General features: G+C 47.1%; 47 protein-coding genes (1 of these 47 running past the window's edge). 16 read left to right on the plus strand and 31 right to left on the minus strand.

Features of this window, described 5'->3' with window-relative positions; translation table 11 throughout:
• Positions 1 to 393: 393 nt before the first annotated feature.
• The 11 genes from NLX74_RS21420 to NLX74_RS21470 form a co-directional block, all read right to left on the minus strand.
• Entirely contained in the window at positions 394 to 2,004 is a 1,611-nt protein-coding gene (locus tag NLX74_RS21420; RefSeq protein ID WP_254329999.1) for an FAD-dependent oxidoreductase, read from the minus strand.
• A 25-nt stretch (positions 2,005 to 2,029) separates the two neighbouring features.
• Positions 2,030 to 2,992 carry an ROK family protein gene (locus tag NLX74_RS21425; RefSeq protein ID WP_235307006.1) on the minus strand — a complete coding sequence of 321 codons (963 nt, stop codon included), beginning with the start codon at positions 2,990 to 2,992 and terminating at the stop codon, positions 2,030 to 2,032.
• A 128-nt stretch (positions 2,993 to 3,120) separates the two neighbouring features.
• Positions 3,121 to 3,960, minus strand: coding sequence for a MurR/RpiR family transcriptional regulator (locus NLX74_RS21430; RefSeq protein ID WP_061832131.1), 840 nt, complete (start codon positions 3,958 to 3,960; stop codon positions 3,121 to 3,123).
• Positions 3,938 to 4,657 carry an N-acetylmannosamine-6-phosphate 2-epimerase gene (locus NLX74_RS21435; protein ID WP_235307004.1) on the minus strand — a complete coding sequence of 240 codons (720 nt, stop codon included), beginning with the start codon at positions 4,655 to 4,657 and terminating at the stop codon, positions 3,938 to 3,940. Before NLX74_RS21435 ends, NLX74_RS21430 begins: the two co-directional genes overlap by 23 nt.
• Positions 4,658 to 4,662: 5 nt before the next feature.
• Positions 4,663 to 6,201, minus strand: coding sequence for a DUF4127 family protein (locus tag NLX74_RS21440; RefSeq protein ID WP_254330001.1), 1,539 nt, complete (start codon positions 6,199 to 6,201; stop codon positions 4,663 to 4,665).
• A gap of 100 nt (positions 6,202 to 6,301) precedes the next feature.
• Positions 6,302 to 8,128: a protein O-GlcNAcase gene (locus NLX74_RS21445; RefSeq protein WP_254330019.1), complete on the minus strand. Its 1,827-nt coding sequence runs from the start codon at positions 8,126 to 8,128 to the stop codon at positions 6,302 to 6,304.
• Positions 8,129 to 8,178: 50 nt separating this feature from the next.
• A complete protein-coding gene (locus NLX74_RS21450) occupies positions 8,179 to 9,069 on the minus strand; it encodes a carbohydrate ABC transporter permease (protein ID WP_023986649.1) in 891 nt (296 codons plus the stop codon).
• A complete protein-coding gene (locus tag NLX74_RS21455) occupies positions 9,069 to 9,950 on the minus strand; it encodes a carbohydrate ABC transporter permease (protein ID WP_250267241.1) in 882 nt (293 codons plus the stop codon). Before NLX74_RS21455 ends, NLX74_RS21450 begins: the two co-directional genes overlap by 1 nt.
• A 63-nt stretch (positions 9,951 to 10,013) precedes the next feature.
• The gene (locus NLX74_RS21460; protein WP_254330021.1) at positions 10,014 to 11,288 is read right to left on the minus strand and encodes an ABC transporter substrate-binding protein; all 1,275 of its coding nucleotides are present in this window, start codon (positions 11,286 to 11,288) and stop codon (positions 10,014 to 10,016) included.
• 181 nt (positions 11,289 to 11,469) lie between these two features.
• On the minus strand, positions 11,470 to 12,033 hold the full coding sequence (locus tag NLX74_RS21465) for a DUF420 domain-containing protein (RefSeq protein WP_023986646.1): 564 nt from the start codon (positions 12,031 to 12,033) through the stop codon (positions 11,470 to 11,472).
• Between the two features lie 292 nt (positions 12,034 to 12,325).
• Positions 12,326 to 12,601 (minus strand): GNAT family N-acetyltransferase, encoded by a 276-nt coding sequence (locus tag NLX74_RS21470; RefSeq protein ID WP_134903211.1) that lies wholly within the window; start codon positions 12,599 to 12,601, stop codon positions 12,326 to 12,328.
• Positions 12,602 to 12,794: 193 nt separating this feature from the next.
• Between NLX74_RS21470 and NLX74_RS21475 the strand changes: the two genes are divergently transcribed.
• The 3 genes from NLX74_RS21475 (at position 12,795) to NLX74_RS21485 (ending at position 15,322) form a co-directional block, all read left to right on the plus strand.
• Positions 12,795 to 13,760, plus strand: a complete 966-nt coding sequence (locus tag NLX74_RS21475; protein WP_254330023.1) for an ATP-dependent DNA ligase — start codon at positions 12,795 to 12,797, stop codon at positions 13,758 to 13,760.
• 111 nt (positions 13,761 to 13,871) lie between these two features.
• A complete protein-coding gene (locus NLX74_RS21480) occupies positions 13,872 to 14,414 on the plus strand; it encodes a MarR family winged helix-turn-helix transcriptional regulator (RefSeq protein ID WP_061830683.1) in 543 nt (180 codons plus the stop codon).
• Positions 14,399 to 15,322: an alpha/beta hydrolase gene (locus tag NLX74_RS21485; RefSeq protein ID WP_254330025.1), complete on the plus strand. Its 924-nt coding sequence runs from the start codon at positions 14,399 to 14,401 to the stop codon at positions 15,320 to 15,322. Before NLX74_RS21480 ends, NLX74_RS21485 begins: the two co-directional genes overlap by 16 nt.
• A 62-nt stretch (positions 15,323 to 15,384) precedes the next feature.
• Here the strand turns inward: NLX74_RS21485 and NLX74_RS21490 are convergent, their stop codons facing one another.
• Positions 15,385 to 16,320, minus strand: a complete 936-nt coding sequence (locus tag NLX74_RS21490) for a manganese-dependent inorganic pyrophosphatase (protein ID WP_302058683.1) — start codon at positions 16,318 to 16,320, stop codon at positions 15,385 to 15,387.
• Positions 16,321 to 16,682: 362 nt separating this feature from the next.
• On the opposite strand from NLX74_RS21490, the gene NLX74_RS21495 reads away from it, so the two are divergent.
• The gene (locus tag NLX74_RS21495) at positions 16,683 to 20,975 is read left to right on the plus strand and encodes a S8 family serine peptidase (RefSeq protein WP_254330027.1); all 4,293 of its coding nucleotides are present in this window, start codon (positions 16,683 to 16,685) and stop codon (positions 20,973 to 20,975) included.
• An 83-nt stretch (positions 20,976 to 21,058) separates the two neighbouring features.
• Here the strand turns inward: NLX74_RS21495 and NLX74_RS21500 are convergent, their stop codons facing one another.
• Together NLX74_RS21500 and NLX74_RS21505 are read right to left on the minus strand one after the other, a co-directional pair.
• On the minus strand, positions 21,059 to 22,549 hold the full coding sequence (locus NLX74_RS21500; protein ID WP_254330029.1) for a sensor histidine kinase: 1,491 nt from the start codon (positions 22,547 to 22,549) through the stop codon (positions 21,059 to 21,061).
• On the minus strand, positions 22,546 to 23,232 hold the full coding sequence (locus NLX74_RS21505; protein ID WP_254330031.1) for a response regulator transcription factor: 687 nt from the start codon (positions 23,230 to 23,232) through the stop codon (positions 22,546 to 22,548). Before NLX74_RS21505 ends, NLX74_RS21500 begins: the two co-directional genes overlap by 4 nt.
• Positions 23,233 to 23,519: 287 nt before the next feature.
• Here NLX74_RS21505 and NLX74_RS21510 point away from each other — a divergent pair, with 287 nt between their 5' ends.
• The 5 genes from NLX74_RS21510 (at position 23,520) to NLX74_RS21530 (ending at position 29,224) form a co-directional block, all read left to right on the plus strand.
• The gene (locus tag NLX74_RS21510) at positions 23,520 to 25,838 is read left to right on the plus strand and encodes an ArnT family glycosyltransferase (RefSeq protein ID WP_254330033.1); all 2,319 of its coding nucleotides are present in this window, start codon (positions 23,520 to 23,522) and stop codon (positions 25,836 to 25,838) included.
• Between the two features lie 17 nt (positions 25,839 to 25,855).
• Positions 25,856 to 26,947 (plus strand): glycosyltransferase family 2 protein, encoded by a 1,092-nt coding sequence (locus tag NLX74_RS21515; protein WP_254330034.1) that lies wholly within the window; start codon positions 25,856 to 25,858, stop codon positions 26,945 to 26,947.
• Positions 26,948 to 26,950: 3 nt separating this feature from the next.
• Positions 26,951 to 27,373 (plus strand): GtrA family protein, encoded by a 423-nt coding sequence (locus NLX74_RS21520; protein WP_235306991.1) that lies wholly within the window; start codon positions 26,951 to 26,953, stop codon positions 27,371 to 27,373.
• Positions 27,370 to 28,251, plus strand: coding sequence for a UTP--glucose-1-phosphate uridylyltransferase GalU (gene galU, locus NLX74_RS21525; RefSeq protein WP_254330036.1), 882 nt, complete (start codon positions 27,370 to 27,372; stop codon positions 28,249 to 28,251). Before NLX74_RS21520 ends, galU begins: the two co-directional genes overlap by 4 nt.
• Positions 28,252 to 28,396: 145 nt before the next feature.
• Positions 28,397 to 29,224, plus strand: a complete 828-nt coding sequence (locus NLX74_RS21530; RefSeq protein ID WP_254330037.1) for a class I SAM-dependent methyltransferase — start codon at positions 28,397 to 28,399, stop codon at positions 29,222 to 29,224.
• A gap of 166 nt (positions 29,225 to 29,390) precedes the next feature.
• On the opposite strand, the gene NLX74_RS21535 is transcribed toward NLX74_RS21530, so the two are convergent.
• The 7 genes from NLX74_RS21535 to NLX74_RS21565 all read right to left on the minus strand — a co-directional run bounded on the left by NLX74_RS21535 (position 29,391) and on the right by NLX74_RS21565 (position 38,536).
• A complete protein-coding gene (locus tag NLX74_RS21535; protein ID WP_165179626.1) occupies positions 29,391 to 30,137 on the minus strand; it encodes a glycerophosphodiester phosphodiesterase in 747 nt (248 codons plus the stop codon).
• An 88-nt stretch (positions 30,138 to 30,225) separates the two neighbouring features.
• Positions 30,226 to 31,287, minus strand: a complete 1,062-nt coding sequence (locus NLX74_RS21540; protein ID WP_254330039.1) for a hypothetical protein — start codon at positions 31,285 to 31,287, stop codon at positions 30,226 to 30,228.
• A gap of 24 nt (positions 31,288 to 31,311) precedes the next feature.
• The gene (locus tag NLX74_RS21545; protein WP_254330040.1) at positions 31,312 to 33,207 is read right to left on the minus strand and encodes an HSP90 family protein; all 1,896 of its coding nucleotides are present in this window, start codon (positions 33,205 to 33,207) and stop codon (positions 31,312 to 31,314) included.
• Positions 33,208 to 33,627: 420 nt separating this feature from the next.
• Positions 33,628 to 35,142 carry an arabinosylfuranosidase ArfA gene (arfA, locus tag NLX74_RS21550; protein WP_023986630.1) on the minus strand — a complete coding sequence of 505 codons (1,515 nt, stop codon included), beginning with the start codon at positions 35,140 to 35,142 and terminating at the stop codon, positions 33,628 to 33,630.
• 346 nt (positions 35,143 to 35,488) lie between these two features.
• Positions 35,489 to 36,343, minus strand: a complete 855-nt coding sequence (locus NLX74_RS21555) for a carbohydrate ABC transporter permease (protein ID WP_103048490.1) — start codon at positions 36,341 to 36,343, stop codon at positions 35,489 to 35,491.
• Positions 36,344 to 36,361: 18 nt separating this feature from the next.
• Positions 36,362 to 37,246 carry a carbohydrate ABC transporter permease gene (locus tag NLX74_RS21560; protein ID WP_069290875.1) on the minus strand — a complete coding sequence of 295 codons (885 nt, stop codon included), beginning with the start codon at positions 37,244 to 37,246 and terminating at the stop codon, positions 36,362 to 36,364.
• Between the two features lie 36 nt (positions 37,247 to 37,282).
• On the minus strand, positions 37,283 to 38,536 hold the full coding sequence (locus NLX74_RS21565; protein ID WP_069290874.1) for a sugar ABC transporter substrate-binding protein: 1,254 nt from the start codon (positions 38,534 to 38,536) through the stop codon (positions 37,283 to 37,285).
• A gap of 537 nt (positions 38,537 to 39,073) precedes the next feature.
• Between NLX74_RS21565 and bglX the strand changes: the two genes are divergently transcribed.
• The 3 genes from bglX to NLX74_RS21580 all read left to right on the plus strand — a co-directional run bounded on the left by bglX (position 39,074) and on the right by NLX74_RS21580 (position 45,869).
• A complete protein-coding gene (gene bglX / locus NLX74_RS21570; RefSeq protein ID WP_254330042.1) occupies positions 39,074 to 41,248 on the plus strand; it encodes a beta-glucosidase BglX in 2,175 nt (724 codons plus the stop codon).
• A gap of 13 nt (positions 41,249 to 41,261) precedes the next feature.
• A complete protein-coding gene (locus NLX74_RS21575) occupies positions 41,262 to 44,702 on the plus strand; it encodes a GH36-type glycosyl hydrolase domain-containing protein (protein WP_254330149.1) in 3,441 nt (1,146 codons plus the stop codon).
• A 162-nt stretch (positions 44,703 to 44,864) separates the two neighbouring features.
• The gene (locus tag NLX74_RS21580) at positions 44,865 to 45,869 is read left to right on the plus strand and encodes a LacI family DNA-binding transcriptional regulator (RefSeq protein WP_254330043.1); all 1,005 of its coding nucleotides are present in this window, start codon (positions 44,865 to 44,867) and stop codon (positions 45,867 to 45,869) included.
• A gap of 98 nt (positions 45,870 to 45,967) precedes the next feature.
• Here NLX74_RS21580 and NLX74_RS21585 read toward each other — a convergent pair whose 3' ends face one another.
• From NLX74_RS21585 to NLX74_RS21610, 6 genes are all read right to left on the minus strand, one after another.
• Positions 45,968 to 46,645: a hypothetical protein gene (locus NLX74_RS21585; RefSeq protein ID WP_254330046.1), complete on the minus strand. Its 678-nt coding sequence runs from the start codon at positions 46,643 to 46,645 to the stop codon at positions 45,968 to 45,970.
• 93 nt (positions 46,646 to 46,738) lie between these two features.
• A complete protein-coding gene (locus tag NLX74_RS21590; RefSeq protein WP_165179612.1) occupies positions 46,739 to 47,959 on the minus strand; it encodes a stalk domain-containing protein in 1,221 nt (406 codons plus the stop codon).
• A gap of 337 nt (positions 47,960 to 48,296) precedes the next feature.
• A complete protein-coding gene (locus NLX74_RS21595) occupies positions 48,297 to 48,782 on the minus strand; it encodes a cytochrome c biogenesis protein CcdC (protein WP_254330052.1) in 486 nt (161 codons plus the stop codon).
• 43 nt (positions 48,783 to 48,825) lie between these two features.
• Positions 48,826 to 49,593: an ABC transporter permease subunit gene (locus NLX74_RS21600; RefSeq protein WP_254330054.1), complete on the minus strand. Its 768-nt coding sequence runs from the start codon at positions 49,591 to 49,593 to the stop codon at positions 48,826 to 48,828.
• On the minus strand, positions 49,590 to 50,303 hold the full coding sequence (locus NLX74_RS21605) for an ABC transporter ATP-binding protein (RefSeq protein ID WP_254330056.1): 714 nt from the start codon (positions 50,301 to 50,303) through the stop codon (positions 49,590 to 49,592). The genes NLX74_RS21600 and NLX74_RS21605 overlap by 4 nt, the downstream gene beginning before the upstream one ends.
• Positions 50,300 to 50,713 (minus strand): GntR family transcriptional regulator, encoded by a 414-nt coding sequence (locus NLX74_RS21610; protein WP_254330058.1) that lies wholly within the window; start codon positions 50,711 to 50,713, stop codon positions 50,300 to 50,302. Before NLX74_RS21610 ends, NLX74_RS21605 begins: the two co-directional genes overlap by 4 nt.
• Positions 50,714 to 50,926: 213 nt before the next feature.
• Between NLX74_RS21610 and NLX74_RS21615 the strand changes: the two genes are divergently transcribed.
• Together NLX74_RS21615 and NLX74_RS21620 are read left to right on the plus strand one after the other, a co-directional pair.
• Positions 50,927 to 51,499, plus strand: coding sequence for a hypothetical protein (locus NLX74_RS21615; RefSeq protein ID WP_254330059.1), 573 nt, complete (start codon positions 50,927 to 50,929; stop codon positions 51,497 to 51,499).
• Between the two features lie 258 nt (positions 51,500 to 51,757).
• On the plus strand, positions 51,758 to 52,303 hold the full coding sequence (locus NLX74_RS21620; protein ID WP_254330066.1) for a GNAT family N-acetyltransferase: 546 nt from the start codon (positions 51,758 to 51,760) through the stop codon (positions 52,301 to 52,303).
• A gap of 51 nt (positions 52,304 to 52,354) precedes the next feature.
• Here the strand turns inward: NLX74_RS21620 and NLX74_RS21625 are convergent, their stop codons facing one another.
• Positions 52,355 to 52,687 carry a hypothetical protein gene (locus tag NLX74_RS21625; RefSeq protein ID WP_061830729.1) on the minus strand — a complete coding sequence of 111 codons (333 nt, stop codon included), beginning with the start codon at positions 52,685 to 52,687 and terminating at the stop codon, positions 52,355 to 52,357.
• Positions 52,688 to 52,874: 187 nt separating this feature from the next.
• Between NLX74_RS21625 and NLX74_RS21630 the strand changes: the two genes are divergently transcribed.
• Positions 52,875 to 53,693, plus strand: coding sequence for an alpha/beta fold hydrolase (locus NLX74_RS21630; protein ID WP_254330068.1), 819 nt, complete (start codon positions 52,875 to 52,877; stop codon positions 53,691 to 53,693).
• Between the two features lie 109 nt (positions 53,694 to 53,802).
• Here the strand turns inward: NLX74_RS21630 and NLX74_RS21635 are convergent, their stop codons facing one another.
• The 3 genes from NLX74_RS21635 to abnB all read right to left on the minus strand — a co-directional run bounded on the left by NLX74_RS21635 (position 53,803) and on the right by abnB (position 57,179).
• Positions 53,803 to 54,018, minus strand: coding sequence for a cold-shock protein (locus NLX74_RS21635; protein ID WP_013308357.1), 216 nt, complete (start codon positions 54,016 to 54,018; stop codon positions 53,803 to 53,805).
• A gap of 131 nt (positions 54,019 to 54,149) precedes the next feature.
• A complete protein-coding gene (locus NLX74_RS21640) occupies positions 54,150 to 54,350 on the minus strand; it encodes a cold-shock protein (protein WP_007428290.1) in 201 nt (66 codons plus the stop codon).
• 399 nt (positions 54,351 to 54,749) lie between these two features.
• A complete protein-coding gene (gene abnB / locus NLX74_RS21645; protein WP_254330070.1) occupies positions 54,750 to 57,179 on the minus strand; it encodes an arabinan endo-1,5-alpha-L-arabinosidase AbnB in 2,430 nt (809 codons plus the stop codon).
• Positions 57,180 to 57,604: 425 nt separating this feature from the next.
• Here abnB and NLX74_RS21650 point away from each other — a divergent pair, with 425 nt between their 5' ends.
• Positions 57,605 to 57,671: the 5' end (the start) of a DUF805 domain-containing protein gene (locus NLX74_RS21650; protein ID WP_061830735.1), read on the plus strand. It continues 278 nt past the right edge of the window; the window shows 67 of its 345 coding nt (coding positions 1–67); its start codon is at positions 57,605 to 57,607; its stop codon lies off the right edge, out of view.

The raw sequence follows: 57,671 nt of genomic DNA on the forward strand, positions 1-57,671 counted from the left end.
AAAGACCAACCGAAGTTGGTTTATAGAAAGAGCGATAAGCTCATGTTGAAACTGACGAGATAAAAATATCTCTTGTTTGATTTTGCAAGCAAAATCATTTTACTCACTCGTTGTTCAGTTTTCAAAGATCAAACATTTCTCTTTCGCCGCGTTTTTCAGCAGCTATAAGATCATATCATGTTCGTTTCAAAAATGCAAGGGTTATTTTTTATTTTTTTGAAGATCATTTCACCCAAGCTTTTCGCTTTTGAAACTGCTGTTTTGTTGTCAGCTCAAATAATATATCATAAACCCCAGCAACTTAGCAAGCACTTTTTTTGTTTTTTATTTTAGAATAAATCCACTCATCTTTCAGCTCATTTAAAATCAGTCGAGGGGCTAGTTGCCCCTTCATTAGCTGATGACTTCCTCTGGCTCAAATACCTCTGCAGGCCAGTGTAGTTCCACACCTTGGCGAAGAAGAACATTTTGAAAACATCCAAGATGCTCTGCTGATCGGCTCACTTCAATGGGATATACTTCGTTGGAGACACAGTAAGCCGCTAGGCTTCCCGCTGATTCTCCTATATTCCATTCTGTAGGATGCAATCGATAGCAGCCATTGGCTATTTGGGTCATCCCTATATTTTTGCAGGCAGGAAGTAAATTGCGCACCCTCACCGGAATAAATGAGCCCAATGGAATTTCATAGGGATAGTTAGGGATGTAGAATGTTCGCTGAGATACCGTAGTTGGATGAAGATCCAAATGATAGCTACCTACACCTACACTGTCTGTATATCGCTTAGGACCCTCTTCTCCCCGAAGCTCACGACTTACATCAAACTCAGATATCATATAATTGGCCTGAATTCGGCGTGACTCGCGAATATAAGCCGTTTTAGCCAGACCGTCAGAAGTGCCGAGAATATCACCCCGTGGTCGAATTCCCGGATAGCCGAACCCTCCATCTAACCGGGGCGCTTCGGTTTGAAGCCAATATATTAATGAACGAGTCAACTCACGCGCTCCTTCTCGATGTTTTGCCTGCTCTTGAGCGGTAACACCGATCAATGGCCCTAGGTAATAATCATTTTGCGCCCAGTTTAAAAGAGTTACTTCACCATCATTTAGCGGTTTGCTCCATATCGAGGGATCTACAATACGACGATAATCCCATAAGGATACAATGCCCTGATCGTTAGGAAACAATGTGAACTGTTTTAGTTTACTGGTATCATCCGCGTCAGTAGCAAACCAGCTCAAAATCGGAAAACGGGAAAAGGACGGAATATAATTTCTCCAGAAATCATATTGTTGCGGCCGCTCTAAAATGAAGCTTTCCTGGGGAATATAGTCTACGGCAGCCACATGTGTGATAGATTGCATATCAAAAGGGTTAGCACACTCCAGTGCGTGAGGTTCACCCGTAGCAGCCCGCGACTCCGCTCCACTCGTATGCTCCACGCCCGCCATCGGAAGAAGATCACCACACTCTGTCGCATCCAGATAAAACGTTCCGTGCAGCACTCTAAATCCACACTTATGATCAGCGCTATTCGAGGTACGGACAGTTACAGAAGTAATACAGTCCCCATCCGTCTGAACGGCAATAGGCACGGTGTGATAGTATACATGAACGCGCCCCGTATTCAAATAAGGAGCGAGCATATCTTCAAGCACCCGCAGAGCTACCCGTGGTTCATGGGCCAGACGGCTTACCCAACCGTTCCCAGGATTGAGAATGGGATTATTTCGAGCTTCTTCGGTTAACGGATAGTTCTGACGGTAATAGTCACGTACACGATTACGGAACTCACGGTATGTTGCTGTGCAACCAAATTGTTCGATCCATCGATGCTCATCTGGAGGAACCGCCTGTGAAGTTAACTGCCCCCCTAACCAGTCCGTCTCCTCTGTCACGATGACTCTCATGCCAGCCTTCGCCGCCGCAAGAGCTGCCGATGTCCCCCCTAGACCTCCGCCAATCACAACAATGTCGGTATCAAGCCGTTTTTGCGTCATGGTTCGTTCCCCTTTCATTCTTGTACTAGGACTCGGTCATTTCGAAGGCAAGCCGTGCAGCGCCGATGATTCCAGCGCGATTGCCCAACAATGCCCGACTTACTTCCGTTTGAACTCCAAATTGGTGCAGATGCTTTTCCAGCATAGGCCACCAGACCTCTCCCGTGTCCGCTACTCCTCCGCCTACAATGATCCCCTCAGGATCAAGAGTCACCGAGATGTTAGCTAGAAGTACAGCTAAATCTGCGGTGTAATCATCCAGTACCTGGATTGCCTCCTGGTTACCGTGAACGGCCTCTTTCACTATCTCGTTTCCCGAGCGGTACAATTTACCGACGTGTTCCCTACCTCGACGTAACAGGGCGCTCCCCGATACATATTGCTCGGCGCACCCTTTTTTTCCGCAATTACAGGGGTGTCCTCCGGGGAATAGAATACTGTGCCCCCAATCACCGCCGCTCCAATGAGCCCCTCTGCACAAGTGGCCATTTTCCATATATGCACCTCCGACACCTGTTCCCAACGTGAGCATCACCAAACGTCGCTTGCCCTTCCCCGCTCCCTGCCACGCTTCTCCAAGTAAAGCGGCGTTCGCGTCATTATCAGCAACCGCTCGTAAAGCCAGTTTTTCTTTAGCCCACGTTACTAAGGATGTACCTTGCCAGCCAGGTAGGTTATCTGTGGCATACACAACTACGCCGCTCTCCACATTTACTCTGCCAGCAGTAGCAATGCCTAGAGCGCCTATATCTATATAGGCACCGATGCTGGTATCCCCAAAAGAACGCAACAGTCCGAGCACAGATTCTGACACCTGCGACAACACCCATTCACGTCCACGGGAAGCGTCCGTATCCAGCCGGATTTCATCAAGCACCGATCCGTCCCGTGCCACTATGGCGGCCTTCACCGATGTGCCCCCAATGTCGATTCCAATGACTCTGTTCACAGCAGCTACCACCACACCAACCTCCTTGTTGCCCCACATAAAAGCTTACTAGCTCTTTGTACAAACCTTCTATTAATAGCAATACTTGAAATAGCCATTCATAAGCACCACAAACACAAGTCATTGAACTGTCGGAGCACAAGTTTTCAATTCACAACTGAAAAATCTCAATAGCTTCGTTCAATAACGGCCCTCGCTGTTTTTTCCTTCATCTGTTTGGTGTGATTCGTATGCTTGCGAGCAAGCCCTTCGCAGATGAGGTCAATCACGAATAGTTGTGAGATTTTAGCGCCGATTGAACCACCTTCTATTGGAGCTTCCTTGCCTGCGGTCAGCAACACGATATCCGCTATGGAGGTAATGGGTGATTTGGCATAATTCGTAATTGCGATAACAGTTGCACCGTTTTGCTTGGCTTTATGCAGCATATCGTTTGTATCCAGCGTACTTCCTGATACACTAATGCCGATAGCCACATCACCCGGGTTCATGGACACCGCCATCATCGACTGAATATGTCCGTCTGCCACAGCCTCGGCGCGACGCCCGATCCGTAAGAAACGATTTTTAGCATCCTGCGCAGAAATTCCCGAAGCGCCTACACCGAAAAATTGAACATAGCCCGCTTGATCGAGACACGCAATCGCACGACCAAGCTCTGAATGGTCCAGCAGCCCCATACTGGAGTGCAAAATATCGAGCATGTTGTGATACACCGTACGCGTAATATCTTGTTCGTCATCTGGGTCGATGTTCTCCTCGCCCATATCTGTTTTACGATAAGTCTGGTTTTGCGCCAGGGACAGTCGGAAATCCTGATAACCTTTGAAACCAATCTTCCGGCAAAAGCGCATGACGGTCGTTTCGCCTGTACCTGCAAAATCCGCCAGCTCTGTCACGGAGAAATATATGATGTCTGCGGGATGCTCCAGTACGCACAAGGCGACTTTCTGCTCCGATTTCGTTAATGAAGGATAATATGTGTTAATTCGGTCGTTCATCTCCATAGATGCATTTCACTGCCTTCCTTGCGGCATCGGCAAACCGCTGCGTAATCAATTGGGGTCTGGTAATCGCCGAGCCTACAACCACTGCATGTGCTCCCATTCGGAATGCTTCCTCAACCTGCGCCGGATCATAGATTTTACCCTCTGCAATTAAAGGAACAGGAACCAGTTCTGACGCTCTCCGAACCAGCTCCAGATCAGGACCCTCAATCCGAGTAGAGTACGGTGTATACCCGGATAACGTGGTGGATACGCAGTCTGCGCCAAGAGAGGCCGCATGAAGCGCCTCCTCCAGTGTCGAAATGTCTGCCATGGAAGTAACCCCCTGCTCATGGGCATAATCTATGAGCCTCTTCAGCTTGCATCCCGCTGGGCGCGGTCGTAATGTGGCATCCAGCGCAATGATATCCGCGCCTGCCTCTACCAGTTCCTCCATTTCACGAAGGGTAGGCGTAATGTAAATATCAGAATCATCATAATCCCGCTTAATCAAGCCAATGACTGGTAGAGAAATCGCCAGTTTAATCGCACGTACATCCGATGCGCCATTGGCGCGAATCGCTACAGCTCCACCCTGCTGTGCGGCAAGCGCCATTTTGACCATAGAATCTGCTCCATGCAACGGTTCGCCTGGCAGCGCCTGACAGGATACGATCAGTCCGTGCTGAACTTTGGATAACACACCTTCCATTCCCATAGGAATCACCCTCTCTTCTCGGCATGATGCCGTACGGTTAATCCGACTTCAAAGGTGCGGTTCCACGGCATGTAGCAATCTGTAATTTCCACGCGGCCTTCCGGCCCGTTCACATATTCATTGAGCGCCTGCTCCAGCCGTCTGCGAATAATCGCAGCAACCGAGCCTCTCGGTCCATCGAGCATAAACTTGGTAAAACCCATCTGCTCCACAATCCCGTTATTCATAGCCGTACGTACCACAGCGCAATAACAGGCATCCTCGGCGTAGCGCAGCGACAGAAAATCCAAATGTTCCTCCGTAGAGCCATAGTGGGTATACAGCATAGACTGGGCAATGACGGTGCCCAGCGTGTTAGAACTGGTATTCCAGCCTGCATAACCCGCCAGCTTAAAAAGCAGTCCTTTTTGCTTCAATAGTCTAATTAGCTTGAGATCTGCGCCGTTGGCGTAGCCCACATCAGCAACTGCAACATTTTGACCCGCATATTGCAGCATATAAGAACCGTACTCAACCAGCTCTACTACATTCCGATGTACATCATATCCGGTCATTGCACGCTGCTGGGATGAAGCTTCTGCCATCGTGTCACCGGGTGTGTTAGCCAACAAAATCAAATCAGCCTCCATTGCTGAGGAAGCTATTAGCCCACCTGCCGCCATAATCTGATATTTTAAGGTTTCGTAAAAATAGCGATCTTCAAAAAGCGGAACTACGAATGCCCCCTGCAAAGCAGACAATCGAGGATACACCAGTGGGATTACATTATTCATCTTGTTAACCCAACGAGCCAGCAACGTACAACCCACTTCATCTGCCCCCGGGTACATGTATACATTCAAATCCAGCTCAAGCTCAGAAATACGACTTCTTAGCCGCTGCTGATCCTTGGCGGTATAGCCGTAGGGAGCCGAATCATCCTGTGGGATGATCATAAAATCAATGATACCTTCTGCTACGAGATCCAGTGCAACTTCATTGGCCTCCAAATTCACATGGCGACGTCCCAGATAATCATCCAGTATTTCCATTGGCAAACGCTCGCTGATATCAGCTAATTCGAGCAACTCTTCTGAGGTAGCGATCCCCAGCTCCTGACGATGCTCAATGAAGCCCTTTCGGAATATCTCACGGCCCCAATCGGCATAGTAATCCGGTTCTTCATCAGCCAAAGAGTATTGCGGACAACGCATAATCAGTTGAAATGCATACAGGGTCAGTTGCGGATATAATTGCTTTAGCCTGCGAAGCCGATTCACCCTATCTCTGACCTGCTCGCTCGACATACCGTGTAGTCGAGAAGGTACGATTCCTCCGTACAGCAACGTATCCATCGCAACAATGGCTCCATCAGCAGTCGCTGCGCGTTCTTCGAGCCATGCCCATAGTCTGGTCATATCGCCAGGGGTTTTCTTTTGTCCCATCCATTCCAATGGGGGCCGCTCCATTTCCAAGTCTGTGCCTTGTGCCAGTAAATAAGGAAATTGATAATTACAGGGCCGCTCATCCAGCGGTATAAAAAGTAATCGGGTGTTTGACTTCACCGTACATTCCACCTCTCCTGAAAATTACCGTTATCCTAACGGCAAATGATTATTTTCAGGGCAGCTATGCTGCCTTGGTTTCTTAATCCATCGCAGACACTTACAAGATCAGCCGATATTTGCCTTGTTCATCCTGATCGACATAACCCCACTGCGCGGCAGCTCGGATCGCCGGATTGCTACCCAGCCGAGCCTCCGCTTCTAAGCAAGCAGTGATACCGCGTCGCAGTTCTCCTGCGATTTCGTCCGTCAGAGGCGACGGCTCTGGCCCGTCAATTTCTTCGCTCGGCGTGCTGCTCTCCTCCGACTGTGCATCGTCCTGTCGCTCGCTGCTGAGCGCAGCTTGACGCAGCACCTGCCACAGGCCCGCGTCCAGCTCGGCACGTTCCAGCCACGGTGCAGCCTGGAACACGAACCCTGCGGCTAGATCATCGGCAGGCACGTTCCGCAGGACGCTCACCGCCTGAAGCAGCCGCTCAAAGTACATATCCAGCGCAGGGATATCGCGCATTTTCAAAGCAAGGTCCACGTCCTCATACGTGTTGCCGCCTAGTCGGCTGTTCCTATTTTGACGACAGAAAAACATCAGTTCATCCGCACGCTCTCCCGCTAACTCCCGCGCAGCCCATTCCCAAGATAGCTCAGGCATATACCGTTCACTGTTCCACATGTAGTGGGACATCGTGATGAGCGTCACTTTGGAGCATTCCCACTGATTCATCGGGTTGGCCACCATACCGGTATGTCCGCAGTCCGGTAGTCTGGAGTATCGTCCGCGTAGCGGATCAAGGAATAACCGATCATGGTCACAATCATTCACCGGGATGTTATCCCACACCCACAGCTCATGCCCAAAGTATGCATGATTATCAGCGGCGTGCTCGCGACTAATCTGTGGAGCAAAAACAAAGTACCCCGTCCAGAACACCTTAATCTCCGGATGCAGCCGCTCACGGAAATCCTTTTTGTATTCGGTATCCCAATATGACCAATATTCCGAAGGACAGACCGTCAGCGTAAATTCAGGCAGTCGTTCAGCCAGCCATGCATGCACCTTGTTCGTCAAAAAGACATGAGCGTGACCCGAGCGGCCCAGCAAATGTCGATTTTCCCCTTTGAGTACATAGTCAATGTCATCCATTAATACAGAAAAATGACGTACGCCAATCTTAATCACGGCCACCAGCTTTTCCGTCAATTTGAGGAAATCTTCATCGCTGCCAAAGCTCAGGTCGTTCCCTGGGCTGATACAATAATGAAAATCAATCTCATGCCGTTCGCAGGCTTCCTTCAATTCGCGGATCTGGGCAAACGTATCCTCAGGGTACGGTTCTCTCCATAGCTCACGATGATATGGATCATCCTTGGGGGCATACATGAACGTGTTCATCCGGTGCGTAGCCATAAAACGGACGGCATCCAGCCGATCCGCGAAACTCCACGGTATCCCATAGAAGCCTTCAATAATTCCTCGGACCGGAAAGGAAGGCTCATCCCGAATAGACATCACCGGCAGAGCACATCGCTCCTGTTCCACCTGAAGCAGGAGATGCAGGGCATCCATGCCGTATTTGAGCCCTCTTTTATTGGAAGCGTGGATTTCAATCCGCCCGTCCTTCTGAATGTCCAACCGATATCCGTCTGCAGCAAGCGTTCCGTCATATTCGAGCACCAACTGTACGCTTCCCCGTGTTTCAGTCGGTACACCCGGTCCTGGAGGTACAATGAGCTTGATCGGTCCCTCAGGGTCCAGCACACCTTCATACTCCTGATTCATTGCAAAGCGAGAGGACAGTTCACAGATCAGTCGCGGTTCGGAGATAACCAGCCTTTCCCCGCTGTCATACACATCACGAAAATAATATTGTATCTCCTGCCGTGATAGCCCATCACCTGAATGAGGCCCCATTCCTTTGGACAATTTCATCGCAATCGTCTCCTTCCCTTCACAGGCTGTTCGTAGCCGTGACTACTGGCTTATCCTTTTACCGCTCCCGCCAGACCTTCCATATAGTAGCGCTGTGTAAACAGGAACAATATAATGATCGGCAGTACCGAAATCATTGTGCCTGCAGCAATCCAGCCGAAGTTATAGGCAAATTGACCGTTGAGATACGTGAGCGCAGCTGCCAGCGGATATAGCTCCGTATCGTTCAAAATAACGATAGGCCACAGAAAGCTGTTCCAGAACGACATCGCCTCCAATAGAGAGATTACAGCCAGCGCTGGCTTGACCAGCGGAAGCACCAGCTGCCACCAAATTCGGAACTCCGAAGCGCCGTCCATTTTACCGGAATCACGCACATCGGTAGGAATATGGATAAACGTCTGTCGCATTAGAAAAATGTTGAAAACGGAGACTGCCCCAGGCAACACCACACCCAAATAGGTATTGCCTAGATGAAGCCCTTGAATGGTCAGATAATGCACAATAAATGCGGTGTAGGAAGGAATAATCATCGTGGCAATCAGCAACGTAAACACCAGATTTTTACCCTTAAAACGAAATACAGCCAAGGGATATCCTGTAAGACTGGCGAGCACCACATTGAGCACAACGCCCAACACCGTAATGATGACCGTATTCAGCATATACTTTGGAAAATTCATGAACTGCCACACCTGAACGTAGTTGTCGAAATCAATAAAGGTCGGAAAAATAGCGGGTGGCGTTGAAAAAATGTTGCGGCCTGGCATGAGGGATACGCTGAGCAGCCATAGGAACGGTCCCATTAAAAAGAGGGCGAGTAGCACTAGAAGCACGTAGATGACCGTCATTCTCAGCATTCGAGCAAGACTGCGCATGATGCGGCTGCTTTCCTTTTTAGGAAGAGATGAGCGTAGCATTTTGTCATCCTTTAGATTCATCAATAGGGATTGACACCGCCTTTCCTATTGAATCGGAATACGATAATACTAAGTACGGCAATCATTGCACCGACAATTAAGCCAAGCGCGGAAGCATATCCAAAATTAAACTGCTCCATGCCCTTTTGAAAAATATACAAGCTGGATGTCAACGTGGCCGTTCCCGGTCCACCCTTGGTTAGTACATATACTTCATCAAATACGCGAATAGCTGACATGAGCGATATAAGGGTACAGAACAGAACGTAGGGTCTCAGCAGTGGAAGAGTAATATGGACAATCAGACGCCATCGGCTTGCTCCGTCGACTCTAGCGGCTTCGTACAGATCTTGGGGAATATTTTGTAATCCAGCCAGATAGAGCATCATATAATACCCGAGTCCCTTCCACATTGTGATGAACATTAGTACATACAAAGCCAAGTTGCTGTCCGATAACCAGTGTATGTCTTTGCTAATCAAGCCGACCTGCATGAGCAAGTAGTTCACTATGCTGTTATTGCCCAACAGCCAGCTCCAAATTAAGGCTACCGCTACCATCGAAGTCACAACAGGGATGTAGTAGGTCGTACGAAATATTTTAATTCCCGGGATACGGCTATTCACAAGCACAGCCATCAGGATGGAGAAAATTTGAAGAAAGGGGACAATGAGCACGTACAACAATGAGTTCCAAATCGAAATAAGAAAGTTACGGTCCTTAAACGCCGCTTCAAAATTATCCAAGCCGACAAAATGGGTGTCTGATATGACAGAGTAGTCCGTCAATGCCAGCGGAATGCTGTAAATAATAGGCCAAAATACAAAGACGGCAAGCAATAACAGTCCCGGCGTCATAAAGGCCCAGGCCGTAAAGGACTCCGACCTCAACCATTTGATCATGCTGCATCACCACCTGATTTTGATAAATGAACAGGGGAGTATTCACTTACTCCCCTGTCAAACCTATTGCTTTAAAATATCGTTCACTTCCTGCTCCAAGGCAGTAAGCGTCTGCTTCGTATCCGCGCCATTCAATACCATATTTTGTAAAGCTCTCGCGATGGCACTGTTCACATCTTTGGCATTAGGCACACCGACCATATAATCTGTCGCCTTATCCAAGCTTTGCGCGGATACTACCTTGGCTTGTGCTTCTAATGATTTGTCAGACTGAGTAAAATATGGATCTTTAATGGAGTCTTTCGTGGAAGGTAGTGTATTCGCCGCTTTAGAAAAAGCTGTTTGACTCTCTGCGTTTGTCAAGAAAACAGCAAATTTCACCGCTTCGTCCACATGTGCAGACTTAGCAGGTACGACCAGGTCCATGGAGTTGGAGAGCCGCACATCGGCTTTGCCGGTTGGGACAGGGACAGCAATTGTGTTCTTATAAACATCCGGCGCTGCCGTTTTGATAAAATTGATGAACGTCGGGCCTGCCAGCTCGAAAGCAACCTGCTCGCCGGCATAATATTTCACTTGTTGTGAGAATTCAGCGTCTTCCTTGAGTACAATGCCATCTTCCATCTGTTTTTTCAGATTATCAATCATAGTGACTGCTTCTGGTGTGTTGAACGCCGCTGCTGTCTTTTCTTTATTTAGAATAGGAATGCCGTCCACAGCGAAAAGCTTGGATACAAGCTGCTGAGCATAGCCTGCCTTGCCAATTTTTCTATTGATCTGACGGCCCCATTCAGACAATTCCTCCCGGGTTTTGGGCGGATGGGCAGGGTCCAATCCGGCAGCTTTGACCAGCTTTGTATTCATGTAAAGCACTTCTGTACCGGTATACCAGGGTAGCGCATAAGCTTTACCGTTAATAACTGTAGAATTATAAATACCCTCGAAATAAGCAGCCTTTTCCTCGGGCGACAAATGCTCATTCATATCAACAACAGCACCCTTGGAGCCCATTTGGCTAGCAAATTCTGTATTGAGATTGACTACATCTGGACTGCTGTTGCTAGCGATACTTGTCAACAGCTTGTTGGTTACTGCGTCATAAGGGTAATCCTTCCAGTCAATTTTGACATTGGGGTTCTTCTGCTCATAATCGGCAATCACCCGATTGAAATACGGGGTAAATGTAGGTTGTAGTGCAATGGTCCAAAATTGCAGTGTTACTTTCCCTCCGTCAACCTTTTCCGACTTTGATCCTCCACCACCGCAGCTGCTCAGCAGTACAACCAGCGCTAGCATAGATACAAGCAACCGTAACCTGCCTTTCGCTTTCTTTGTCACATGGTGACCCCCTTGTTCTTAGTTGATTAAGGCAAATTATAGCAGAAATGCCGCTAAAGAAGGAACGTTTTTTCAATAAAATAAATTTAGAAGGAATAATTTTTCTTTTATTGGATACAAAAAAGACGTCTCTTCAGCAGAGACGCCATTTCCCTAAATCACCCGCAAAGGGTTTAATCTATTAATAGTATGGGGCCATGAAAACGTACACCAGTACCCCGGTCAAGCTCACATATAGCCAAATCGGCATCGTCCAGCGTGCAATCTTACGATGTTTTGCTACCTGCATCGTCCATCCCCATACAACCGTGAACAGGGCCAGCGGTACAATAATCGCAGCCAGTATGCTATGCGAAATCAACAGCGTAAAGTAAATCGGCCGAAGGATACCCACCCCACCATATTTTGCAGTTTCCGGCGAAATGTAGTGAAAGGTCAGATAGGAAAATAAAAATAAAACGGTACTGGCGAAGGCCAGCAAAACAAAGGTTTTATGAAGCTTAATGTTCTTTTTGAAAATAGCAACCAGTGCAGCCACCAGAAAAATAAATGTGAAGCTGTTAAAAATCGCATTCAGCCTTGGGAAAATGGTGAGATCAAAACTCACACTACCCTGGTATCCGATCGGCGAAAAGAACAGCAGCAAAATAATCACGTTGGCTATAATGGAAACGGTGATAATCAAGGCTGTAAAATTACGATTGCTCGTTGGAACGTACTGCTTGTCCTCACTCGCTTTATTCATCATGAGCGTCTCCTTCGTTAAATTCAGGTTTTCGTTACTGTTGTAGTCATAACCATAATATATTATATAGAACTCATGGACAGCCTGTGAAGTGACAACAGTATGAACAATTTCATAGCCATCTGTCGGAAAATATGATTTAACATTTGAGAATAGCCCTTTACTTCCCTATATCAACGGTAGAATGCATTGATTTTACAAGCTTTATGCACACAAAAAACACCGGGAAGGTCTGATTACCCGCTCCGGTGTTGTATCGATTATGCAATTAAGCAGCCTTGATGATCCATATTCATTGCTGCCATACGTCACTGTATTCCTGATGGCGCTTGAATAGAGCAAGCGCGTACGAGCAGGCAGGAATAACCTTTTTATGCTCATTCCTTGCCATATCAACCACTCGGTCGATAAGCTCCTTGCCGATTTTTTGACCCCGTAACTGCTCGGATACAAATGTATGGTCAATGACCAATGAGTGGTCATCTATGGATTTATAGCCTACTTCTGCAACTACCTGCCCATCATCCACCATGACTACTGCATGGTCCTCCTCGCGAATTTGTCTCATGAAACCAATCTCCTTTCTGACTGAAGAACATCCCGTTACAATTCCATGCTAACGAATTACTGCAATCACTTCATGCCGACGCAAGATATCCTTATCATTCCCCTATTTAGGAATCAGCGAAACATCACATACATAAAATAAGATCTATCGTCGACACTATATTTATTCCAATGAAGGCAAGGGAGGTGCTGCGTTGCGTACGGAATTAAAACCTGTCATCCCGTTTGAACCGGAACTGAGCGAAAAAGTACCTGTAGATGCAAAAGGCCTTTGGCGTTACGAAATAAAATGGGACGGTACGAGAATTTTGACGTATCACGACCAGGGCAGCACGCGTCTGTTCAACCGCAAGCAGCATGAACGTACGCTTTTATACCCGGAGCTTGCTCTCTTCCCCTCCTACTGTAAGGCTGATTCGGTCATATTGGACGGGGAAATGATCGCACTCGGTGCCGACGGTAAGCCATCGTTCCATGAAATTATGCGAAGGGATCTGATTCGTCGAACGGATCGAATTCAGTCAGCCTATGAAGCTGTACCCGCTACTTACATGTTGTTTGATATTGTTTATCTGAACGGGGAGTGGGTTCATCTTAAACCGTTACAGGAAAGGCTTGAACTGCTGCATCAGATCATCATACCGAATGAACGGATTCAACTGGCTCCCGCTCATCCTGATGGACAAGCTCTATTTCAGGTCATGTGCAGCCAAGGAATGGAAGGCATTGTGTGTAAAAAGCTGGATAGTCCGTACACATTGGGCGGAAAAGACGGACGATGGGTCAAAGTCAAAAATTATGGCGATATCATTGCCGTTATCGGTGGCTATACCCTAAATGGAGGCCTTATCAACGCTGTGTTGCTGGGCCAATATGATAAACAAGGAATGCTGCGCTATATCGGGCATGTGGGTACGGGTAAGCTGACTCGGGAAGATTGGCGTCAGCTTACCGAGCGCCTGCTGCCACATACCATATCGGAGCGACCTTTTAGCAATAGACCGGATCGGCATCAAGACGCATTTTGGGTGCAACCTATGTTTACCGCCAAGGTTCAATATAGTGAGTGGCGATGGCAAGAAGGACGTACCCTGCGCCAGCCCTCCATACAAGCCTTTGTGAATCAGGGCCTCGATCAGTGTATCGGCCCCTGGATATGACGTTTTGCAGATATATTTTTTAAAAAATGCAGAACAAAGTTTGTATAAATCATTGCAACCAGTGGTTAATTAAATTACAGTTAACTAATTAACTACATCGAGGTGGATCGCATGTTCTTTTTTTTGGACTCCGAAATTCGTCAACTGGCCTATAATCTCTTTCCAGGTGGCAATAAACCGATTGGTGTTTTGGTAGATTTATTTTCCATAACGTATGAAATACGCAAAAATATGGAAAAACGTTCACGTGAATTTGGTCTCTCCTACGGGCAATATATCGCGCTTTGTGTACTTTCAGCGCAAAGAGATGAAATGTCATCTCCTTCTGCTTTGGCTGATAAGATGGGTGTAAGCCGGGCAGCAATCAGTTCTATGGTTATTTCTCTCGAACAAGAGGGATTCATTAATAAATATGACGATCCCAATGACAAGCGGGGAGTGTTCGTGTCCCTGAACGATAAAGGAAGAAGTAAAATTCAACAGATGGATCCCTTTTTCCTAGGGCTGGCTTCACGTCTGATGTCAGACTTTAGTGAGTCGGAAATCTGTCAGTTCCAAACCTATTTGTCACGCGTACGTTCTGCGTTTGAAGATGTTAAAGGTTCGCGTCTAACCGACTCCAGAGAGGAGAGAGAAAAATGGTGCGAAGACTGAGACAAAAACTGTTCGTCAAACTTGCCCGCATATCGGCTGGCAGAATGGTAGCTGCGTCCGATTCCAAACCTTCGCATTCTCCCAAAGTACATCGGAAAGAAAGGATCATCCCCACCTCTATTGGTGACTCCAGGGTGATTGTATATGAACCTTCTCACCGGTCTGCTGATCCACTCCCTGTATTCGTTAATTTCCATGGCAGCGGTTTTGTAATGGGTAGCGCCGAGATGGATGATCCCTGGTACCCGGTCATTGCTGAACGTGCGAATTGCGTCGTCGTTAATGTTGATTATCGCTTGGCCCCAGAACATAAATTCCCTATCCCGCTACAGGAAAGCTATGAGGTGACCCAATGGTTGTACAAGCATCCTGATGTGCTTAACGTAGATCCTCAACGCATTGCGGTCGGGGGGCACAGTGCGGGTGGCAATCTAGCGGCGGCGCTGTGTCTTATGGCCCGGGAGCGCAAGGAATTTCCGATTGTATATCAGGTACTGGATTACCCACCACTGGATATTGCTACAGATCCCAAATTGAAGCCCCAATTCGAGAAGGGGATTCCGCCACGAGTAGCAAAAATCTTTAATGAAAGTTATCTGAACTCACCAGATGAGGCGCGAAATCCGTTGGTTTCCCCCATTTTTGCAGAATCACTACATAATCTCCCTCCTGCTCTGATCATAACTGCGGAGTTGGACTCCTTGGCTGACGAAGCCGAGTTGTATGCCAAACGGCTGATTGAAGCAGATGTCCCCGTGAAATATAAAAAATACATGGGTGCCGCACATACCTTTACCCATAGCGGCGATCTCGCTGTAGCTGAAAACGCCTGGCACCTGATGAGCGATCAGTTGAAATTGGCATTTGAATTCCGCATCGGAGATGTCCTGGCAGAACTGAAGAAATAAAAATAAGCCTCCTGCTTCCACTGCCATTATGCAGTCGGGGTCAGGAGGCTTATTATTTATCATTACAAACTGTTAAAAGCGTCAGTCAATACAGGCACAATTTGCGATTTGCGCGATACAACGCCTTTTAGAACAGCCTTATTGTCGTCCAACTGAACATTATAGGCTTTCTCAACCGCTTGTGCTTGGCTTCCCAGGGCAATACCAATGGAATCACTGTTCACGATGTCTGTTACAACGAACAGGAACAGATCGAGATTTTTGGCCTCAATGGTTTGGGATAATGCAGCTTCTAGGTCAGCTTGACGTGATAGCACATCGTTGACGTCTACTGCGTTCACTTGAGCAATTTCCACTTTGCGACCATTCATCTGAAATTCTTTGGCATCCAGACTTACTAACTGTTCAATGGTATGACCACTCAAATCAGCTCCCGCTTTAAGCAAGTCAAAACCGTAACGATCTGCATCTACACCAGCAATTTCAGCCAGTTCACGAGCAGCAGCTACGTCTTGATCCGTGCAGGTTGGGGATTTAAACAACAGGGAATCGGAAATAATCGCGGACAACATTAGACCTGCGATTTCTTTCGGAATCGCTATACCATTTTCCTTGTAGAGCTTGTTCAAAATGGTGGCTGTGCAACCCACCGGCTCAGCGCGGAAGTATAACGGCTGGCTTGTTTCAAAGTTAGCGATCCGGTGATGGTCGATGACTTCAGCTACACGTACCTTGTCAATATCAGCGGCGCTTTGCTGGCGTTCATTATGATCGACCAGAATGACGTTGTCCGTTTCAGCAGCAACCTGCTCAACCAGACGTGGCGCGCTCACTTTGAAATAATCCAGTGCATACTGGGTTTCCCCGTTCACCTCGCCCAGACGAACCGGCTCTACGTCCGCGCCCAGTTTGGTTTTTAAGTCTGCATAAGCAATAGCTGAGCAAATGGTATCCGTATCCGGATTTTTATGCCCGAAAATCAACGTTTTTGCCAACATAATCGACTCCTTTGCCTTAGGCATTTTACATGATTGTGAAACCTCAACAATTCCAATGCAGATTATATCATTAAATCTCGCATTCTCCCATTCCCCTTTGATTGTTTTCAAAAATAATCTAGTAAATTCATAACATTTCCATGGAATCTACATGTAATGTTACCCTTATTTTTTCTAAAAATATAAAAAAAATATAGTAATATATCCCACCAATATGGTAAGATATGCCTCAAAACTGGCAAGTTAGTCACCAGTGGTCAATTCTATTATTTTAGATATTAAGGGAGGCGTGAGAACAACGGCAGTGGCTTCAAATCCTAGTATGTAGACATATCATATTTTGATTGAAAAGAGGGAAATCTTTGAAAAAGCCGATCATTTTGAAAAAAATACCTGTCGTATCACTCGCTCTTGCCTTGACGGTAAGCTTGTCTCTGCCGTCTGTCAGTTCTGCTGCTACCGCAGATCTACAACTCAACTCATTTTTGGAAGCTCAGCAAGCATTGACTATTGAGGCGGCTCCGGCCTTCATTTCGCCAGAGCTAAGCACAGACTCTTCCCGCCAGGTCAGAGTCATCGTACAGCTTGATGGTGAGCCCTTAGCCGTGGACAAATATGCGGCACGTTCAGGCGTCCAAGCTTTCACAGCTCAATCTGAGCAAAAAGCGGAATCCGCGATTGCCACCGAGCAAACTACGTTCGTGGACCAAGCCGCTGAGCATGGTATTTCTCTCCAGGTGAATTACCAGTACAACACGGTGCTTAACGGCTTGGAGGTCACATTGCCGGCCAATAAGATTCCAGAACTGGCTAAACTGCCAGGCGTAAAATCCATTCATGAAAACAAAACGTATTATTCCATCCCCGTACAGGACCCGCCAACACTTACAGCCAGTGAAGCCACTTATGATAACGCACCGCTGGACCAGATTGGTGTTCCTGAAGCCTGGGCCAAAGGATTGAATGGCGAGGGAATCAAGGTCGGGGTTATTGATACCGGTATCGATTATGAGCATCCGGATTTGAAAGAAGCCTATAAAGGCGGATATGACTCTTTTGAACAGGACAACGACCCTTACGAGGAACCGTTCCTTGAAAAAGAGAATGACCCATACGGCACAGGTTTTAGCGGAACGACACATGGTACTCACGTCTCCGGCACGATTGCCGGTAAAGCCGCAAATAAATCCTCAGATATTGTACAAAAGGGTATTGCCTATAAATCGGACTTATACGTGTATAAAGTGCTTGGACGCAATACCAAGACGGGTCGTTCCTCCGGTTCCTCCGCACAGGTCATTGATGGCATTGAACGCGCTGTCAAAGATGGTATGAACGTCATTAACCTGTCGCTGGGCTCGGATTCCGAAAAGGACCCGAACTCCCCGGATTCCATTGCTATTAATAATGCTGTACTTTCCGGCGTAGTCGCGGTCATAGCGAATGGTAATGCGGCACAGGATGGCCCCTATTTTTATTCCATGGGTTCTCCCGCAACATCACAGCTGGCGATTTCCGTCGGTGCAGCTACTTCGCCGAGCAAAAGCTTCTCAGGTACAGCTTCGGTCACCCGTGACACCTATTGGGAGGCTAACGGTGAATTGAAAAAGACCGTAACTGATGATGCTTATGCACATTATGATTTTAATTTGATGGGCTGGGAGACAGGTAGAGAAGACTTTGCCTCCATTTTGGGAACTGCCCCTTATGAGCTCGTATATGCGAATCTGGGACAACCTGATGATTTTGAAGGGAAAGACGTAGCAGGAAAAATCGTCCTCGTTTCACGCGGTAACTTGGCATTCGTGGATAAAATCACAAATGCGAAAAAAAACGGTGCGAAGGCTGTTATCGTTTTTAATGGGAATACGAAAGCGGGCGACATCACCAAAGCTGATTTAGGGGAAAGTATTTCAGGTCGCGATGACTATGTTAATTCCAATTTGGGTGACAGCTTTGACTTTATTCCAACCTTTGACATGAAAGGTAAGGAAGGCCGTGCACTGGCTAAACAAATCGTAGACAACGCTGGAGAAAAGTTCTCAGTTTCCTTTGGAGCAGACTATATTCGCACAGATAATGCAGGTAATACCATGGCCGATTTCAGCTCCCGCGGACCGAACGGAGATGAACTGCTCAGTATCAAACCGGACGTGAGCGCACCAGGTGTTGGCATTTTATCAACCTACCCTGCTTTCGCCAAGTTCTATCCAGATGCATCGTATGAGCAGGCTTACAAACGTAGCAACGGTACAAGTATGGCGTCTCCACATGTGGCTGGGCTTGCTGTGCTGCTGAAGCAACAGCATCCAAACTGGACACCGTTTGATATCCGCGCTGCTCTGGCAAACACATCGGTTACACTCTTTGATGAGGATAAAATCCAATATGATGTGTATTCCCAAGGTGCAGGCCTTGTAAACATCGCTAATGCGATTCAGACCCCAGCCCTGCTGGAAACCGTCGAAAAGATTACGATTCTCGACAAAAACTTTAATCGGCAGGAGGTTGTGAATTATAATCCTTCTGCCAGCTTCGGGGTGTTACGACCTGGTAGTGATGCTAAGCAGATTCAGCTTCAACTCAAAAACTTGTCGGCTAACACTGTGCAATATGAAGCCAGCACCGTTTTACATGATAATGTAACTTCTGATCCAACTCAACCGATTGCTACACCTGACGTGAGCAACATTGCCGTTCAGTTGCAAGGTGTCGGCGCGAATGGAGCAATCTCGGCAGAACCGGGTAAATCGCAACCGTTCTTCCTGTCTGTACAACCAAATTCGGGTGCAGCCACAGGTGTATATGAAGGGGAAGTTATTCTGAAAAGCGCCGGACTGCCAACGCTTCATCTGCCGTTCGTCGTTCATGTCGGCAAAGAAAACCCTACAACTGGCTTTGGCTTGCAGGACTTGAGTGTCACCAACCCAATTATTTATCCGAGTCGTACAGGTGCTCAACGCTCAACAGATTTGGCATTCCGCCTGACTACGGATAAAACGAACCTGATCGCGCTCTATGTGTACGGCGTAGATGACAAGTTAATCGGTCTAATCGATGGAATTACGACCTCCAAGGAACAAGGTGACAATGCACGCCTCAAACAAGGCGTCTACTCCTTTAAGGGCATTGACGGAAGTTACGTCGAATTAGATGACAAGGGAAACTCTGTTCTGGATGCTAACGGTCAGCCCGTGATTCAGCATTTGAAGGACGGCGTATACAAGCTGGAAGTCAGCGCTCCGGAGCTGAATGCAAAAGGCGAAGTCGAGAGTACTACTAAAGGTCCTAAACTCTTCACCGCCACTAAAGCTATTCGCGTGGATAATAGCGCCGCATCTAGCGGTAGTGGTGGAGGCGGAGGTGGTGGAGGTGGCGGCAGAAGCAATACTACACCTTCTGCTACAACGAACACATCCACTCCTGTCCCTACATCTGCACCTTCACTTCAAAGCGTTGTGAAACAAGGACAGGCTGTTAAAACTATCACTACAGCCGTTGCATTGAACAATAATGTACAGTCGCTGACAGTAACCGATGCAGATTTGCAGGCTGCCGTGACAGCAGCAGGTTCCAGCCCGACAGCTATTGTACTGTCGGCTACTAGCCAAGCAGGCCAAACGACGAAGGCATCGCTCACTTCCACACAACTGGTAACGTTGGGCAAGGCTTCAGCAGGAAGCAGCTTGATTGTAAGCAATACAGGCTCTTCTATGGCTTTGCCAGTATCCGCTCTGAAAAATGTTCCTGCTGGTGCAGGCATTGAAGTGGTAATCAGCAGCCAGACAGAGGCGAGCAGCACTTTTACAAGTAAGCTGAAAGGCTCCAATGTGATCGGCACCCCGGTAGGGTTTGAAGCTAATGTTGTCACTGGTGGCAAGAGTCAATCACTCAAAGTTGCTCCAGGACAGTTTATTAGCAGATCCTTTACCTTACCTGGTCAAATTGATTCCAATACAGCCGGTGTACTTTATACGGCAAACAGAAATGTCTATCCCGTTCCATCCGTCTTCACCAAGCAGGCTGATGGATCTACCGTCGTCAAGGTAAGCCGTCCGGGCTTCTCGACGTATGCAGCGGCGACACGTCCCGTTAGCTTTGAAGATATTTCATCGTCGTATGCCCAATCGGAAATTCAATCGCTAGCGAACAAGTTGCTGATTAACGGCACGACTGACACAACTTTCTCACCGAAAAAGAACGTGACACGTGCAGAATTTTCAGCCCTGGTAACCCGAGCACTCGGCCTGACACCGGGTACTGCTGCACCATTCAGTGATATCCCGGCAGGTAGCTGGTACTCCGGCGATGTAGCAGCCGCTTATGAAGCTGGTTTGATTACGGGTCGCAGCAGCGACAAGTTTGATCCGAACGCTAATATCAGTCGTCAAGAAATTGCTGTCGTGCTGGGTAAAGCTGTAGATCTGCTTCAAATCAAAGCAGCAGTCGATGGTCCTGCACGCACACCGTACCATGATGCTTCATCCTTTGCAGGCTATGCCAAGGACAGTATTGAAAAAGTAAGTGCAGCAGGTATTATCAACGGAGCAGCGATTAAAGGCTCCTCCTACTTCCAGCCGAATGCACCTACAACCCGTGAGGCATCCGCCAAGGTGCTGCACGTGCTTTTACAAAAAGCTTCGCTGATTAACTAACAATAGAAAAGCCTCCCGAGCCGTGTTATAACCAAAGCTGCGGTTCGGGGGGCTATTTTTATGTTACGCCATAATCTTAAAAACTATACTGTTCCCGCTAAAGGTAGCGTTACTTTGAATACACTTCCCGTTCCCGGTGTGCTTTCAGCCGTAATGTTCCCGCCATGTGCTTCCACGATAGACTGTGTAATGGCCAGACCAAGGCCCGCCCCGCCTGAGCTACGTGTACGCGATTCATCTCCACGATAAAAACGTTCAAATATCCGCTCCAGCTGTTCTTTACTCATGCCTGGTCCGTTATCACGAATTTGGATATCCACCAATTTCTTACCTGCAGATAGGTTTACCTGGATCACACCTCTTTCCATATCAGTATGCTGAACAGCATTGTGAAACAGGTTGAGCACTACCTGCTTGATTTTATCCCCCTCTGCCAACACCCGTATACCTGCCGTCATATCAAAAACTACCCTACGTGTACCTGCCAGCATAAGGAGCTGCGGTTTCATTTCCAACAGCAACGCGTCTAGTGGTATGTCTTCCAGTTTCAACTCCGGTGTTCGGTCCAGCTTAGCCAACAATAGTAAATCAGAGACCAATTTATTCATCCGCTTGGATTCACCGTACATACTTTCTAGTGCCGATTGAAGCTGCTTCGGATTAGATGCTGCTCCACGAAGCAGCACTTCCAAGAAACCGTGAATAGATGTGAGCGGGGTGCGCAGTTCATGGGAAGCATCCGCAATAAATCGTCTCATCTGCATCTGCAATTCCCGTTCGGCAGCAAACGAATGCTCCAACCGTTCCAGCATCCCGTTAAATGAAACTGCCAAACGATCCACCTCATACTGCCCCTGCTCTGCGTCAAAGCGCTCGTCCAAATTGCCGGCATCAATACGTTTGACTGCCTCGACCATTCTGGAAAGGGGCACCAATGTGCGTCGCAGCACAGGGAGCATAAGCGCCAACCCAATCGCAAGCGCAATCAGTGACAATAAAATAAAGGTGCGGAGCTGGTTAATCAACTGCTCTTGCATAGAATTCGTGGATACGCCCATTTGAAGTAAACCGGACGAACGGTCAGGTGGACCGAGCGGACGGAATACAACCAGTTGCTCTTTCCCCTGAGCATCCGTGATTAATTGATAGCCGTGACGCATACGTTTGCTCTGCTGCATCGCATGATATTGCTCAGTGGCGAGACGTGGCGGCTTAAGCCCGTTTTCGTTGGACAAGCTCTGGAAGGTGCCATCTATATCTATAGAAGCGAGCGACATATCTGGCCAGAACAAAAACGGCCCCGGTCGATTATTCCTCCGATTGGTTTGTTCTCGGGGAGCGGTTACCCCACTCTGCTCCTGTGAATCCTTAATCAATAAATCGGCAGGAATTGAATTCAGCTGCGTATCCATAGCTTCTGCCCGACTGCGATACAGAAAATCTTTCATCAGAAAATATTGTAGAAAACCAATTAATACGAGCAGTAAAGCCAAAATGAGTAACGTTCTGGCTAAAAGCTGGGATCGGAGAGAACGGAGCGCATATTTCCTCCGACTTTTCCCTCCCGCCTTCATAGCAGATCCACCCGGTATCCCACACCGCGCAGCGTACGAATGACCCGGTGCTCCTTGTCTTTGAGTTTTTCACGTAAGGAGCGGATGTACACTTCAACAATATTATCCTCGCCCCCAAAATCGTACCCCCATACCCGGTCCAGTATACGACTTTTACTCAGCACAATCCCGTGGTTTAGCACCAGAAACTTCAATAGTTCATATTCGGTAGGCGACAGCTCCAGCACCTGACTCTGATAACGAATTTCCTTCCGTCGATCATCCACTTGAAAGGGTCCGTGAACCACTTCGCCCAGCAGATCGGGGAACTGATTGCGCAAGCGCGCTTCAATGCGAGCCAGCAACTCATTAAAACTGAAGGGCTTCACGACATAATCATCCGCGCCGATTTTCAAACCCTTTACCCGATCGTCTACATCATCCTTGGCGGTCAGCATAATAACCGCGATGTTATCCTTCGTCTCCTTGAGACTTTGGCACACCTCAAAACCGTTCATTTCCGGCATCATCACATCCAGCACCGCTACATGCGGACGAAACTCTCTTGCCAAATCGAGCGCTTCACTCCCGTTCTCGGCGGTTCTGACTTCGTATCCTTCATTAATCAGTCCAAGCTCTAAAAATTGCAAAATATGAGGCTCATCATCTGCCAGCATAATTTTAACTCCGTGTATTGGATTCATTATTAATCTTCCCTTTCATGTTGCCGCATTTTTCTCATAAAAAAGTCGGTTCATTTTTCACCTGTATCTAATATACCTGAATCCTGTCGCAAAAAAAGCACCTCTGCTCAGCTTTCAGCTAACGTTCAGGGAGCGCTCAGAACCCATTAAGGTACGTATGACATGATAATAGCAAGCCGGTAGTTCACCGGGCCAAGATCAGAAGCGACTGGTCATTCCGCAGTCCTGAAGATAGCGGCTAGAACAACGGAATAATACAAAGAATTTTCACAGGGAGTGGAATGAACATGATTAAGAAATGGTTTAAGACCAGGGCGGACATCCCCCTGATCATCATTATGCTGATATCCGCATTTTTGAACGGATACAACATCTGGCAAGACAAATATGTAAACACCTACTATACGACGGCCGTAGCAAGCATGCTACAGAGCTTTCACAACTTCTTTTTCGCCTCACTTGATTCTGCCGGATCAGTAACGGTAGACAAACCGCCTGTGGTGTTCTGGATTCAGACACTGAGCGCCTATATATTCGGGCTTCACGGATGGAGCGTTATCTTGCCACAGGCGCTAGCTCAGGTCGGATCGGTCTTGCTCGTTTACTTGCTCGTCAAACCGAGCTTCGGTACGATGGCCGCACGATTGGCCGCCTTCGCCATGGCAACGACACCGATAGCCGTAGCGGTCAGCCGCACGAATAACATCGACGCTATGTTGGTCTTCACACTGTTGCTCGCAACATGGCTATTGTTCAGAGGCATTAGAAATAGCAAAACCGGGCTGATCCTTGCTGCTTTCGCAGTCGTAGGCATCGCCTTTAACGAAAAAATGTTGCAAGCCTATATGATCGTTCCCTCATTGGGACTGTTCTATCTGCTGGCTTCCAAGTTTAACTGGAAGCGAAAAGCAGTAACACTGGCAGGATCAGCAGTTGTCCTCCTGATCGTATCGCTCTCCTGGGCAGTCGTAGTGGACTCCACTCCGGCAGATGAACGCCCTTATATGGGGAGTAGCGGTACCAATTCTGTGCTGAATTTGGCCTTTGGTTATAACGGCCTGTCCCGTCTGACAGGAGATCAGGGTACAGGTGGCAATCGTGGCGGTGAACGCATGGATCGGAACAATAACGCTACAACGAATAGCGGCAATACGAGCACGGATCAGGCTCAGACGACTACATCATCGGACAGTACTACCACTACGGGTGACTCTGGTGCCAACAACATGGCAGCAGGCGGATTCGGCGGCAACGGGCAAGGTGGTCCTGGAGACGGGCAAGGTGGCCAGGGTGGTCCTGGCGGTGGACCGGGAGGAAATTCCGGTGGTGGTATGTTCGGCACTGGCGAAAAAGGACCTTTGCGGTTGTTCCAATCTTCCCTGTCAGGTCAAGCCAGCTGGCTGCTTCCATTCGCATTGATTGCTTCCATCGGTCTGCTTGCAAGCATTCGACGTCGTAATATCACACAAAAGCACAAAGAGGTCATCTTCTGGCTGGCCTGGTTGATTCCCGTAGCTGCATTTTTCAGCGTAGCAGGATTCTTCCATCATTATTACCTGATTATGCTCGCGCCACCAATTGCAGCGCTCTTTGGAGCAGGATTCGTAGAATTGTGGAAGCAGTATCGTGAGCGTTCCAACTGGCTCTCCTGGCTGTTACCCGCCGCAGTATTGGCAACCTCGGTATTTAGCTGGTTTATTTTGCAAAATTACAACGATACCATTGGTAGTAGCTGGTCCATCGCGGTATTGATCCTAGGGATCATCGGCACGGCGCTACTGGTAGTAGCACGAATGAAATCTGAGAAGTTCATAAGATTCGCCATCATTGCAAGTGTACTCGCTATGTTTATCGGTCCTGCATACTGGGCATTGACACCGATCGTCTACGGGGGGAACAGCATGATTCCACAAGCCGGACCGACTCAATTTGGCGGCGGTGGTGGCGGAATGCCGGGTGGCAATGATCGCACTAGAGGCCAGAGCGCTAATGGACAACAAGCCGAAGGAACTCAAACGAATAACCAGACCAATAATGTAGAGAATTCCAGTCCTGATGGAAATACTTCAAGCACACAAACAAGTACAGACACGGAACAAAAATCTTCTACCCGTTCCAGAGGAATGGGGGGACCCAACGGTAGCCAAAGTTTAGATCAAAAAACGTTGAGCTATTTGCAAAAAAACAACACAGGTGAAACCTACCTTTTCGCAGCAAGTAATTATTCAACGGCTGCTCCTTACCTGGTCGAGGCCGGACAAAAAGTAATTATTATGAACGGTTTTGTATCTTCCGATCCAGTCTATACCGTCGATAAAATCAAGGCGCTGGTGGAAAGCGGCCAAGTGAAGTACTTCATGATTTCTGGTGGAGGCGGCGGACCGGACGGCGGTAACTCTGAAGTCACTGCATGGATCAAAGAACACGGCAAAGTGATCCCTACAGATGAATGGAAAACAACAACAGGCGAAACAAGTACAGACGTTAAAGCAACCGAGAGCGGAAGCGACACCACAAACAGCAATGCAAACGCCCAGGATGGTCAAGGTGGCCCTGGCGGAGACGAACGTGGCGGAAGCGGTACTTTATACGAAATCACATTATAAATGAGGAGGAACTACGAATGAGTGAACCCATCCGTTATTCCATAGTTATTCCGATGTACAACGAGGAAGCCGTTATTACGGAAACCTACCGGAGGCTGAAACAAGTCATGGGCTCAATGGGTGAGCCCTACGAGTTGATCTTCGTAAATGATGGAAGTTCGGACCGCAGCGTCCAATTGATCAAGGAATTCAGTCTCAGAGATGACACCATTGTATTGATTGATTTCTCTCGCAATTTTGGTCATCAGCTAGCGATTACCGCCGGGATGGATTATGCGGTGGGAGAGGCGGTCGTCGTCATTGACGCCGACCTCCAGGACCCGCCGGAACTGATTGTTGAGATGGCTAATAAGTGGAAGGAAGGCTATGAAGTGGTCTACGCCAAACGGCTCAAACGCAATGGCGAAACTCGCTTCAAAAAATGGTCTGCCAGCCTCTTCTACCGTGTACTTAAAGCATCAACGGATATTAATATCCCAGTCGACACCGGGGACTTCCGTCTAATGGATCGCAAGGTCATAGAAGAATTGAAACGGCTACCGGAAAATAACCGATTCGTTCGTGGACTGGTCAGCTGGATCGGGTTCAAACAAACTGCTGTAGAATATGAGCGCGACGAGCGGCTCGCAGGCGAAACCAAGTATCCGTTGAAACGAATGATCAAGCTCAGTCTGGACGGGATCACATCCTTTTCGATTAAACCGCTTAAGCTGGCAGGGTATATCGGTGCGCTTCTATCCATGTCCGGCTTCCTGTATCTGATGTACGTATTGTTTCTCAACTTTTTCACCGATTCCTATGTGATGAAGGGCTGGTCGTCTATGATTAGCATCAGCCTGATCTTCGACGGGGTGATCCTGATCATTCTCGGTATTATGGGTGAATATGTTGGACGGATTTATGACGAAACCAAAGCACGTCCGCTTTACATTGTCCGTGAGCATCTGGGTGGACAATACGAAAACGGTCCGACACATGCTATGAAAGCCCCTGAACCCCGTGAATCCCTGTACATGCAAGGAGCCCGTGACAGTCTGATTTCGGCAGGACGCACAGTGCGCGGCAACAGTGCGGTATATACCGGACCCAAATCCGGTCATGGAGCCTAAACCATGAAAAGTCGCATGGCCCAGCTGCTTCCTATGATCCGATTTGGTATCGTAGGTCTGGTGAATACGGGTGTAGATTATATCATTTTTATGCTGCTGGCTTGGGTCGGGGTACCGGTTATTGTGGCGCAGATCATTTCGTACAGCTGCGGCACAGCCAACAGTTATATTTTGAACAGCAAATGGACATTCAACAAACAACTATCAAACAACACTAATAAGCGTCAATTACCTAAATTTATCGTCATCAACCTGATCGTTTTGGGGATAACCTCCTTATTACTGCAAGTGCTTCACACTGGAACCGAGCTGCCACTTGCTTTAAGCAAGCTGATCGCGACCGCAGCCGGAATGATCATCAATTATATCGGGAGCCGATACTGGGTATTCGGTTCCCCATCACGAAAGGAAAGTGAGTTTCTATGAGAAAAATTACAAAAGCTGTTATTCCAGCCGCCGGATTAGGAACCCGTTTTCTACCAGCTACGAAAGCTTTACCGAAAGAGATGCTTCCAATCGTAGACAAGCCGGCTATTCAATATATCGTAGAAGAAGCCATCAAGTCCGGAATTGAGAGCATCATTATCGTAACGGGGCGTAATAAAAAAGCCATCGAGGATCATTTTGACAAGTCTGTGGAGTTGGAGCAGGTACTGGAGAGCAAAGGTAAATATGATCTCCTACGTGAAGTTCAAAGCATCGGGGGTAAAGCAGTCATTCACTATATCCGTCAAAAAGAACCCCTCGGCCTGGGACATGCGGTCAGCTGCGCTCGTCAGTTCATTGGCGATGAGCCCTTCGCCGTGTTGCTGGGCGATGATATTATGAATTCCTCCACCCCGGCGATTCGTCAAATGATGGATGTTTACGAAGCGACTGGCAAGCAAGTGGTCGGCGTGCACACAGTGGAAGAACAGGATGTAAGTAAATACGGCATTATTGACTCCACTCACCAGAACGGTCTCATTCATGAAGTCGGTGGACTTGTTGAAAAACCTTCTCCGGCAGAGGCTCCTTCGCGGCAGGCAGTCATTGGTCGGTATGTGTTGGAGCCTTCCATTTTCTCTATATTGGAAAACCTGTCCACTGGAGCGGGCGGTGAATACCAATTGACAGATGCCCTTCATCAAGTAGCATTGCAGAACCAACTGCTCGCATTAGAGCTGGAAGGCACACGTTATGATATTGGAGATAAAGCTGGATATCTGGAAGCCGTGCTCCACATGGGTATGCAACGCGAAGATTTGCGTCCGATGCTTGACTCCATGATGCGCGAGTGGGCACTTGCTTCAATGATAAAATAGGGGAATTTCCTCCCTCCGAAATCCGACGGGTGCTGTGAAATCACGAGAGTAGATGGATGAACATGTAAACTTGTACAATATAGGAGTACATCAGCATTTGAATCTACACGGCCGCCTCAGTCGAAACTAAGGAGGAAAAGGACCTATGATACCTGAGGGAAATCTGCAAAGTAATGTGGATCGTTTCAACGGTTTTGCCGACAACTACGATCAGCACCGCCCGGAAGCACCGTCACTCGTCGTGGAAATCATCAGCCGCTATCTGGAGCGAAATGTAGAGCTAGTTGCCGATATTGGCTGCGGTACAGGACTTTCAACTTTCATATGGGAAAACGCCGCTCGGCAAATCGTCGGTATCGAGCCTAACCCGGACATGAGAGGAAAAGCACAGCACAAGCTGGAAACAGCAGGAACGACAATGGCAGAAACCATTTCCTTCAAAAGCGGATTCTCCAACAACCTGCCCTTTGAGGACGGAACTGTAGACGTCATCACCTGCTCTCAATCCTTTCACTGGATGGACCCCGAGAGCACGCTTCAGGAAGCGGGCAGGGTCTTGGCTCGGGGCAGCGTGTTCGCAGCCTTTGACTGTGACTGGCCTCCGGTGCTGCAATGGCAGATAGAGCAAGCTTATACAGAGATTATCACCAAGGCGGATACCCTTTTGGTACAAGAAGCCCCAGTAGAGCAGCAAGCTCATAAATGGAGCAAGGATCAGCATTTAGCTAATCTTCACCGCAGCGGACAATTCCGATATACCCGGGAGATTGTCTTTCACAACCGTGAGCAGTGTGACGCAGCTCGTTATACAGGGCTCGCTCTCAGCCAAGGGGGTATTCAAAGTCTCTTCAAACTGGGCAATCGAGCGCTTGACGACGATGTAGCCCGCTTCGTGAAGCTGGTAGAGAATCATTTTCAGGGCAGAACACTAGATATCCTGTTCAGCTATCGCATGCGGCTCGGCATCAAGTAGAAAGGAATCAAGGTCATCGTGGATGATACGCTCTCCGGCTTAAGGCAAAAAAAGACTCTCCCTCGTCTCGTAAAAACGAGTGCGTATAGGAGAGTCTTTTTCACTTCAATAAATAGCCACAGTCATATCCCTGCAAACCTAAGTCGCAGTTCCGCTGTGTTTCGACTTAGGAAGAGCGAACAGCCAACAAATGCGCCAACCGATCAGGATAGTCCGTGATGATGCCGTTCACCCCGGCCTCCAGCAGACGCTTCATTTCTTCCGGTTCATTCACCGTCCATGGGTGGTAGACAACGCCTAATGCCAAAGCCTCTGATACAGCTTCTGGTGTAACAACTTGTTTGTAGGCATGAAGTGCTGTAACCCCGAATTGGGTGGCATACTCCGATGGACGAACCATAATTTCAATATACAGCGCCCCCGTCTTGATCTCAGGAGCAAGCTGCGCACAGAGCGCCAGCGATTCGTGATTGAAGCTGGATATGATTACCCGCTGTTCCAACCCAAAACGCTTCACAGCAGCAATAACCTCTTCCTCCATTCCCGGATAGAGATAAATGCTATTTTTCAACTCTAAATTAATAATTGTATTCGAGGACTGGGCTAGTTCCAGTAGCTCATCCAGCATCGGGACCCGTTCACCTCGGAATTTCTCATCAAACCAGCTGCCCGCATCCAGTTTATTTAATTCTTCTAGCGTAATATCCTTTACATCCAGTGAGCAACCTGTCGTACGCTTCAGCGACTCATCGTGAATTAGCACCAGATGCCCATCTTGGGTGCGCTGCACATCCGTTTCTATACCTGTTGCTCCCAGTTCCAAGGCGTGGCGGAATGCCGCCATCGTATTCTCGGGACATACACCTGAAGCTCCGCGGTGTGCGAAATTAATCACCTTTTCGGTTACAGTCACAACATAACCCCTCCTGTCATTTCACAGGAACATTATACCTGCTCATTGTTTGGGCTGTATAAAATATTCGTCACAGCTACCACTTCTTCTATGCCGTTTGAACAATTTTCCCGATCCAATCGGAATAAAACGTATTCCCGTTCCGTCGATCAAAATCAGCCGCCGCTGACTCTGCCAGCGGCCTAAAATACGCAATGATTTCTGCCAATGTGCGATCCTCTCTAGCCCATTCCAAGGAAGCCGGCAACCGGATCAACCGTTTTTCTCCCGAAGTATCCAACTTTTGCAGTAGACTCACCATCGTCGCGTAAAAATACATCTGCTCCAGCCCGCTCTCATAGTCCAGCGCCATATGTAGATGACGCTCTACCACTTCGATTCCTTGAATCGGATCAGCAATCGCCAAATATTCGATATGCTCCGCTATCGTTTTCAGGAAGTCGCGGTCATCCCGAATTAGGCGATAGCCCTTGCGATGATTGTCCTTTGCCTGATCAACCTCGCCTTGACGATAGAGCGGCAACAGCACCTGCGAGAGCGTCACATGCGGTACTTCTGCACATTTCATCCGTCCCGACAAAATCGGTTTTGCCACGGCAAGCGCCTGCTCGTCTTCTCCGGTCAAATAATAGAACCGCACCATCTGGCTCTGCTCGCAGGCCTCACAATCACTCATACTATCCCGCTCGACCAAGCGGAAGGTATCCAGATATCGCCGTGCTTCATCCAGTTCGCCCATGTCCATCGCGATGCGGAACTTATAATAGTAATATGGACGCTCATTATACCCATATTCGGCATAACGTCTGCGCATATCTTCCGCCAGATCTTCTATTTGAGTTTTCGATATATTGGAAAAGCTGCACACCTTACCGAGTATCCATTTGTAATTCCACAACAGCTCATCTGCGTCGTATTCCTCTGGATTTTGATCAAATTGGCCCAGCTGCCACGAAAAAGCAATCAGCGACTTCAATGGATATCCGTTAAAAATAGCGCAGTCCACAATCTCTCCCCGGATTTCATAAGCAAGTTCCTTCAACCCGGATGTGTCTGCCAAGCGGACAGCTTCTTCCATAATCGCCAGCTTTGCTGCACCCCCGGGCAGATCCTGCGCCTGTTCCATCAATTCATATATCGTATCTTCCATTTGGCTCCCCCTATAATTACGTAATTACGCATTTTGTCCGTTCCCTAATCCCCAATTGATAAAATGCAGTACACTCCGATTCATCAGTCCCAACTCACTGCGGTTCATCGGGTAGTGCCCCATCATAAGCGCATTCACATACATCATTTCTGTAGCTGCCGTGACCATCTGCGTATCGGTAGCTTCAAGAATCCGTGCCACCACCGGGTTGTTCAGATTAAAGTATAAGGTGGAATAGCCCGAATTTTGCTGGACTCCTGCTTTCAGACTATCAAGCACATTGGAAAAAAGTGAGGTTGTCTCCTCAACCGTGTTTTCCATGGAGCGCAAGGTCAGTGCATCCTGAGAAATGGTATACAACACTGGCAAACTCGCAGGCTCAAAACGCTTCAACTCAGCGCGGCAACGCATCGGCTGCAAAGCCGCATCCATGACACGTAGCACACCGTAATAACTCTCGCGTTCTTCCTGTGTTAGCCCGGTAAATGAAAGAGATACCTCTTCAGGGCTAAGACGTTCTGTTTGCAGGTTAGGGTCAATCCAATGCAGCCTTTCCAAAATGTCTGAATCATAAATATAGCCGCCATTGATCACCAACATGGATTGCGCCGCCGCCACATGCGTAATCTGACGATACTCATCTACTGTCGATGTGTAATGCAGTGGACGTCCGTCCGCCTCTTGGATCAGTTCTTTCAGCTCACGCCGCCCAAATGTACTTTCGAAGGAAAACCAACGGTACATTATCCGCAAAAATTCATCATCCTCCACGGCGAGCGCCTTCATGGACAGCTCATGCAAACGAATCCAGTGCTGCAAGCGGTCTGGCTCATACTGCGCCATGCGTAGCAGTTCTTCCCGAATACAGGTTCCCAGTTCAGAACGAACATCGTCAAGCTGCTCATTTTCATAAAAATACTCACGTGATGCCGTTGGTTGCAATTCATCTGTCCAAATCAGACTTTTAATGAAGAATGCCCATTCCGGTAAAACATTTTCCGCCTTGTCGGACACCAGCATATGCTTCAGGTACACCCGATGCAGCCGCTTGCTATTCAGATTAACAATGCGAGGCAAAATGAATGCAATCCCGCCTGTTCTGCCCGATGCCGTCCGCAACGGTATAAAATCACTGAAGCGCTCGCCCATCAGACGATAGCCTAAATCCAGTACCTCACTACGGCGACTCCGTAATTGTTCTGGGTCCTGCATCCAGCTCGTCGATGGAAGATTGACGCGCTTGGTCTCCCCATCTACAGACAGCATGACCGGATACGGCAGCAACGCCCCATAATAGAATAAAGACTCCTCTACATGCGCTGGCTCATAATAAAACTCACTTCCCGGCTTGCAGCGCAAATAAATTTGCGTCCCTACAGGCAGCTCGGTTTCCAATCGACGAATTGTATACGTCCCATCCGGCTTCCCTCTCCATTCCATGGAGATGCCTTCCTTCACCGAGCGGGTCAGCACTACAATTTCATCGCTCACCATAAAGCAGGATAGTAACCCGATCCCAAAGCGTCCGATAAACGAAGTCTCAGAAGCCAGCAAATCGGCTCCCTTCTTGGAAGACTGACCGATGATCGACAAAAAACGGTGAATGTCTTCTTCTGACAATCCAATGCCGTTATCCTGAATCATCAATACCTGATGCTCCCCGGAACCAGATAACTCCACGATGACTTTACCTTCATAGTCGTTACTCTCAGAAGCTGTATCTTCAAGGGCCTTGTCTTCTTGTAATACATTACTTTCAGCAGCAACCTTCCGCAGCTCCTTGCGAGCCGTGATCGCATCTGTTGCATTTTGCAGAACCTCACGTATAAACACTCGTGGACTGCTATATAAATGATTGGCCAAAATATCAATCATACCGCCCAAGTTCACTTGAAAACGATATTCATCTGTTTGACTCATACAGATCATTCCTTTCTCGAAATACTACAACCACCATTTGGATTTAAATAAACTGTCTTTTAAAGTATAACGTGGATTTAAGTCGGATTGCACACCCTGCATTTCAGATATCAGTACGTTGACAACGATATAATAGGGTCTTTTTTCACCTGGGAAGTATGGCACTGGGTCTAATTAACTTCATAAAAATGTACGGAGTACGAGCACTTAGTGAATAAGGATCATCTTTGTTTAGTTAAATTTAGTAAAAACCATAATATTTATTTAAAATCCACCTTTCTCTTAGAAACCTATATCTATGGAGGGACAAATGGCTCATTTTACGCAAAAAGCTCGCATTGCCGCTCTTGTAATACTCTTACAAGAGAGAATGCGAGCTTATTTAGATACAGTCGAAGCTGTACCTTTTACAGAAGAGAATTAATGAGACTTAGCGAGACGGATAACGTTCCACGATGCTTTGCCCAAATGAGCTTTTACAATTCCGTCTTCAAGCTTGGCGTTGCCGCCGTTGTGAGGCGTAACTTTTTCACCAGCTGGACTGTTGGTCGCTTTAAGATCATCATGCTCCAATACAGTATGCTCGACAATGCGGTAGCCTTCAAAACTGCGTACATCTACTGTCAGCTCCAGCGATTCAGACAAATGACGGTTCACTGCAAAGACAGTCAGTGCGTCTCCCTCTTCATCATAAACTACAGCGCTGTCCAGATAAGGAATGTCTGTGAAGTCCTTGGAATCGTATTTTTCCGAATCCACGACAGGCATCAGCGATATGCCACGACCATAACGGGAGGCATGCAAATACGGATAGAAAATCGTTTGTTTCCACGCCTTTCCGTTATTCTCGGTCATGATCGGCGCAATAACGTTAACCAGTTGGGCGAGGCAAGCCATTTTCACACGATCCGCATGGCGCAGGAACGTAATCAACATACTGCCTACCAACAATGCATCCTCAAAGTTATAGATATCCTCAAGCTGCGGCGGTGCCACAGACCACGGATCAATTTTTTTGTCCGCATCATTGGAGTGGTACCATACGTTCCATTCGTCAAAGCTGAGCATCATTTTCTTCTTGCTGCGTTTCTTTGCTTTGATATAGTCACAAGTCGAAATGACCGTATGAATAAAATGATCCATATCCATAGAGCGTGCCAGGTAATTAGCCGTATCATTGTCATGATTGCCGTAGTATTGGTGCAAGGAAATATAGTCGGCTACCTCATAGGTATGATCCAGGGTGGTTGCTTCCCATTCCGGGAACGTCGGCATTGTGGAACTGGAGCTGCCACAGGATACAAGCTCAATGTCAGGATCAATCAGCTTCATGGCTTTTGCAGATTCAACAGCCAGACGGCCATATTCTTCTGCTGTCTTGTGACCAATCTGCCATGGGCCATCCATCTCGTTACCAAGACACCAGGTTTTAATCTTATGTGGTTGCTCTACACCGTGACTACGACGTAGATCACTCCAGTAGGAACCGCCTGTGTGATTGCAATATTCCACCAGATTACGCGCAGCATCAATTCCGCGCGTACCCAGATTAACTGCCATCATGACTTCGGAACCTACATCCTTGGCCCACTTGAAAAATTCATTCGTACCCACTTCATTCGGCTCGACCGTTCTCCACGCCAGCTCCAACTGTCTAGGTCTGGACGCGACAGGGCCGACACCGTCCTCCCAATTGTAACCGGATACAAAATTGCCTCCCGGATAGCGTATAATAGGAACATCAAGTTGTTTTACCAACTCTTTAACATCATTTCGGAAACCGCTTTCATCACTAGTTGAATGAGTAGGCTCGTAAATACCGCCATATACGGCACGCCCGAGATGCTCTACAAAAGAGCCATAAATGCGTTTATCGACTTCAGCAATACGAAAAGATTTGTCTACGATCATCTTTGCTTTTACAGCTGCTGCCACCTAAACCATCCTCTCTGAATGCGAAAATAAAATCCGTTGTACCACCAAGACTAAGAAGCCGTTTTATTTACGATTTTAATATAACACACCATATTTATTATAGTCAATATTATTATTAAATACTTAATTTATTTATTAACGTTTAGAATAAACGATAAGTAATTGGTTACGTATTTCTAAATATTTCGTTTTACAAACAAACTTATTGAGTGAATAACCCTTTGCTAAATAGTAATAGTTGTCCTGCTGATCATATTTCCATTAGAGTAAACGGCGTAGTCTCGTTGGTTTAAAACCAAGAAACTACGCCGTTACTATGTTCAGCCTATAGTTCGTCACTACACTATTACTTAATCCCCGAAATCGTGTAGTTCTCAATAATATACTTTTGGAAAACAATGAAGATAATCATGATCGGAACGACCATGAAGGTCGAGCCTGCCATTTGAAGGGCAAATTGACTCTCGTTCTGCCCCTTGAGCAGTGACAGTCCGACGGACAAGGTGTACAGCTTCTCATCGTTCGCAATAATGAGCGGCCACAAGAAGCTATTCCATCCGCCGATAAAGGTCAGGATGGCCTGTACCGCGATAATTGGCGTCGAAATAGGCAGTACAATTTGCAGAAAAGTACGGAACTCCCCTGCTCCATCGAGGCGTGTCGCCTCTAGCAGTTCTTCCGGGATATCGGACATGAACTGCCGGAACAGGAAGATCGCGAACGCACCTACCAATCCAGGCAGGACAATCCCTAGCATGGAATTGGTCAACCCCATCTGGTTCAGAATCAAATAGACGGGAATCATCGTCACTTGGCCTGGAATCATCATCGTTGCCAGTACCAGATAGAACAGAAACCCTTTGCCTTTAAATTGGAATTTGGCAAAGCCATAACCCGCCATGGCATTGAGGAACAATCCAAAGAAGGAAGCTAAAACAATAATCAGCGTATTCGTCAGATAGGTTCCAAAAGCCATGCTATCGAATAGTAATTTAAAATTATCCAGTGTAAAATGCTGCGGCCAGATGGTCGGAGGAATTTTGGTTACCTCCCCCTCTGTCTTAAAGGAGGATAGAATCATCCACGCAAAAGGCAGCACCATCAACAGACCTCCTACGGTCAGGAGAATCGCCACGAACCATTGAAATGTTTTTTCACCACTGCGCGTATTGGCGCGGGCTTGCTGAACAGCTGTTTTCACGTTCATCACCTCTCTCTATCAGGACTCCGCTTTATTTTGCAAACGGAACTGAATCAGCGTTACCGCGATGATCGCGAAGAACAGAATGAACGATCCCGCCGCGGCATACCCGAATTTACTAAATTGGAAGCCGTTATTGTAAATGAACAAGGATGCCGTCAGCGTGCCGTCCAGCGGTTTCCCTTTGGTCATGACAAAAGGTTCCTCGAAAAATTGCAGCCAGCCGATCATCGTTGTGATGGACACGAAGAAAATAGCGTAACGAAGCTGCGGAAGCGTAATATAACGAATTTGCTGCCATGTATTGGCCCCGTCAAGCTGTGCCGCTTCATAATAAGAGCCCGGAATCCCTTTAATAGCCGCAATAAAAATAATCATGTTTAAGCCGATGCCCCGCCAAACCGCTAACACAATCAGCGAAATTTTCGCTACTGTTGGATCGGTCAGCCATGGGACGGGACCTAAATTCATCTGACCAAGTACGTAGTTGAATAATCCAAGCGTCGGATTATACAGATAGCTCCAAACCACTGCGACCGCAACCACATTCGTTACGGACGGCAGATAGAACACGACGCGGAATACTTTGAAAGCACGTGATTTACCCATGTTAATCAGAATCGCGATGCTAAGCGAAAATATCAGCACCAACGGAACACCGATGATGACGAAGAACAGGGTATTACCAAGGGACTTTATAAAGGAAGGGTCCAAAAGCACGTTCGTGTAATTTTCCAATCCTATAAAGCGAATACTTTCATAATTAACGAGTCCGGACAGATCCATATCCGTGAAGCTGATCACGAGCGCCAGTAGTATCGGCAACAACGAAAACAGCGTTAACAGGATGATGGAGGGACCGATAAACAAGTATGGCGCAAGCTTCTGCGAGCTTCCTTTCATGCCTTCACTCCCTTTGACAATGACGGATATGGATCATTATTTTTTCATTATACTTGCAGCCTGCTGATTAAAGTCATCCATTTCCTTCTGTACATCGGCATGACCGCGGTAAATACGTTCGAAGCTCTTGATGAATTGTTGAGAAACCTCTTCCCATGCGGCCAGTTGCGGCAATGCTGCGGAATGATCCAACTGTTTGCGAATCGTCCGAAGCATCGGATCACTCTTCAGTTTGGCATCTTCCCACGATTTAGTAGTTGCAGGCAAGTTACTGGACAGATCCATCCATTTCAGCTGTGTTTCTGGTTTGCTCATGTAAGCCAGGAATTTGGCCGACTCCTCTGGGTGCTTGCTGAATTTCATAATTGAAAGGTTGGCTCCACCCAAAACGGACAGGTTGTTTACTTTGCCAGGAAGCTCCGCTATATTCCACTTACCTTCCAATTCTGGTGCCTTGCTCTTGATTTCTTTAATCATGAAAGGACCGCTGATAAACATTGGAACGATACCCTCGCCTTGCAAACCTTGAACGGAATCAATTCCAATATCCACTGCGTTAGAGCCATTTTGGAAAAAGGTATTCACATACTTCACAGCATCCACAAACGGTGGTTGATTGAACAGCGGATTGCCCTGCTCGTCAACCAGCTTGGAACCGTTCTGGAGAGCAAACATAAAGCCCATAGACTGCTCCTTTGCACTAAAGGAGATGCCATATTTGCCTTTGCCCCGAGCCGCCAGCTTTTGAGCAGCATCGGAAAGCTCTTCCCACGTTTTAGGTGCTTCATTATATCCGACTTGTTTCAGTAGGTCAGAACGATAGAACAAAACTCTCGTTTCAGTGTACCAAGGCACACCGACTGGTTTCCCTTCAAATTTTGTCGTACCTACAGCACCCTCGAAGAAATTCTTCGATTCCAGTTCAGGATACTTGCTGATATAAGGGGTAATATCCGTCAATGCACCCGCAGACGCAAGTTCGGGAACCCATGATGTACCTAACTGAACCACGTCCGGACCGGATTTTGAAGCAACTGCTGTCAGCAGCTTATCGTGAGCGTTATCCCAAGGCAACGCCTGTACATCAACGTGAATATCTGGATTTTCTTTCTCAAAATCTTTTACAATTTCAGGCAGAAGTTTTCCTTCTGCTCCCATGCCCCACATGGTGATGGTCGTCTTGCCGTTAGCATCTTTGCCAGACGAATCATCCTTGGACGAGCAGCCTACCAGCGCGCCCCCCAGTAATAAGGTACTTGCCAAAATGATCCCCAACGTTCTTTTCATCATACAAATTCCTCCCGAGATGATCGGTTTACCGATCATGCAATATGATAACGGATTCAAATACGAGGACTTTGCAAAAATACAATAATTGATTGGAATCGAATTTTGCAAAATCCTGATGCATGTAAATACATAGCGATTAAAGCATACCGCTATAACACTTATGTTCAAAGCACAAGGACCATACCCGTCAATAGAAACGTTTCGATAGTCATTATAGAACAAATTGAAACCGTATTCAATAGCAATATTATTTTTTATTCACTCGGAATCCTGACTTCTTTTCGTTTTTATCATCTTTATTACGCTATTTATCCTATAAAAACCCGCTGAATTGGATTTGACTCTCCATTTGAAAGCGTATATAATCCAACTGAGTTCAACAATAGAAACGTTTCGATTAATAATACGACAGAATATTATGCTTCTATACTAGCTATTAGCCTGTTCAGCACTTTTTTGAATCATCTTTATCCAAAAAATCTCATGAATCTGAAAAAGAGAGCTGTCCACCAACAATACAGCTTATGGAGGATTATGATGGAACAACACCTGAATTCCTATTTAGAAAACATGACGCTTGAAGAAAAAGTCGATCAACTGCTACAGCTTGTAGGTGCCTTCTTTGAAGAAGCGGGAACAGATAGTCAAATTACCGGTCCTATGGCTTCTCTCGGCATCACAGAAGAAAATGTCCATAACGTCGGTTCCGTGCTTGGCCTCGCAGGGGCTAAAGAAGCGATTCGTGTTCAGCAGGCTCATTTGAGTAAAAACCGTCTGGGTATTCCGCTTTTAATTATGGCAGATATTGTACATGGCTTCAAAACGATTTTCCCTATACCGCTGGCTATTGGTTGCTCATGGGATATGCAGCTGGCAGAAGAGAGCGCTACCATTGCTGCCCGAGAAGCGGCTGTATCCGGTGTTCACGTCACATTCGCCCCTATGGTCGATTTGGTGCGTGACCCGCGCTGGGGCCGTGTGATGGAATCTACAGGGGAAGACCCTTACCTCAACAGCGAATTTGCTCGTGCGTTTGTGCGTGGGTTTCAGGGTAAAGATCTGACGAACGATACCGACCGGGTGGCCGCATGCGTGAAGCATTTTGCAGCATATGGAGCTGGCGAAGGCGGACGGGATTACAATACTGTAGATGTATCCGCATGGCAGCTGCGAGAGTATTATCTCCCCTCCTACAAAGCTGCTTTAGATGAAGGCTGTGAAATGGTGATGACATCCTTCAATACCGTAGAAGGCGTAGCCGCAACGGGCAATAAGCGCCTGATGCGTGATTTGCTTCGTGATGAATGGGGCTTTGATGGTGTACTCATTTCGGATTGGGCCGCCATCAAGGAGCTTATCCCTCACGGCATCGCCGAGGATGAGCGCGAGGCAGCGAAGAAAGCACTGCTGGCTGGCGTAGATATCGAAATGATGACATCCTGCTATAACGGGCATCTGCCTGAGCTGGTTCGCAGCGGACAGCTGGATGAAGCGCTTATTGATGAAGCAGTGATGCGTATATTGAAGCTCAAGCAAAAGCTGGGCTTGTTCGAAAATCCGCTACGCGGCGCAGACCCTGAGCGTGAACGTGAAGTTGTGTTCTGCGACGCTCATCGCACAGTTGCCAAAGAATTAGCTATTAAATCTTGCGTGTTGCTCAAAAATGATTCCATTCTTCCATTGAATCGGAATCAACGTATTGCATTGATCGGACCTTTTGCAGAGAGCGGCGATATTCTGGGTTCTTGGTCGTGGAGCGGTTCACAAGAGGAAGCCTTTCGTGTTGTTGACGGGTTCCAATCGAAAATATCCTCCTCGCTGCTCACGGTAGCGGCAGGATGCTCTGTAGACAACATAACAGAGGAGCAATATGCAGAAGCTCTGCAAGCTGCCAGCCAAGCAGAGGTTATCGTGTTGGCGCTTGGAGAGCGCTCGGATATGAGTGGTGAAGCAGGCAGCCGTTCCAATATTCGCTTGCCACAAGCCCAGTTGGAACTGGTGAAGCGCTTGAAGACGCTGAACAAGCCTATGGTAGCCGTATTGTTTAATGGTCGTCCGTTGGATCTGCACGGTGTTATTGAAGAAGTAGACGCTGTACTGGAAGCCTGGTTCCCTGGTGGCGAAGGCGGCGCAGCGATTGCCGATTTGTTATACGGTGATGCCGAACCTACGGGTCGCCTGACCATGTCATTCCCGCAATCGGTCGGACAAGTGCCCGTGTATTACAATCATTTTAATACAGGACGCCCGCAGTTAGATCCGAATACAAAAGAACGCTACGTGTCCCAATACCTAGACGTACCGAACGAACCTTTATTCCCGTTCGGCTATGGACTGAGCTACACCAATGTAGCCTATGACAGCGTACAGCTTTCCGGCGACACTCTTACTCCCGGTCAGGAACTGACCGTTAAAGTGCAGGTAACGAACGCAGGAACACGTCCAGTCGAGGAGACCGTTCAGTTCTATGTCCGTGATATCAGCGGTGATACGGTTCGTCCGATGAAAGAACTGAAAGATTTCTGCAAAGTCCTGCTTGCCCCAGGCGAAAGCCGGGAAGTGGAATTTACAGTGACCGAGCCTCAGCTGCGCTATCATCATGCAGATTTGAGCTTTGACAGTGACAGCGGTGAATTTGCCGTCTTTACAGGACCTAACAGCCGAGATACTACAGAAGGCCGTTTTCGGTTAGTAAAAGAAACAGGAAAGTGAGGCGTTCCCTATGATGAATACAAGTCTGGATCAAAATATTTTGCTGCGGGCCGGCGACCTGTCTTTTACCTTCTTGAGCAGTGGTGATGTGTATAAGATCGCCCACGGCTCAACGATGATCAACCAACTGTTGACCAATTCAGTCGACGGTTCCTTGAACAATCTGTACTTGAGATTGTATCGTCCGTCCGGTGTAAGTATCACTCCCCTGCTTGGGGTTCGCTCACCGGGAGTAATCGGACAAACGGATCAGCAGATTATTTGGGAAGGTTTCACCGCTGGTGTAGGCTATCAGGTGACCTTCACGCTAAGCCGCCTGGGAGTATGGTTCTGGGATGTAACCCTACAGGGCGATGACGTGGAAGCAGATGTCGTGTACGGTCAGGATATCGGCATTGCCGATACCGCTGCTGTGCGCAGTAATGAAGCTTATTTGTCTCAATATATTGACCACACCGTCTACCATGATGAACAAAGAGGCTACACCGTTTGCTCACGTCAAAACCAGCCTCAAAGTCAGGAATTCCCATACATTCAACAAGGCTCGTTAACCCGCACTGTTGGTTACTCGACTGACGGATTTCAGTTCTTTGGACTTTCGTACAAAGAAACGAATGAGCCGGAAGCACTCCGTCGCGACTCGCTCGCCAATGAAGTGTACCAATACGAATTCACCTATACCGCGTTGCAATCTGAGCGGGTGAAACTGGCTGGGGAAGCTCGCTTTACTTTTTACGGTCTGTTCCAGCCGAATCATCCAGCCGCAGTGACAAAGCTGGAGTATCAGGAACTGGTGACAAAAGCACGTGACAAAGTAGCTGCCATTCTAGTAGACGCTTCCGAGACCATCATACCGGTACGCGCGGCAAGTGATCTTCAGGCAGGGCGTGTGGCTCCAGCTCAAACCATCGGTGAGCCGCTGCGCACGCTGGACTTAACCGATGCCGAAGTGAATCAGCTTTTCCCCAAACGGCAGGAAGAAGAACGGGATGGCGATGAACTACTTTCCTTTTTCACGGACAGCTATGAGCATGTCGTACTCAAATCCAAAGAGCTTCGTGTAGAGCGTCCCCATGGGCACATTTTAATGGGTGGGCATTACTCAGGAGGTAAGGAAGAAACCATTACAACCACCTCCTATATGTACGGGGTGTTCAATTCCCAACTCGTAATCGGCAATACAAATTTCAACAAAATGATTACCAACGCGCGTAATGCGCTCAATATTCCCAAGACATCCGGTCAACGTATTTATGTCGGAATCCAAGGGAAATACCGCCTGCTCACGATGCCTTCCCTGTTCGAGATTGGCTTCAATTATGTGCGCTGGTATTACAAAACGGCTGACGATACATTCATTATTACAAACCATACGAATGTCGATAGCCCAGAAGTACGGCTTCACATGCGTGCGGCGAGTGGCAAAACCTATCCGTTCCTCATCACTCAGCAAATGTCTATGCATGTGAACGAATATGAGCTCCCGTTTCATATGGAACGTGAAGGTGACGCCCTACTCTTCCGGGCAGACTCCACCTCTCTGAGCGCCGAGGCCTATCCAGACTTGGTGTACCGAATGCACATAGAGGGCGCTCCATTACAGCATGTGAGCGACGCTCACGCACTGCTACAGGGGAAAGCTTCTCCTGATGCGTCTCTGGTTGTGCTGGAGCTGGGTGACAGCAGCGAATGGACCTGCACCGTGCAGGGTTGGCTGAATGGGCTTTCAGCTGGGCAAGAATCAGCGCACAAAGAGCGCCATGCTTCCTTTGAAGATGAGCGCGAGCGCTATCGGGCATATTTTGCCGAGCTTATGAACGGTTTCCATCTTTCGCTGGGTCAACACGAAACGAGCGAGCTATTCCGTGTGAACGCAGTGGCTTGGTGGTACACCCACAATATGCTCGTTCACTACTCCGTGCCTCACGGTCTGGAGCAATACGGCGGTGCAGCCTGGGGAACACGTGATGTGTGTCAGGGGCCTGTGGAATATTTCTCAGCTATGCAAAAGTTCGATGAGGTTCGTTCCATTTTGCTGACTGTTTTCAGCCATCAGTACGAGGACAGCGGAAACTGGCCGCAATGGTTTATGTTTGACAACTATACTCACGTGCAGCAAGAAGAAAGCCATGGAGATATTATCGTCTGGCCACTCAAGGTACTGGGCGACTATTTGACCGCTACCCGTGATTACAGTATTCTGGAAGAAAATGTGCCTTACACCCATCGGCATACTTTCGATTATACCAAGCAGACCGCGACTCTCATGGAACATACCCTGAAGGAAATCGAATATATTCGCGAGAATTTCCTGCATGATACGTATTTGTCGGCCTATGGCGACGGCGATTGGGATGATACCCTCCAACCAGCCAATGCTCAGCTGAAGCAATACATGGCGAGCAGCTGGACGGTTGCACTCACCTATCAAGTTATTAGTAACTTTGCTGCTGCTTTGGAGCAGGCCCCCGCGGGTGTAGTAAGTGAAGCCGACAAGATCGCACAAGATCTACATCAGATGGCCAATGGCATCCGTAAAGACTTTAACCGCTACATGCTGGAGAGCGGAATTATTCCGGGCTTCGTGTATATGGAAGAGCCCGGCCAACCTAAGCTGATGCTCCATCCGTCTGACACCGAGACAGGAATCCATTATCGGTTGCTGCCGATGACACGCAGCATGATCAGCCAGCTGCTCACGCCTGAGCAAGCATTGGCTCATGAGCAACTCATCCGTGAGCAGTTCCTCTGCCCGGATGGCGTGCGTCTGATGAACCGCCCTGCACAGTATGATGGCGGTGTGAGCTCGCACTTCAAGCGTGCAGAGCAAGCGGCCAACTTCGGACGTGAGGTCGGGCTGCAATATGTGCATGCCCATATTCGCTTTGCGGAAGCGATGGCCAAATTGGGACGCAAGGACGACGCTTGGCACAGCTTGAAGCTCATCAATCCGGTCGGCATCCGTGCGTCCGTACCGAATGCCGAATGGCGCCAAAGCAACGCCTATTTCAGCAGCTCGGATGGTAAATTTAATACCCGCTATGAAGCACAGGAACGGTTTGGTGAACTGCGTGAAGGAGCCGTACCCGTCAAAGGCGGCTGGAGAATCTATTCCAGTGGTCCAGGAATCTATATGAATCAGCTCATATCGAACGTCCTTGGTGTTCGTCAGTCAGGCGAAGATCTGATCCTAGACCCCGTGCTACCGGATCATCTCGATGGGTTGGAATTTGAATTTTCCTTTGCAGGAAAACCAATTACCTTCGTCTACCGCATGCTGCAAGAGCATACTGGCGGTGAGCAAGGCCGTACAGTATTGAACGGAATACCACTGGAAAGCGTGCCAACCGATGATAATCGCTACCGCTCCGGTGCCTTGCGCATCAAACGCGAGATTTTCGAGCAAGCCTTGGCAGAACATGACGGTGTACACCGTCTGGAGATTATTTTATAAAGTGTTTTTAATGCTGAATCTGGTATAGGCAACAAAGGGATGGCGATCTTGCGGGATCGCCCTTTGCTGCTTATGTGTAGGACTACGACATTTGGAATAGATATGTGGTTAATAATGAATATACAATAGCAATTATAAGATGGACGACAAGGAGGTGACGATGTGGTCAGCATTAAAGATATCGCCAAACAGGCGGGCGTTTCCATATCTACCGTTTCATATGCCTTGAATGGTAGCGATAAGGTAACAGAAGAAACTTGCGCACGTATTTTAGCCATTGCCAAAGAGCTTAACTATGTGCCCAATGCCGCCGCACGTAATCTCAAGAAAAGGCAGACCAAAATTATTGGCGTTTTCCTAACTGATTTCCGTGGAGACGTTTATGGAGATTTACTGTATGGCATCAAGGAAATTTTGAACCGCAAGGGCTATGATCTCATCGTATGCAGCGGTAAGCAGTCTCACCGAATGTTGCCGGAACGCATGATCGACGGCGCCATTGTGCTGGATCAGACGTTTGATAGTCAGGAGCTACTGAACTACGCCGAGCGAGGACATAAAATTGTCGTGTTGGACCGTGAACTGAATCATCCTAACATTAACCAGGTGCTGCTGGATAACAAAGCGGGCGCCGCTCTCGCAATCGAACATTTATTGGAATTGGGACACCGTAAGCTATATGTGGTTACCGGACCAGAAGGTTCTTACGATTCATGGCAACGGATGCAGGCGGTCAAGCAGACCATTGAGCGTAGCGGCGTGGCTGAAATGATCGAAATTGACGGCGATTTTGAGAAATCGGGCGGTGAACAGGCGGCTGAGATCATTTTGCAGCAACACGTTAGCCCGGGTTCGGAACCTGTAGCCGTATTTTGTCTCAATGATGAAATGGCAGTGGGCTTTTACAATCGAATGGCTCAGTCAGAGTTGACGATTGGCAAGGATATTCATATCGTCGGTTTTGATAATATCGAGCTGGCGCAATATATTCAGCCCCGTCTGACAACGATTGACTATTCCAAGCGAAAATGGGGAGCTGTAGCTGCCGAACAGGTTCTCAAAATCATTGCTGGGGAAGACGTGGAGCATGAACGTTTATACGTTACGCTTGTCCAAAGAGAATCGGCAGGCGCAGCATTCATCACCCAAGATCAACAGAGTCTGTGATGAACAACGCAGAAGTAACCTGCCCGCCAGCCTCCTCCCAAAAAAAGAACTTCCACAGGCCCAAAACACGGGGTGGAAGTTCTTTTGGTTATACTTATTTAACCTAACAAATCCTCAATTGAATTCGACAACGACCGTAAGGGATTACCAATCGTTTGCCCCGTCTCCAGCTCCACCTGTAACGCAGCATCAACCATAGACAACTGTGCTACAGCCAGCCCCCTGCTTGGATCAGCCTCCCTTAGCTCATACAGCGAACGAACCAGCAATTCCTTATACTCGTCTTCACGTCCCTGCATAATCAGTTCAAAAGCGTCCTCCACCACCTTAACCTCTATCCAAGAAGAGATATCCGGTTTGCCTAACAGAGCAGCCGTATGATAAAGACGCTTCATCGTTCCCTCTACAGTAGCCGGATTCGTGAATACCAAGGTCCGTGGCAGCAAATCATCGCATATCTCATGAAAAAAGGGCTCATCCAGCGTAATTACTGGTGTAGACAGGGTCAATTGGGCCTTTTCTGCCAAAACAATATAATTCGTACACGTTATCAAAATAACGTCTATGTCGCTTTGGGCAATCCAGCTCAGTTGCTCTTCTACCTTGCGACTCGCATCGTCCGCAGAAAAATGCGGGTCTGACGAGATCCGGCGCATAAGCCCAGGGTCCACAAAATGTATCAGTTCCACCTCATAAGAAGCAAAAGCTCGTTCCACATAGGCTATGTTCGAGTGATGTGCATGCAGGCAGCCCACACGTTGCTTCAAGCCTTCCATCGTCCAACCTCCTGTTATAAGTTTGCATCATTTTAACAGGAAGAGGACGATTAGGAAAGCATGCCAATCACGCCATACCACAAATGCACTTTCTTAAAACTTGCCGTTTGTATTTTTCCACTCTGTTTTAGCTGGAACCTCCTGAACTACGTCCCAATGTTCCGCTACCTTGCCGTTCTCTACCCGGAACAGATCATAGACAGCGGCTGAAGTTCCCTTAGACGATGTCAATTCACTCACAACCAGCACAAAGTTGCCTTCTCCAATGACCATGTGAACCTGATCATATCCAAAAGAAGCTCCTTGGCTTCCTGCTGCGGAAAATGCTTGTTTCAAATTGGATACACCGTCACCAAAAAGAGGATTATGCTGAATGTAATGGTCACCGTTATAATAGCTTTCCAATGCAGCACGATTTTTGCCAACCAGGACATCATCCACAAACTTGCGGATCAGCGTTTTGTTCGTCTCAGTTTGGTTGAGATCCGTGATCTGTGTTGTTCCATCAATCATGGTGTGTCCGCTTGGATTGGCTGGAGCCGAGTCCTGCATGTTGTCCCAATGCTCAACAATTTTACCATTGCTATCGAAGCGGAAAATATCAAAAACAATGCTCGTTTTCCCTGCAATGGACTCTTTATAATGAACTGCTACATCATTACCATCCTGAATTACACGTTGGATTTCAACCTGTACATTGGCTCCCTTCGACTGGCTAATCCCTTGCAGCAACGCATCTCTTCCGCTAGCAAAGCTCAGATTGTGCTGAATGTACTGATCCTTGCTGATCCAAGTCTCGGCCGCTTTCGTGTCTCCGGTTTCAAAGCTTTTCACGATTTCAATGACCTTATCCTTATTACTCACCCCGATTTGTACCGTTTGGCTGGCCGGGTCCCAAATCACTTGCTTGCCCCATGCTTCTTTGACGACATCAACCGGTACATAGGTTACCCCCTGCTTGGTCAAGAGGGTCGAGGTGGATAGAGGTACCTTAATCCCGTTGATTTGCGCTTCCGGACTGCCAGACACCAGTACAACTGTCGCCTGATCATATCGGATGGTTGTGCTTTGTCGCGCCGTATTGAACGTAATATGCTTGGCATCCATCGGAATTCCCAAACTGGAGGCCAATTGTCTCAAGGGAATTAAGACCTGCTTATTTCTCACGATAGGCGCAATTTTGTAAGCCTCCTTCTTGCCATCTACCCAAACCTGAATACCCGTAGTAGGTTTTACCTCGGCTGCTAAAGCCGGTACAGCAGAAGACAGAACAAGCAAACCAGCGAGTGCAGCAGTAACCGTATGTTTTTTCATGGATGTGAACCCCTCTCAACATGTAAAATAAAATGCGGAAAACAATTTCCTTTTATGTAACTAATGTAGTTACACCTAATCGCAAGAAGCAACTTTTCCCCGCCTATCTAACTTTAAACCCCATTTAAATCTTTTGAAACCTCAATAACCCTCCTTTCAAAAATTTATAATTGTACTGCTACAATGCAAGCCACAAGCCTTAGAATAAAGGATATGGGGAGCAATAACAATGTGTGATAACTTGCTAATGCCAAAACTCAAAAAAAAGCGGCTCCTATCGCCAAGCGAATGAACGCTTTTTCAATAGTAAGCCGCTGTGTTAACCCCATTGCTATTGTTATACGGATAACGTCCTCCGAAACTTGATAAAGCTCCCGATTCGCCAGATTGAGATATACACCAGCGCCATCGTAATCGCCAGCATGCTAATTTCGGTCGTACCCAAACTACTGAGATACTGGGTCAAAACGACGCGAATCAAGATAATAGCGATAATAATATATTTAAAATATTGGTTCGGCTTGGGATAAATAAGACCGTCATCCCGTCTTTCATACGCCGTATGCAGCAAAATAACATAGCCGAACAGAGCCCCTAGTAGCCCGGCAATCAGCAGTTCCCAAAAGGCGGGGAGCTCGTACGTTTGACCGGGAATATGCATTAATTGGTACACAGACATCATCATAAGCGGGAAAGCGATAAACAAGGGGAGCAGAATCCGGATTCCATTTCCTTTTACCGGTCCCCTTCGTCTCTTGGTCCTTAACCAGATCATCAGCCCCACCAGAACAGCCATCAATACATATATAAATATCGTCGTCATGGTGTAGTAACTCCCTCCTCATAGATCCTGTAGATACGCTAGCCTAAATCGACAGTTTTTTCTCCAGCAGATACGCGCTCAAGCGGATTAATACATACGCAACAATCCAACTCATCAACACCGCAATCGGGAAATGCCAGGTAAATGGAAACCATTGTCCTGTTTGAGCATGGTCAAACTGCTCATAAAGCCCCTGATCGCCCGACCAATAAAAGACACTCCCGCCACCCATCAAAAGAATCCACAGTATCGGGTTAAGCGGCCGCAAGGTGCTGTATTTGGTACTGGCCGTCAATAGACCCAGCGCAATAACCAACGGCGTGAAGGCGATAATCATCACAAACCAGTTCAATCCGGCTACAATAAAAGACGCTGCATCCGCAAACGTATAAGGCTGTATGGTTGATGAGATGAACAACGCGTACAGAGAACCCACCACAAACAGAAGCAATATTACGACCATGGTTTGTAAAATAGCCGCAATCCATTTGGCGCTAATCAGCCATATGCGCGGATAGGGAAGGGTCAGCCACCATCCGTAGGTATCATTTTCCCATTCTCTTCTCAAGCTTCCCACACCCATAAAAATGATCATGTACGGCAGGCCCAGGGTGACATACCACAGCCTTGTTAATTCGAGCTGGTTGTGAAGTGCGAAGTACAAGGAAATAGCGAACGCCGCAATTAGAAATAATGAGAAATACACGAGTCTCCACGATCTCGGTAGTCGATTGCGGCCCTGCCTTCTCCAGCTTCCTTTATTTCGAAATTCATGGCGTATCAAATCTTTGAACAGCCCTGATGAATTCAAGCCTTCCACTCCTTTTTGTACAAATTGCGGAACACCTGATTCAACGAGCCATGCTCTGCACGCAGATCATCCGAATCACCAGACCATATGATCCGTCCCCGGTCCATCATGACCGTGTAGTCAAACAAGCCTTCCACTTCCTGAATATCATGCGTGCTAATGAGTATCGACTGCTGCCGACCCTCCAAATAATCAATAATCCCGGCTACAATCGCCTCTCTGGAGAGGACATCAATACCCGAAAACGGCTCATCCAGGATCATGAGTGGAACCTCACGTGCCAGACATAAAATCAGTAGCACACGTGCCTCCTGTCCACGACTCAGCCCAGTCATTTTAAGTTCCAGCTCGACGTCCATATGATCAGCAAGTTTATACGCGTCTTTTATATTGAAACCAGGCAAAAAAGACTTCCCCCATTCCAGCGTCTGCTGAACTGTATGATTGGGGTACCAGCTTGCCCGGTCAGGAAGATAGGATATATCCCGGTTGGTTTCCCAACCAGGCTGTCGGCCCAACACCTGAAGCTCGCCCCCATCTGGCTGAATCAATCCGGTGATTGCTCGAAAGAAGCTGGACTTCCCACAGCCATTGGGTCCAAGCACGCCTACAATACGTCCTGCCGGAATGATGACATCTAATTGATCCAGTGCTTTTTTACTGCCGTATTGCTTCACCAGATGATTCGCAACCACAACAGACTCCGTCATGCCTTATCGCCTCCTTCCTTGTCATTTCCGTCCTGTTTGCTTCGTATATACCGCTGTACATCTTCCCACGATAACCCCAGGCTACTCATCTGTCCGAGAAACTGATCTATATACGTTATAGCCAATTGTTCCCGAAAGCTGGCAATCCGTTCACTGGACGAAGTAACATAAGTGCCTAGACCGCGCCGCTTCTCAGTCAATCCGTCCCGCTCCAGCTCTTGATATGCCCGCATCACGGTATTCGGATTCATGCGTAATTCCTGCGCCAGATCACGAACAGATGGCATTTTGCTTCCCATTTCGATCTCCCCTTTAGCAATGGAGCTTCGTACTTGATTTAATATTTGTTCATATAATGGCTGGCTAAAGTCAATTAAAAATCGGAACGAGCCAACCCGTTGTTCTTCCATGGGTGTTTCCCCCTAATCGGCTGCATCTATCGTGCCTGTAGTGTATTATATCACTTAATACACGTAATACAAGTTTATTTTAGCTGAAATTTTAGTCATGCCACCCAAATTTCATTCAGTAAATGCTCAGCTTGCGCTCAGATAGCATTCAAGTTGATCCCTTATGATGTATCACGTACCAAACAAGCCATAACCGAAAGGTGGAAAATAAAGATGAAGAGCACCAAGAAAGCAATTTTGGTTGGAACGATGGCCTTGGCATTTTTAGGAGGAGGGGCACTGTACTCCACAAGCGCAGCCCATGCTGCTTCAACTACACCTGAGAAGGCTCCCATCGCAGACAAAGCACAGGCACCTAAGGGGAATCCCGGCGATGCTAATGGCCCTAAAATCGCAGGAGATAACTATGCTGAGAACAAAGCTCTCCTGAAATTATTGAAATTATCCTCCACTCAGTTGGATACACAGTTGAAAGCAGGTAAATCCCTTGCTACGATCGCCAAAGCACAAGGCGTGAGCGTAAATTCCGTTATTGATGTAATGGTTTCAGATATGAAAGCAAAACTGGCTACGGAAAAACAAAACGGCAAGATTACGGCAACTGAATATAACCAACGTGTCTCTAATCTGAAGCAAATGATGACAGATATGGTGAATGGCGTGAAACCATCCAAACCACCAGTAGATGGCGGTAAAGCGGATGCAGGTAAAGCTCCTGCTCAAGGAGATGCAGCCAAAGCTTCTGCTAAAACCAATGCAGCTAAAGCCTCTGCTAAGCAGAAATAGCTACAGCTCCTGTTTTCCAAAAGCTGTAGCTCGATAAGTCGCATTCATAAAAACCATTTATTAATCTGACACATCCACCTATGTATAATAAATCTCCATCCGGCCTCCCTGTACGGATAGAGAAATCAATAGACCTGTCCCCTGCTGCGATACAACAGAAGGAGACAGGCTTATTTGTCATGTAAACAAGATAATATGTGGTAGACTAACATGATCCAGAGGTCATTTTTCACTCTAATTCATAATAAGGAGAATGTAATGAAAATAAATAAACAGGAATTTGATGTGCAAGGAATACACTATACGATCAGATCAGCCATAATTCAAGATGCGAAGAATTTGTCTGAAATCCGCTTGCTGATTGATGGAGAAACTGAAAATTTAGATAGAGAGAAGGGAGAAGCGTTTATAAGTACATCCGGTTTTGAACAGCTCATTGAATCAGATACAGAGAATAACAGAAACCTATTTTTAGTTGCGATAGTTCATGATAAAATCGTCGGATTTTCAAGATGTGAGGGCCATGTTCTGAGCAGATTCTCTCATAAAGTTGAATTTGGCGTATGTGTACTAAAGGAGTTTTGGGGTTACGGGATCGGGACGAATCTTTTAAAAAAATCTATTTCCTGGGCTGACTCCAATGGCATCAAGAAAATGACTCTACAAGTTTTGGAAACGAATGATAAAGCCATTGAGCTTTATAAAAAACATGGATTTGAAATCGAAGGGTTATTAAAAAACGATAAGGTTCTTTCAGATGGCAAATACTACAACACCATCATCATGGGGAGATTTCATAAATAAAAAAAGACCCTGTTCAACAGGATCTTTCATCTTTGCATCGCCACACATCCCCTAGTAGCGATAATCATCATAAGGATTGCGATTGCGATACTGATCACGCGGCTGCTGAGCTGCGGTAATCATCAAAAATATGCCTGAGAGCAAATGCATCAACCAGCCCACAATCGGAATCCATCCAATAACCGAGGTCACGATCCCTAAAATAGATCCATAATAAGACTCTCTATTCGTCACCGATAGCACCAACGTAACAATGTGGAAAATCAGCATAAAGAACAATATAGTATACGCGGAATTTACGATGAGCAGCCCGCCCAAAACGGGAATAGCTAAAAATAGCTCCAATCCGCCTGTAATCCATTTTAATGTTTTTGATGGTGTCATTGTTCCACTCTCCCGATGCTGTTTCATTCCATAATTATATCCTATCCCTATACAGGATGACATACATTTTTTGACATATTATATGCTTATATCGTGACAGACTCATCCCTTTTTCGAATGAGCTAAGCCCTGGCTACATATATGTGAGAGAGAATGAAATGACGTGATTTCTAGAGGGGTGAACACGATGGGATATTATATTGAGGTGGAACGCGGCGTGAAGCTGTATGTTGAGGATATTGGAGAAGGCATCCCTGTTCTGATGGTGCACGGCTGGCCGCTGGATCACCGAATGTACGAATACCAGGTCGCCTTGTTGCCTGCTTACGGGTATCGCTGTATTCAGGTTGATCTTAGGGGGTTCGGCAAGTCTGATCGACCATGGCATGGATACAATTATGATCGATTGGCGGACGATCTGCTGGTTGTTATGCAGGCGCTTCAGTTAAACCAGGTCCGGCTCATTGGTTTTTCCATGGGGGGAGCTGTGGTCACACGCTACATGAGCAGGCACCGGGGATTTGGCGTCAATCAGTTGATCTTGATCGGAGCAGCTACACCCCGGTTCACCCCAACCAGCGACTTCCCTTATGGTACTCCTGTCACAGAGGTAGATAAACTCATCAAACAAGCCTATACAGATCGCCCACAATTGGTAACTTCTTTTGGCGAAATGTTGTTTGCCAATCCCGTCAGCCAGAGCTTACGCGACTGGTTACGTGATCAGGGCTTTGCGGCTTCAGTTCATAGCATGGCTTGTACTTTGTATTCACTACGTGACTCTGATTTGCGTCCTGATTTGCCATGTATACACGTGCCTACTTGGATTCTACACGGCAAGCTGGATCGGGTCTGTCCTTTCCCCCTGGCTGTCCAAACTCAAAAAGGAATTGCCGGATCAAAACTTATTCCTTTCGAACGTAGCGGGCACGGTGTATTTTACGAAGCGCTACCTGAATTTAATTCTATCTTACTGAGCATACTAGCCCCATCCTCCACACCATAATTGAAAGCCTGTTCATTCTTATGTATAATTTATATTTATAAAAAAACAAAAAGACGCCTCAGCGCCGTTAATGGCTATGGGGCATCTTTCACTACAAACATTTATCCGCTTAGGATTGTTTGGTATGATTGAAGCTCGTATTATTTAAAACTGCCAGCTTTTTCTCGCCCTTCACCATGGCAGAACCGCAAATGGGGCATGTCGGCTCGACAGAAAAAGCGAAGTTATCCCGCATCCAGCCGTTACATGTATCGCTGGCGCAATTCCAGACAGTTGTAATTTCCTCAGGAATCTCATCCATTGGCTTTTTCCGTGAATTGTACATAAACATCCCTCTTTCTTCATGATTTATAAAGCGATAAGATGTAATCAGTTCAAAAACGGTCTTGTGAACAGATAAAAACAAATGCCCCAAACACTATGTTCGGGGCATCTGAAATAGGCTGTAATTTTAAATTACAGTTTTACAACGTTCTCAGCTTGTGGTCCACGGTTTCCTTCAACTACGTTGAATTCTACGCGTTGGCCTTCGTCCAAAGATTTGAAACCTTCGCCTTGGATTGCGGAGAAATGTACGAATACGTCGCTTCCACCTTCAACCTCGATGAAACCGAAACCTTTTTCTGCGTTAAACCATTTAACTGTACCTGTTTGCATGGAATTACCTCCAAAATGTATTTATATGACCTTTATTTTTTACAAATAAAAATTCACATATTGCACAAGGTTATTTCAACCTAAAACAATAACCCTCTACAATATGTGAATCTCAGGTCACAATTTCAATATACTCATATTACCATAAGTGTATTGAAAACGCAAGCACTGGTGAATTTAATTTATGCAGAGTGCTTATGTTCTCTATTGCGAACTTCACAGCTGTGTTCATTCGACGGGAGTGAGTCATTAACGCCTACTTAAAACATTATATCCGCAGTTGCTTCTTATTATACCAGCAATCAAGAAATAAATATACAAAACATTGCGCAGGAGACGAACTTCTTAATAAAAGCCCATCTCCTGCATTTTTATTTGCTCATTTTAGTTCATTATGAATTACAACTCCGCCAGCGCTTTAATTTCCTCTGCTGTCAGCGCTTTGTTATACAATTGAACTTCATCCAGGCTGCCATTGAAGTAAGCATCGGCGGCAAAACGGCTTTTGCCGAGATAAGCCTCGCTCGTGAGTAACTCATCAGGATTAAAGGTAATGCCATCATTAACAGGTACTTCCTCACCGTTTACATACAGCTTCCCTGTATTCCCCTCCAGTGTAACCGCTACATGCGTCCACTGGTTTAGAGGTAATGATGATTTGGAAAGCAAGCTTTGATCGGTACCCTCATGGATTGTAAACTGGAGCACACCACTTCCTTGGGAAGGGGTGAGGAACATATGCCGGGCTTGGCCGTTGCCAAAGTCAAAAATCCGTTGCCAAGCTGCACCGCCCTTCCAGTTCACCCAAGCGGAAAAGGTAAAATCCTTCGCATCTGTTACCATATTTGGTAGTTGAACGTAACCATCCTTACCGTTGAGGACAAGAGCACCGCCAAGCTTCCCGTCTTTATCCCATGCGGCACCACCATAGATCTTACCATCGAATTGATTGTATGTGCTATCGACAACCGAAGTTCCTTGATCCTCACTCCACGAATAGCGTGCGAGCTGAGGACCTCGGGCCTGTCCGGGGACAATGGCTGTAAAGCTTTTCTTAGCGGTGGCTTTTTCCTTTTTGATGGTCGCCGTCAATGTAACTGTTACAGGCTGAGAACCGGGATCTGGACGGTATACTTCGCCTGTCACAGATATATTCTCCGGGTGGGTGGACTCCCATGAAATAGTGGTATCTTGTGCTGCTTGAGTAGGTAGCGTCAGATTATAAAGAACATTGCTCGTATCGCCCAGGCTCAGATTCTTCTGCACAGCAGCTACAATCTTGCTGGCCTTCAGGTCAGGCTTTAGCGAACCCCATACCGCAACACCCTTGGAGGACAACGCGGTAAAAGCAAGTGTCTTGGCACCTGTGTCTGGATCAAGGTGCCGCAGGAATACACCTTTGTACTTCGTGCCCTCTGCCGTAATTTCCAGCTGATTGCCTGCCCCCAACTTCCATGTACCGTTCACTCCACCGGACAGTTTGCCGCCGCTATCCAGACTGACGTTAAGGGCTTGCTTAATATTTGCCGAAATTTCCTTCCCGTGATTTACATACGAATATTGACCGAGGACATCCTTTTCTGACAGCTTTTTCAGTGAATCCTCATCTCCCGAATAACGATAAGGAGCAACCACAGGCCAACCGTCAGCGTTCATGAACATTTCATGTACCCGCACTTCAAACTGTTCGCCTCTCCCCGGGAAACGGGAATGGAAAATGACAAAATGCTTTTTCGTCTTAGGATCATAATAAGCCGAGTTGTGTCCGGGCGACACATAGCCTGCACCCAGTCCAGTACCCGGATCACCAATCTCTCTTGGAATCAGGTAATTACCTATCAGTTTGACACCGTATGGTTCAATGGAAGCGTCGTCAAAAAGTGGTTTATCCGGATTTGCCTTGACCTTGATCATATCATTGCCTTCAGCATCGTAGAAAGGGCCATCCGGTGTTTTGGACCGAGCCACCCGCAAGTTGTATCCGCCATCCGCTGACAATCCACCATAGGACAGGAACAAGTAATAGTAGTCCGTTTGCGGACTGTATTGTATGTACGGCCCTTCCATACGAGCATGGTTACCGCCTGTCAGCTTTTTCCCGTAGCCTTGACCAGGGAGCGGCTTCCCTGTTTTTTCATCCATCTGCATAATGAATATGCCTCCTGAGTAAGAGCCATATACCATCCACAGCTTGCCGTTTTTATCATAAAAGGTGTCCGGGTCTACGGCATTTGGATGCTTGGTTGCATCATAGATCGTTCCATCCTCACTCGGTTGGTCCCACATGCCGGATTTCAGAAAAATTCCTTTATTCTTATAAGGCCCTTCAATTTTATCAGCAACTGCTAGGCCCATCGCTGAACGCGGGGAGTCACCCTTGCAAGCGTTATAATACATATAGAACTTGCCATCTGCCAGTTGAATGACATCAGCTGCCCACAGCGTGTCCGTCTGCGCCCAATCCAGTGCTTCCTTTAATTCATCTTTGACATTGGGAATCAATGCATTACCATTCGCCACTCCTGTAGCAATCGTATCCCAATTCATAAGGTCTTTGGACTTTGCAGCCGCCAGATGTGAGCCAAAAATGTAAAATGTGTCTTTCACTTTCAGAATGGATGGATCATGTACGGAAGTCTCCTTGAAAGAGACAGCCTTTTTACTTTGAATTGAAAAGTTTTCTAGGTCTTGAGCAGAAGTTTGCCCCACATTTTGAATTCCATCTGTATCTGAATTGAGTGTTAGCTCCGCGCCTACCAAAGAAGCAGGCAACAACAGCGCACCTGCGAGTGAAGCTGCCGTTACTTTACGAACAAATGATTGCTTCATAAATCAATCTCCTCTCATTTTGAACATCCCTGATAACATAAAAAAATCTTGAGAAAGCGGTCAGGATTATGTTTGTATTAACTTCTTCACCCTCGAATTTAATGTTGGTCATCCCTCCTATTTTGAATTAAAGCGCTTTCAATTGATTTGAAAAATAAAAGCACCTTCTATTAAGAAGGACGATTCAAACCTGGCGGTTAACCGTACCTCTATATTATTCAATGGATATGGAAAATTCAATATGTAATTTTATGTTTTTATAAATTATTCATCGAATTATTAACATTAATAAATGTATTGCGTAAATTTCTAGTTTAAAGTTATAATTTTACAACTAAAATTCTATATGTTTCCTGCCGATATACCTAAAAGAACAATTTTACGTGTATAGAAACATTTAGATTTTATAAGGAGGTGAAAAATATATGCAATGGTATTTAAATGCATTAAAAAACTATGTAGGGTTTCAAGGTAGAGCAAGACGTACAGAGT

The sequence above is a fragment of the Paenibacillus sp. MZ03-122A genome (assembly GCF_024213325.1).
Taxonomy (GTDB): Bacteria; Bacillota; Bacilli; order Paenibacillales; family Paenibacillaceae; genus Paenibacillus; species Paenibacillus polymyxa_B.

Bases quoted from the DNA above. Each gene is read 5' to 3' on its own strand.
- NLX74_RS21450 (WP_023986649.1), bottom strand. From the start codon at position 9,069: ATGAATCTAAAGGATGACAAAATGCTACGCTCATCTCTTCCTAAAAAG.
- NLX74_RS21620 (WP_254330066.1), top strand. From the start codon at position 51,758: ATGAAAATAAATAAACAGGAATTTGATGTGCAAGGAATACACTATACG.
- NLX74_RS21520 (WP_235306991.1), top strand. From the start codon at position 26,951: ATGAAAAGTCGCATGGCCCAGCTGCTTCCTATGATCCGATTTGGTATC.
- NLX74_RS21640 (WP_007428290.1), bottom strand. From the start codon at position 54,350: ATGCAAACAGGTACAGTTAAATGGTTTAACGCAGAAAAAGGTTTCGGT.
- NLX74_RS21530 (WP_254330037.1), top strand. From the start codon at position 28,397: ATGATACCTGAGGGAAATCTGCAAAGTAATGTGGATCGTTTCAACGGT.
- NLX74_RS21500 (WP_254330029.1), bottom strand. From the start codon at position 22,549: ATGAAGGCGGGAGGGAAAAGTCGGAGGAAATATGCGCTCCGTTCTCTC.
- NLX74_RS21420 (WP_254329999.1), bottom strand. From the start codon at position 2,004: ATGACGCAAAAACGGCTTGATACCGACATTGTTGTGATTGGCGGAGGT.
- NLX74_RS21515 (WP_254330034.1), top strand. From the start codon at position 25,856: ATGAGTGAACCCATCCGTTATTCCATAGTTATTCCGATGTACAACGAG.
- NLX74_RS21430 (WP_061832131.1), bottom strand. From the start codon at position 3,960: ATGGAGATGAACGACCGAATTAACACATATTATCCTTCATTAACGAAA.
- NLX74_RS21480 (WP_061830683.1), top strand. From the start codon at position 13,872: ATGTTCTTTTTTTTGGACTCCGAAATTCGTCAACTGGCCTATAATCTC.
- NLX74_RS21565 (WP_069290874.1), bottom strand. From the start codon at position 38,536: ATGATGAAAAGAACGTTGGGGATCATTTTGGCAAGTACCTTATTACTG.
- NLX74_RS21625 (WP_061830729.1), bottom strand. From the start codon at position 52,687: ATGACACCATCAAAAACATTAAAATGGATTACAGGCGGATTGGAGCTA.
- NLX74_RS21435 (WP_235307004.1), bottom strand. From the start codon at position 4,657: ATGGGAATGGAAGGTGTGTTATCCAAAGTTCAGCACGGACTGATCGTA.
- NLX74_RS21610 (WP_254330058.1), bottom strand. From the start codon at position 50,713: ATGGAAGAACAACGGGTTGGCTCGTTCCGATTTTTAATTGACTTTAGC.
- galU (WP_254330036.1), top strand. From the start codon at position 27,370: ATGAGAAAAATTACAAAAGCTGTTATTCCAGCCGCCGGATTAGGAACC.
- NLX74_RS21465 (WP_023986646.1), bottom strand. From the start codon at position 12,033: ATGAATAAAGCGAGTGAGGACAAGCAGTACGTTCCAACGAGCAATCGT.
- NLX74_RS21540 (WP_254330039.1), bottom strand. From the start codon at position 31,287: ATGGAAGATACGATATATGAATTGATGGAACAGGCGCAGGATCTGCCC.
- NLX74_RS21575 (WP_254330149.1), top strand. From the start codon at position 41,262: ATGAATACAAGTCTGGATCAAAATATTTTGCTGCGGGCCGGCGACCTG.
- NLX74_RS21590 (WP_165179612.1), bottom strand. From the start codon at position 47,959: ATGAAAAAACATACGGTTACTGCTGCACTCGCTGGTTTGCTTGTTCTG.
- NLX74_RS21485 (WP_254330025.1), top strand. From the start codon at position 14,399: ATGGTGCGAAGACTGAGACAAAAACTGTTCGTCAAACTTGCCCGCATA.
- NLX74_RS21505 (WP_254330031.1), bottom strand. From the start codon at position 23,232: ATGAATCCAATACACGGAGTTAAAATTATGCTGGCAGATGATGAGCCT.
- NLX74_RS21560 (WP_069290875.1), bottom strand. From the start codon at position 37,246: ATGAAAGGAAGCTCGCAGAAGCTTGCGCCATACTTGTTTATCGGTCCC.
- NLX74_RS21425 (WP_235307006.1), bottom strand. From the start codon at position 2,992: ATGTGGGGCAACAAGGAGGTTGGTGTGGTGGTAGCTGCTGTGAACAGA.
- NLX74_RS21470 (WP_134903211.1), bottom strand. From the start codon at position 12,601: ATGAGACAAATTCGCGAGGAGGACCATGCAGTAGTCATGGTGGATGAT.
- NLX74_RS21490 (WP_302058683.1), bottom strand. From the start codon at position 16,320: ATGTTGGCAAAAACGTTGATTTTCGGGCATAAAAATCCGGATACGGAT.
- abnB (WP_254330070.1), bottom strand. From the start codon at position 57,179: ATGAAGCAATCATTTGTTCGTAAAGTAACGGCAGCTTCACTCGCAGGT.
- bglX (WP_254330042.1), top strand. From the start codon at position 39,074: ATGGAACAACACCTGAATTCCTATTTAGAAAACATGACGCTTGAAGAA.
- NLX74_RS21605 (WP_254330056.1), bottom strand. From the start codon at position 50,303: ATGACGGAGTCTGTTGTGGTTGCGAATCATCTGGTGAAGCAATACGGC.
- NLX74_RS21615 (WP_254330059.1), top strand. From the start codon at position 50,927: ATGAAGAGCACCAAGAAAGCAATTTTGGTTGGAACGATGGCCTTGGCA.
- NLX74_RS21510 (WP_254330033.1), top strand. From the start codon at position 23,520: ATGATTAAGAAATGGTTTAAGACCAGGGCGGACATCCCCCTGATCATC.
- NLX74_RS21630 (WP_254330068.1), top strand. From the start codon at position 52,875: ATGGGATATTATATTGAGGTGGAACGCGGCGTGAAGCTGTATGTTGAG.
- NLX74_RS21595 (WP_254330052.1), bottom strand. From the start codon at position 48,782: ATGACGACGATATTTATATATGTATTGATGGCTGTTCTGGTGGGGCTG.
- NLX74_RS21545 (WP_254330040.1), bottom strand. From the start codon at position 33,207: ATGAGTCAAACAGATGAATATCGTTTTCAAGTGAACTTGGGCGGTATG.
- NLX74_RS21585 (WP_254330046.1), bottom strand. From the start codon at position 46,645: ATGGAAGGCTTGAAGCAACGTGTGGGCTGCCTGCATGCACATCACTCG.
- NLX74_RS21455 (WP_250267241.1), bottom strand. From the start codon at position 9,950: ATGATCAAATGGTTGAGGTCGGAGTCCTTTACGGCCTGGGCCTTTATG.
- NLX74_RS21635 (WP_013308357.1), bottom strand. From the start codon at position 54,018: ATGTACAATTCACGGAAAAAGCCAATGGATGAGATTCCTGAGGAAATT.
- NLX74_RS21445 (WP_254330019.1), bottom strand. From the start codon at position 8,128: ATGAAATTGTCCAAAGGAATGGGGCCTCATTCAGGTGATGGGCTATCA.